Below are 57,116 nucleotides of genomic sequence, written 5' to 3'. Positions count from 1 at the left end.
CGTATCGAGGAACATGTGTGCATGGCGCGGAGGCACATAGGCAAGCCTTGCCGAATAGTCCTGTGCCGCCAACGCCTGTTCCCGGGACATCAGGTTGCTGCCGCCGACGACAAGCCCGATCCGCTGAGGATCAATGTCGTCCAGTCCCCCGTCCTGCCAGGCTTCCTGCAGGACGGACAGCGCAACACGGCCGCTGAAGGACGCTGTCCTGGCAAGGCGCGGTGCCAATACCTCGGGAGGTTCCGGCATTTCCACACCGATGAAAGGCGGTTCACCTTCCGCTGGCCCGCGCCCTTGGCGCGTCAGGCGGGAAAAGATGTCGGGCGCTTCGTACAGTCCTTTCCGAAATGCCGTCTTGCCGTGGCCAAGGCCACAGGCAACGCCAATTCCGGTTACTGCGACGGTCACAGGGTCATCCAGCGCTCTTGTTGAACAGCAACTCGGCAAGTTCCCCGATGTTCTTGGGACCATGCAGCTGGACCATCGGGATCTTCAGGCCGAGTTTTTCCATGGTCGACAGGATAACCTCGCTACGTTCGATGGAATCGACACCAAGTTCCGCCATCGAATCCTCGGGGGTGATGGGCTGATCCGCCAGTTCAGGCACGGTTTCACGTATCTCCGCGATGACTATGTCCGCGATTTGCTTGCTGTCCAAAGGCCCCCCCTGACGTCTCGTCAGATCCAGATATAGTTTCGGTGGTAGTCTTTTACGGTATCGAGAACAAGGCGGTCTTTCTTTCCCGCAGCCGGCCACGCGCCAGGAATGATCCCGTGGTCAAGTTTCGTATCCTTGGTGCCGAAACGAATAACGGATCCACCGGAAAGCAGCTCTTCATATTCGGCGATGGAAAGCCGGTATCGCTCATCGAGAGACTTTGAGATCTCCATGGACCGCAGTTTCTGCCTGCTCTGCGCAGTCGCCACGCCGCTGAAGAACTCCGAACAGCAACCCGACCCGTAGGAAAACAGTCCGATGCGGACCGGTTCGGTAAGGTCCACTGTATCGATGGTCCCTGCCAGGGCTACGAACACCGACCCGCCAGCCGTGTTGCCCACCCTTTTTCCATAGGCAAGGCTTGGTCCCAGCCGCTTGTCAAAATCGTCAGCGATTTCCTGAGGTTTGGCCTTGTAGAGTTTTCTCATCAGGTGACGATGCGCGCCCTTCACCATACCGCCGAAGGGCGTATGGAAGCAAAGCTGTGAAAAGGTCTCACGGAAATCGGCCCCCTCGACCCTGCGGGAATAATCCTCGAAGGCTCCGGCGCAGCAATCCAGGTAGGCCATCAGGGAAAGATCGGCATCTCCGGCTTCCGTGTCCGGCCCCGGGCGGCAGGTATCCATCACCTCAAAGGCGTGATTGCCATAGGCCCCCGGATCGATCGAGAAGATATGCGGCCTGTCGGACACCAGCATGGCCACGGCGCCGGCGCCTGAACTTGGCTCCGAATAGGCCCATTCCTGCACGGCATTCGCATCGGCAAGAGCGAACCTGGAGATATCGGTGGTCACCACCAGCGCTTTCCCGCCCGGGGAGGTCTGGGCCAGAACGAAGTTGACCGCCATTTGCAGCCCGGCACCACCCGAATAGCAGGCCTGCTTTATCTCGAAGAGACGGCAGTTCGGCTTCAGGTTCAGATGCTTGTGAACATAGGTGCTGAGTGACTTGCCGAAATCGATCCCGGATTCGGTGCAGGTGATCACCATTTCGATCCGGTTTCGCTCGTCCTCGCTCAAGCTGTCGACGATTGGCCGGGCGGCATTGACCGCAAAGGTAACCGGGTCCTCGTATGGCAACGCGACGGTCTTTTCCTGCATCAGGAGGTTCTCGAAGCGCGGCAGATCCAGGCCTCGATGGGTGCAAAGTTCGCGCACATCAAGCGCAGCCATGCCAACGAAGACATTCATGGCTTCGATACCAACGGGGCGGCTCATGCAGCTGTCCTTACGTGCAAAGGCAAGACCCCGAGACCGCGGGCATTCATCCGGTCGAGCCGCCATTCCGGCGGCCCCGCCAGTTCAATGTGCCGGTATTTCCCAAGAACCGAGGAGAAAGCGATGTGGGCCTCAAGGCGCGCCAGAGGTGCACCTATGCAAAAATGCGCTCCGCCACCAAAGGTGAACTGTGCATTGGCCTGCCGTCCAATATCGAATTCGTCGGCGCGTTCGAAGCGCGCGGGATCCCGGTTGATGGCGCCGATCAGGCCGATCACCGGCGCTCCTTTGGGAATGCGCGTGCCTTCGACATCGAACTCCTCCAGGGCAACGCGCAAAATCATGTTGCCGCCCGGTTCCATGCGCAGGAATTCCTCGATAGCGGTCCGGGTCAGCCCGGGGTCTTGTCGCAGGCGCTCCAGTTCCCCGGGATGGCGAAGCAGGAGCAACATGCCGTTCCCGATCAGCGTCACGGTGGTCTCATGTCCGGCTACCAGCATCGACACCAGGTTCGTCAGAGTCTCGTCTTCATCCAGCGTTCCGTCGAGACGCGCCTGGATCGCCAGCCTCATCAGATTGTCTTCCTGCTTGTCCTGACGCTGCCTGATCTGGTCTCGCAGGAAATCCTTGAAGTCGCGAAGGGCGTCCATGGCCTCGCGCTTCTGCTCCGGCGTCATCAGGATATCGCCAATTCGAATAAGCGACGCACTCCATTTGCTGATCGTGACATCGAGGCTATCAGGTATGTCGAACAGTTCACACAGCACCCGCAGCGGCAGAGGCGCCGCGAAGGCGTCGATGAAATCGACCTGGCCGTCATCGGGCATCGCAGCCAGCAACCGGCTGGCCTGTTGTTCGATCATGGGCACGAGGCGCGACATGGCCTGTGCCCGAAAGGCCGGCTCATAGACCTTGCGCATCCGCCTGTGTTCGTCGCCGTCACAATTGATCATCTGCGGCTGGAATTCGCTGAAAAGACGAAACCCCACCGGGTCATGCTGGCGGTAGTCGTCGGACGTCCACCCTCCGAGCCAGTTGCGCGTGTCCCGGCCCATCGCGGTGGATTTGGAAATGCGGCTGAAAGCCTTGTGTCCAAGTACGAAATAGATCCCGCTGCGTTCATCGAACTGAACCGGCCCACCGGCCTGCAGCCGACTTAGTGTCGGATAGGGATTTTCCAGGAAATCCCTGTCGGACAGGATCGACCACCAGTCGATATCATGACCATCTTCGGGAGCGCCCGCTGTCTTTGGCAAATTCCCTTCGACTGGATGGTTTTCGGTCATGAGAGCTCGCATGCGGGAGGGATCTGGGCTGGACTTTTACATCCTTTCCGTGAAGTGTTTCCCAAGCGCCCGTCGGCGTCAAGGAAGTAGGTAACAATCCCCAACGCCATGAAAATAAAAGCCATCAGCGACCTGCATCTGGCAAGCCCTGCCAATCGCGACGCGCTTCTTGATCTGCCCGCCTTCGGCAGCGACTGGCTGATCGTCGCCGGAGACATTGCAGAAAAGTTCGAGCACATGCGCCTGGCGTTCGACGTCCTGACGCGGAAATTCGAAAAGGTCTTCTGGGTTCCGGGCAATCACGATCTCTGGGCCATTCCGGAGGAACGGGGCCACCCGGCGCTCGCCGGAGAAAACCGTTATCGTGCGCTCGTCGATCTGGCCCGGTCATTCAACGTCGTGACCCCTGAAGACCCCTATGAAGTCTGGAAGGGGCAAGGCGGCGAGCATGTCGTCGTGCCTCTGTTTCTCCTTTATGACTACAGCTTCCGACCGGACCACATCGATCGCGAGACCGTCGTCGCCTGGGCCCGGGAAGAAGGCGCCGTTTGCGCGGATGAAATGTTCCTCGATCCCTCCCCCTGGACAAGCAGGGACGAGTGGTGCGAAAGGCGTATCGAGGAAACCGAGCAACGCCTTGCAGGGATCCCTGAAGGCATGCCGACAATCCTGATCAACCATTTCCCCCTGCGCAGCGACCTTATTCACATTCCTCGGGCACCGCGCTTCACGCCCTGGTGCGGTACGCGCAGGACCGAGGACTGGCACATCCGCTTCAATGCAAGCGTCGTCGTGTCAGGTCATCTGCATACACGCCGCACCGACTGGCGCGGCACCACCCGGTTCGAGGAAGTATCCCTTGGCTATCCGAGACAGTGGGATCAAAGCATTGGTATCGAGCCATATCTGAGGGACATTCTGCCCGCCTAGCGGCCCTCCGCAGCGGACATCGCTTCAGTTGTGGGTGTCGGCAAGATCAAGCAGATAGGAGAGCGGTGCGGGCTGTGAATCGACGATCAGGCTGGATTTGTCGGGATGGCGCACGGCCAAAGCCATCAGATGTTCCGGCCCGGGACGGTAGCGCTCGAAGTGCCAGTTGGCGGCTGTGTCGGCCAAATCGTCCCGGAAACTGATCTCGTCCGTTTCCAGATCGAAGGCGAAGGCGTCGAGAGGTTGCGACAAGCCTTTGCCGATGGCTTTCACATAGGCTTCCTTGAGGGTCCAGAAGCTGAGGAACGTATCGAGTTTCTCCGTTCCCGTCGCGACCTCGACCTTCAGACGCTCGCTTTCGGCGAACATTCGCTTGGCAAGATCATCCGCCGGCGCATCGCGCTGCAGCCATTCCACGTCAACGCCGATATCATGTTCCCGCGCCAGGGCAACGGCTGCCAGCCCGCGGGTGTGGGAAATATTAATTCGGTACCGGGGCTGTCCCGGCGGACAGATAAGCTCGGGCTTGCCATGGTCTTCAACACTGAAGCGCCAGCTTCGGGGCAGTTCTCCGAGACAGTAGCTCAACAGGCCGCGGCAGGCCGCATGCGCGGCGATGTAAACCTGCCTGTCTCGCTCGAAATGGAACCTGTCCGATCGCTCCTGCTCTTCGTCGATCAGGATGCTGTCGAGCTTTTCCCAGTCTGCATCGCGGATCTCGTCCAGGAACAGCCACCACACCGCCACGCGATCAGGTGACAAGAGCTGCTTGCCGTTGGCGACAGGTCCATGCGACAAGAAGCCGTGAGTTTCCGGATTGCCCCTCAGGGTCTTTTGCATGCGTTCATTTTCCTCCGCCTTGCCCACGGCCTTTTGCTTTGCGGGACAAGGATCTCAGTACTATCACATGGCAGCCGACCTTTTTAATGCCGCCCCGGTGTTCAGACAGTGGATGGAAATCGGTGACCGGATCGTAAAGACGACGCAAGGCTTTTCACCTCTTGAAATCATCTATTCCACCAAACACAGCCTGAGCGAGCCGTTCGACCATCTCGAGCATTCCCACCCGGCTCTCTTCATGACCCAGTTTGCCGCGGCAAAGCTGCTGCAGAGCAAAGGCATTCGGCCCGATCTTCTGGTCGGGGTCAGCCTGGGCGAGTTCGTTGCCATGAGCCTGGCCGGCATGCTGCCCTTCGAAAGAGCCCTCAAGGCCCTGGCCCACCAGCCCTCGGTTTTTCGCAGGACAACGTCAACCGGCACGCTGATCGCAATCCTGGCACCGCAAGAGGTTCGTGAAAGATCGCCGGTCCTGCAGGAGGCGACGGAGGTTGCCGGCGTGAATGCGGAGCGCCACTGTGTCCTCGCCGCGCCAGAAAGCGAGGCGGAGCGGGTGATTGCGGAATTGCGGCGGTTGGACATTCCCTTCCAGCGTTTGCCGGTTCCGTTTGCCTTTCACTCCCGCTGGATCGAGACCGCCCGGGAAGACTATCTGAACGCGGTGAATGGTCTTTCCTTTGAAACGCCGTTCTGGCCGGTCTGGTCGGCCTGTCTCGGACAGACGGTGGACACCGCCGATGGCGCTCACCTCTGGCGGATCGTGCGCGAACCGATGCGGCTGCACGACACCATCGCGGCGATCGAGGCGAAAGGCGGAGCAAACTATATCGACCTCAGCCCGACCGGTACCTTCGCATCTATATTGCGACAGGAAGTGAGCGACGGGTCCTCGTCGGCGTTCTCCGCGGTGATGTCCCCATTCGGTGGCGACCTGAAACGGCTCGACACCATTGTCCGCTCCGCTTCCGGCGGTGCAGCGCTCCACACCAGCGGCTGAGTCGGAAGGGCATTGCTGTCGAGGGCCATTTGAACGGCGCGCGAAGGGATGTCACAGCGCCGACCGCCGTGGCTGCGGTCAGCGCTGTGGGGAACGCGAAGCTAAGAGCGTTATTTCATGACCTCCATGATCAGATCGCCAACATTGGTTGGAAAGGACGGGTTCGACCGCATCAACGCGGCGGCCCGTCGTCCCTCTTCCAAATTCCTGATCTGGCGGCGCAGTTTGGGGATATCGGTAGCCGGGGCGCCCAGCCCGAACGCCGGAGCGCCCAGGGTGACCCGGCCACTGTCCTGTGCCGCCGTCAGGCGCTTTTCGCATCGGCACGCAGCGCTTTGCGAAACTACCCCGCAAGAAGTCTTCACGAAGCGGGTAACCTCCTGCCGGGCGCGGCTCAGCCTTTGCCGGTAGGCGGCGGCGGATATCTCAAGCGCCTCCGCCGCCTCGCTGTCGGACATCTCGAAGATGTCGCCCAGCACATAGGCAATACGCAGGCTGCGGTTGAGGCAGGTCAGCATCGCCAGCGTGCAGCCGATCTTGATCTCTTCGATCGCGATGGCCGTGATCACGCTGTCGGTCTGATCGTCGTCCGGAACGACGAGCCCGGTTTCCAGATCGTTGGCGAAATCATCGAAGCTCATCCGCATCGCCTCCACGCGGCTGCGCTTGCGCATCCCGACAAGGTGCCGGGATGCGACTTTCAGCGCCCAGCCCCCCGCGGCCCGGTCGTCGCGGATTGTGCCGAGATGGGTGATGATCTTGATGAGAATTTCCTGCGTGGCGTCCTCGGCGTCGGCGGAATGCGCCAGCATTCGCATGGCAAGCCCATAGACCGGACGCTGCAAGGACCGCACCAACGATGCCAGCGCCGCGCGGTCTCCTTGCCGCGCGGCGCTCACCTGTTCGGGATCCAGATGGATCATGCCTCGAGCCGAGCCTGAAGCGACACCAGCTCTTTGGCCAGGGTCTTTTTCTGTTCTTCCAATGCACCCTCCAGCATTTCAAGAGGCACCGGCGGTGCCATCAGAACGAAGGAATAGATCGACGTGTCGCCCGCATCCTCGGTCACCCGCGAATAAGCCGCCCCCATTGAGCCGTCGGGAAAGGTCATGATCCAGTCGACCGTCCCGTGTTCGGCGGAGGCGCGGGTTTCCAGCCGGATCGGAACCGCCCCGTTCGGGGTGACCAACTCGGCGCTTTCGGCGTCAGCGGATTTGAACGCGTTGGTCCATTTGGGCAAATTCGCCGGGTTGGCGATAAAGGCAAATACCTCCGAGCGAGGTTTCGCGATGCTGATGGATTGCACGTCGTGGGTTTTCATCTTTTCGTCCTCAGTGACCTGCGCCGGGCCAGTCCCGGCCGCATGTAGAGAAAGAGGCAGCGGTGCGGGAGACTGTGACAAAGAAAGTTGGAAAAAATCAGCGACGGGGTGCGCACCCGGTCAGCGCTTGCGATAGGCGGCAGCCTTGGCCCTGTTGCCGCAGACCTCCATCGAGCACCAGCGCCGCTTGTGGTTCTTGCTGATGTCGAGGAAATACAGCGTGCAGGTCGGCCCCTCGCAATTGCGCACATAGCGGAAATCAGCCTCGGTGATCAGGCGCGCGGCGGCAGTCGCGATCCTGACGATCAACTCGCGCGGATCTGTCAGCGGATGCCTGTCGACAAGGATAAGGGGCTGCGCGGTGAGGCCGTCCAATTCCGTGGCGGGTGCGATCTGCAGGAAACGCGCACCCCGCGCGAGGATCGTATTGATCTCGGTAATGACGGGATGGCCCGCATCCGTCAACTGGCTGCCGCGGACATCTTCTATGAAGGGCCGTAACCTCTCGCGGAAGGCAACGATCTCTTGCCGTGCCTCTTCAAGCGCGGGCGCGGCGGCAGCTTTTCGGAAAGGAGCCAACTCAGCCTCCGAGGCAAGCTCCGCGGCGACCAGCCAGTCCAGCAGATCCGGGCCGGTCTCCAGCCAGTCGTAGCGCATGGATCGCGGCATCGCGACGCTGTTCAGGAAATCCAGCGCGGGGTTTTCTCCGACGAAGAACGGCGCCGGTCTGGGGTCTTGTGTCATCTGGTCCTCCGTCTGCGAGTCGAGGGCACGATCCGCTTTGATAACCGTTATTTCCAGATTTCACCAGTTACATTTTCGCACACACCATCACGTTAATGTAACTGTCTATAATTTCTATAAGCGGTTACTAAATAACTGTCTAAGTGGTTTTTACTGGTTACTAACGATGCAACATGAACCGATCATCACCAAGCAGATCCCCCGTCGCGGCGGGCTTTGCACCTGCCCTGCTTGCCTCCGCATCCTTCGCAGGCAGCTTCGGGCGCTGATCGCCCGGGGTGCCAACGACCCCTTCTTCACCATGGAGGCCGTGACCTGCCTCCAGGTGCTGCTACCGGGCGGTGAGACGCGCATCTTCGACGCCGGTCATTTCGCGCTGGCAACACATGCTCCGGAAATCAGCGCCACCATCCACGACGTCTTTGACCACTGACCTCAACTCACCGACCCCAATCGAAAGGAACGACGCATGACCAAAATTCTCTATATCGCGGCATCGCCGCGCGGCCCGATGTCGCAATCCGGCAAGCTTGCCGAGGCTTATCTCGCGGCGCGGCAGGCGGCCCAGCCGGACGTTGCCATTGACCGGCTCGAGCTGTGGAACGCTGATCTGCCCGAGTTCGACGGCGACAAGGCGGCGGCGAAGATGACCTTTTTCGGCGTGGGCGACATGGACGCGCCACGCCAGAGTGCCTGGGACCAGGTGGTTGCCGTCACCGACCGCTTCATCAATGCGGATGAATATGTGCTGTCGGTGCCGATGTGGAACGGCGGCATCCCCTACAAGCTCAAGCAATATATCGACATCATCACCCAACCCGGCCTGCTGTTCGGCTTCGATCCCGAAGCGGGGTACAGCGGGTTGCTGAGCGGCAAGTCGGCGCGGGTCTTCTATACCTCAGGGGTTTATGCACCGGGGGCACCCGCCAAATATGGAACCGACCACCATTCGACCTATCTGGGCTGGTGGCTCGACTTCATCGGCGTGAGAGAGATCGAAACCGTCCGGTTCCAGCCTTCACTGCTGACCGCGGACCCGGCCGGAGACCAGATGAAGGCGCTTGAGCGCGCACAGGGCCTTCTCCTGCAACAGGCCTGATGGCAAAGGTCCCGCCCCGGCGTATTACGACGCCGGGGCGGCAGCGCGCGAAGAACTGTGAGGACCTCGCCCGGATATCAATGGTACTGGAATGCCGGTAGCGGCGAGCCCGACCGTAATGTCGAACAGAGGGAAATCAAGCTGGCGACCGCGATAGCACGGCCCGTTCACGCCGGAACCCAGGTCACGAGGAAGCAACCTCTCGCCTCACCGCAGCAGGTTGATTGAATTGGCGACTTCCATCAGCCTTGGCGCGATTTCATTGTGAACGCGTTCGAGCGACCATTTTTGCGAAGACACGGAACACTGTACGGTGCCCGCGACCCTGCCTATCCGGTCAAACACCGGTGCCGCGATACCAATTTCATTGATGATGTTCTGGTTGACCGCAATACCGTATCCCTGTTGCCCGGCTTCCTCAACTTCCCTTGCAATCTGCGACCGATCCGTCACCGTCCGGGGCGTAATCTTGTCGATTGGCCAGGTCTCCAGCGCTAACTGGCGTTCTTCCTCGCTCATATGGGCCAGCATGATGCGGCCGGACGATGAACTCAGCGCTTGCACCTTGTTGCCGACCACCATGGCTCCGAAACTGGTGAGCTGGGTCGGAATGCGGATGACATAGATGATGTCGGAGCCGGCGAGCCTGGCGGCATTCACCCGCTCACCGAGATCGCGGCTGAGGTCGATCAGCTTTGGCATGGCCAACTGGACGAAGGGATCGGACCACAAATAGGCGGCCGCGAGTTCCAGGAACTTCAGGGACGGCCGGAACCGCCTGCTTTCCGGATCCTTTTCGAGATAGCCGGTCTTGTGAAGTGTGTTGGTGAACCGCTGCGCCGCGCTCTTGTCCATTCCGACGATCTCGGCAAGCTCCGTCAGGCCAAGCTCGGTGCGATGCGCATTGAAGGCGGACATGATCCGCAGCCCCTTTTCGAGTGACCCGACGAACAGCGTGTCCTGCTTTTTCTGAATTGGTTTCGCCACTTAATTAGCCTCGCCTAACTTTAGGGCACTCCCACGCTTGACAAAAAGCGAGAATAAAATGCACTCTATGATTATAAAATAATAAGTATTAAATAATAATACAACAAAAACCAACCAGAGGGTCGGCTAAGGGCCGGTTTTGAACAGATGAATCCAATCATAGCGACAGGTGCGATCGCTCTTGCCGCCGCACTCTCCAGCGGTCAGGCATTTGCAGACAAGGCGGATGACACACTTCGCACAGCCTTTTCAAAAGAACTGGAAACCACCGACTTCTACTTCCAGTCGGCGCGTGAAGGCACGATCCTGGCTCGTCAGGTCTGGGACGGTCTCGTGTACCGCGATCAAAAGACCGGAGAATACATCGGCAACCTGGCGTCTTCCTGGGAGTGGATCGACGACACCACACTGGAATTCAAGCTGCGTGAAGGCATCAAGTTCCACAATGGTGAGGAGTTCGATGCCGACGATGTCGTCTACACCGTCAATTACGTCGTCAATCCAGACAATCACGTGGTCGTTCCCGGCAACGTCAACTGGATGGAAAGCGCGGAAAAGATCGACAAGTACACCGTGCGGATCCACACCAAAGGTCCCTTCCCGGCAGCGCTTGAATACTTGGCCGGGCTGGTGTCCATTTATCCGAATGAATACTACGCCGAGGTCGGGCCGACCGGAATGGGTCAGAAGCCCGTCGGAACGGGGCCCTACATGGTTGAAAGCGTCGACCCCGGCAAACACTACGTTCTCAAGAAGTACGACGACTATCACGAAAGCCCGAAAGGCAAAGCCTCCATCGGAACCATCGATATCCGCACCATTCCGGACGTGAACACGCAGATGGCCGAGCTCTTCTCCGGGGGCATCGACATGATCTGGAACGTTCCGTCCGATCAGGCCGCTCAGCTCAAGACGATGGACCAATTCACCGTCTCCAACGAGAGCACCATGCGGATCGGGTACATCACGATGGATGCCGCCGGCCGCGGCGGTGAAAATCCGTTCCAGAAAAAGGAAGTTCGTGAGGCCGTTGGATATGCCATCGACCGTCAGGCCATTGTCGACAACCTTCTCCAGGGCAGCTCGAAAGTTGTTCCGTCCGCCTGCTACCCGAGCCAGTTCGGCTGCGAGCAGGACGTAAAAGCCTACCCGTACGATCCCGAGAAGGCCAAGGAGTTGCTGGCTGAGGCCGGCTATCCGGATGGTTTCACGATCGACTTCTATGCCTACCGCAACCGGCCTTATGCGGAAGCCATGATGGCCTATCTGGCTGAGGTCGGCATCAAGACCGATCTCAACTACCTGCAATATTCAGCACTGCGTGAAATGCAGCAGAAAGGCGATGCCGGCTTCGGGTTCCTGACTTGGGGCTCCAACTCGATTGCCGACATCTCGGCCATCACCAGCCTCTTCTTCAAGTTCGGCAACCAGGATTTCGCCCGCGACGAAGAGGTCAAGAACTGGCTGGATGCCGGTGACACGACGGTTGACGGTGAAGTTCGCAAGGAAAACTACTCCAAGGCGCTGAAGAAGATCGCGGACGAGGCTTACTGGATCCCGCTGTTCTCCTACAACACCAACTACGTCTTCACGACGGAAGTCGACTTCTCGCCGACGCCGGATGAAATCGTCCGCTTCTTCGAGATGAGCTGGAAATAAGACGGCCCTGCCGTCCTGGTCCCGCTCGCTACCGGAGAGCGGGGCGTCCCTCGTGTTGGAGTGCACTTCATGCTTGCCTTTGCTCTCAAGCGGCTTGGCCTGGCCGTTCTGGTGACGTTTACCGTTTCGGCGATAAGCTTCTCGCTTCTACATCTTTCAGGAGATCCGGCCACCGCGATCGCCGGAGAAAACGCGACCGAAGCCGATATTGCAGCAATAAACGAACAGTATGGTTTCGACCGGCCTTTTGCAGAACAATATGCAGAATGGCTTTGGAGCGCCGTACAGGGTGACTTCGGCCAAAGCTATTACTTCAAGCTTCCGGTTGCAGAACTTATCGCCGACCGTCTATCCGTCACGATGACGCTTGGCGTATGCGCGATTTCCTTCGCGCTGCTGACGGCCGTTCCGCTCGGGGTCCTTGCCGCGATCCGGCCAAACTCGCTGATCGACCGTGTAGCTCTCTTCATATCAGTCGCCGGCCAGGCCATGCCAAGTTTCTGGTTTGGGCTGATCATGATCGTTGTCTTCTCGATCAAGTTCCGCCTTCTGCCACCGTCAGGTTCCGAGACATGGCGGCACTTCATCATGCCGACGATCGTGCTCGGCTACTACGCCATGCCCGCGATCATGCGGCTCACTCGTGCCGGAATGCTGGAAGTGCTGAACGCTGATTACGTCCGCACAGCGCGGGCCAAAGGGGCAGGTGCAGGACGAGTGCTGTTCAAACACGCTCTCCGAAACGCAATCGTTCCGGTGGTATCGCTCTCGGCAGTGCAGATGGGCTTCATGCTCGGTGGCTCCATCGTCGTGGAATCCATTTTCGCCCTGCACGGCGCAGGGTATCTCGCATGGGAATCCATCGGCCGTCACGACCTGCCGACCGTTCAGGCTCTTATCCTGATCTTTTCCTGCTTCTACATCCTCTTCACCTTGCTGTCGGACCTGGCAAACGCCTGGCTCGACCCGCGCATCAGGGTAGGCTGATATGACGAGCGCCTCCGCACAAACCCCAGAAAGCATCGTCGCTGTCAGCCGCAACGTCCTGCTTCGCCGCCGCGTCTTCGGGCATTACAGCCTTCTGTTCGGCCTTGCCGTCCTCGGCCTCGTCGTCGCAGCGGCAGTCTTCGCTCCGTTGCTGGCAGAGCACAGCCCCTACACGCAAAATCTCGCAGCCAGAATGAAACCGCCCTTCTGGATGGCCGGGTCTGATCCTTCCCATCTGCTGGGCACCGACCAGCTCGGTCGTGACTACCTGGCTCGCCTGCTCTACGGCGCCCGCATATCGCTGTTGATCGGTATTGTCACAGCCCTTATCTCCGGTCTCATCGGCACCACGCTTGGTGTTGCTGCCGGTTATTTCGGCGGCAAAGTCGATCTTGCGGTGACGTTCCTCATCAACGTGCGCCTCGCAATGCCGGTGGTTCTGGTAGCCCTTGCCATCGTTGCCCTGTTCGGCGGTTCGCTTCAGATCGTCATCCTGGTGCTGGGCTTCCTGCTCTGGGACCGTTTTGCTGTCGTCATGCGTTCCTCCGTCATGCAGATACGTGGATTGGAGTACGTCAATGCAGCGCGCGCAATCGGCTGCTCCACGCCGCGCATCCTGCTTTCGGAAATCATGCCCAATGTGGCCAACAACCTCATCGTGGTCATGACGCTTGAAATGGCGCACGCCATTCTTCTGGAGGCCGCGCTTTCCTTTCTGGGCCTGGGCGTTCAACCACCCACGCCTTCCTGGGGCCTGATGATTTCAGAAGGCAAGGAAATGATGCTGTTCCAGCCCTGGCTGATCACCATTCCGGGCATTGCCCTCTTCCTTCTGGTTTTGGCGATCAACCTCCTCGGAGACGGGCTGCGCGATGTCACTGCACCGGAGGCCAAGGGATGAACGCCCCCATTCTCAACGTCAAAAAACTGACAGTCGATATCCCTCTCAGTGGCGGTACGCTGCATGCGGTGCGCGGCATCGATTTCCAGTTGAACCGCGGCGAAACCCTTTGCATCGTCGGTGAATCGGGATCGGGCAAATCGCTGACATCTCTTGCCGTCATGGGCCTGCTCGGTAAACGGCTGCAGGTCAGTGCCGAGATGATGGAATTCGACGGCCGTGACCTCGGATCGATGCCGCAGAGGGAAATGCAGGCGCTCAGGGGCGACCGCATGGCGATGATCTTCCAGGAGCCGATGACCTCGCTCAATCCGGCTTATACGATCGGCGACCAGCTCTGCGAGGCGCTGCGCCTGCATCGCAAGGTGTCGAAGGGGGAGGCCATGGCACGTGCAGCCGACCTTCTCGGCAAGGTCGGTATTACGGCAGCGGAAAGCCGTCTCCGGCAATTTCCGCACCAGCTTTCCGGCGGCCTGCGACAACGGGTGATGATTGCCATGGCGCTGATGTGCGAACCGGATCTGATTATCGCCGACGAGCCGACGACCGCACTCGACGTGACGATCCAGGCTCAGATCCTGCGCCTGCTCGCGGACCTCAAACGAGAGATGAACATGGCCCTGATCCTGGTCACGCACGACCTCGGCGTCGTCGCGCGCATCGCCGACAAGGTGGCGGTGATGTACGCCGGCGAAATCGTGGAAAGCGGCTCCTCAAAGGCAATTTTCGACACTCCTGCCCATCCTTACACCCGCGGGCTGCTCAACTGCATTCCGGTGCCCGGAAAGACGAAACCGGGCGAACCGCTCGGGTCCATCCCCGGGATCGTTCCATCCCTTGTCGGCACCGTCTCGGGATGCGCGTTCCGCAGCCGCTGCGAACTGGCGGTGGAGGCCTGTGCCACGACCGTTCCGGAACGCTCTGCCAGTGGCGAGCACATGTACCGCTGCATTCATGAACCGCTGAAAAGTGAGGTGGCGTGATGTCGGGCATGAAAAATCGTCAACCGGTGCTGGAACTGACCAACATCACGAAGACCTATCAGGTCAAACAGGGCATGTTCTCCAAGCCGAAACCGCTGCAGGCGCTCGGTGGTGTCTCCTTGCGCATTCACAAGAAGGACGTTCTGGGCCTTGTGGGGGAATCGGGCTGCGGCAAGTCGACTTTGGCCAAGATCTTGCTCGGACTGGAACGTCCGACAAGCGGCGAAGTTCTGGTCGACGGCAAGGAGATCGGTCCGAGCGATCGGCAACTGCTGGCCCGGCGCATCCAGCCGATTTTCCAGGACCCCTATTCCTCACTCAATCCGCGAAAGTCCATCGAGGAAATCGTCTCACTGCCGCTGGTGGTCCACAAGATCGGCGACAGCGCGTCTCGCAGCCAGGCGGTTACAAAGATGCTGGATCTCGTGGGACTGCCCGAACGCGTTCGGCGGGGCTACCCCGGCCAGCTGTCGGGCGGCCAGCGCCAGCGTGTCGCTATTGCCCGTGCTCTGGTGATCAATCCGGAAATCGTCATTTGCGACGAACCGACCTCTGCGCTCGATGTGTCTATCCAATCGCAGATCCTGAACCTGCTTGCCGATCTTCGCGAGGAACTCGGGCTCACCTATCTCTTTATCAGCCACAATCTGGCGGTCGTCGAGCATCTTGCGACCCGTGTCGCGGTCATGTACCTCGGCCGGATCGTCGAAGAAACCACGGCAGCCGACCTCTTTGCCGGTCCGAAGCATCCCTATACCCGAGCACTGCTGGACTCGGTTCTGACACCCGATCCCTCGCTCGCGGTTCCCGACATTCACCTGGGCGCCACATTTCCAAATCCGATATCCCCTCCGTCGGGATGCCACTTTCATCCACGCTGCCCGATGGCGACGGACCTTTGCGCCTCAAAAGCACCTCCGCACGTTCAGGCAGGTTCGTCACACGTCGACTGCCATTTCTACAAGAAGAGTGCTGATGGGCTTTTCGTTCAGCCAGTTTAACGTCATGATCAAATGAATAATTTCTCCACGACCCAGAGCGTTCGAAAACGCGTCACCGCCACCCGCGGCGGTGTTGTCGCGGCCCAACACCGCAAGGCCGCAGAGGTCGGCGCCGCGATCCTTGAAGCCGGCGGCGATGCCATGGACGCGGCCGTTGCGACCTCCTTCGCAATCGGTGTCGTCGAGCCCTGGATGAGCGGGCCGGCCGGCGGCGGCTGCATGATGATCTGGCGCGAGGCCGAGCAGAAGGCCTACACGCTGTTCTTCGGCATGCGGTCTCCAAAAGCACTCGATCCTGCGGCCTATCCGCTGGAGGGCTCAGGCAAGTCCTCCGACCTTTTTCCATGGCTCTCGGTGAAGGACGACCGGAATGTCCAGGGCGCCGGCGCAATTGCCGTTCCCGGCATCGTCGCCGGCATGGAACTGGCACACAAGACCTTCGGCCGGATCGGCTGGAAGGACTTGCTGTCACCGGCCGTGAACCTCGCAAAAGACGGCCTGTTGGTCGACTGGTACGCATCCCTGATCATTGCTTCCACCACACGCGAACTGGCCAAGGATCCGGACGCGGCGAAGCTCTTCCTTGAGGACGAACAATGGCCGACCATCGCCGGCTGGACTGCCCTTGCCGAGAAGAGGCTTGATCAGAGCCAATTGGCCCAAACGCTGCAACGGCTTGCCGAGGCAGGCGCACGCGATTTTTACGAAGGCGACATTGCCAGTGCCATGGTCTCGGACATCCGGGCAAAAGGCGGGTCGCTCAGCCTCGAAGACCTCAAAGCCTATCGGGCGGACCTGCGTGACGCGATCAGCATCCCCTATCGCGGCGGCGTGGTGCATGCTTCCAAAGGCCTGACGGCAGGACCAAACCTTGCCGAATGTCTCTCCATGATGGGAGAGGCCTTCGAGCCGGGCACCTCACCCGATGGCAAAAGCTATGGTGCGATGGTCGAAGCGCTTGGTGCCACCTACAGAAACCGCCTGAAAACCATGGGCGATCAAGATGCGCCGCACGCGCCGTCCTGCACGACCCATTTCTCCGTTGTCGACCGGGATGGCAACATGGTTGCGGTCACGCAGACTCTGCTTTCCATCTTCGGGTCGCGTGTGGTTTCCCCCTCGACAGGTCTTCTCATGAACAACGGTATCATGTGGTTCGACCCGGAGCCCGGCAAGCCGAATTCACTCGCGCCCGACAAGGGCTGCCTGATGAATGTCTGCCCGACGCTCGGCGAGATTGGCGGCAGGCGCTTTGCAATCGGCGCTTCGGGCGGGCGAAAGATTCTGCCTGCGGTTCTCAATCTGACGTCCTTCATGATCGATTTCGGACTGGATCTGGAGGACGCATTCCACCAGCCGCGCGTCGACAACTCCGGCGCCGAGATCACCATCGCGGACGAAGACCTGCCTCCCGAGATCGTGGCCTCGCTGGAGAAGATACAGCCGACTGTCACGGTCAAGCGCACGGTCTATCCCTATGCCTTCGCCTGCCCCGCCGGGGTGATGCGCGAAAATGGAATGAATACCGGCTGCACGGAAATCATGTCCCCCTGGGGCGATGCCGTAGCCGAAAAGGAAATCAAATCAGCATGACATCCCGCGCAACCGCACTGAATAACATTGAAGCCTACGCCGATAAGGGTGATTTTGTCGAAGAGCTTTCCAGGCTCGTTTCCTATCCGACCGAAAGTCAGGAAGATTTCCGACGGGACGACCTTTTTCGTTACCTGAACGACGCGGCCACTGTCATGCTGAATGACATCGGCTTCATCTGCCGCATCCTGGAGAACCCGGCGGCTCCCCAATTTCCGTTTCTCTATGCCGAACGGATCGAAAATCCCGATTTTGAGACCATTTTGATCTACGGGCACGGCGATGTGATCCGCGCCCAGGCGGACCAGTGGCGCGAGGGCCTGGAACCGTTCAAGGTAGTTGTCGAAGGAGACAAGATCTATGGCCGCGGCACAGCGGACAACAAGGGTCAGCACCTGATCAACATTGCCGCGCTCCGGACTGTCGTAAAAACGCGCGGCGCGCTCGGGTTCAATGCGAAGATCATTCTGGAAATGGCCGAAGAATGCGGTTCACCCGGACTGGTCGAGCTTTTTTCGGCCAACAAGGACCTCCTGAAGTCCGATGTCCTGATCGCGTCCGACGGACCGCGCCTGCATCCTGAAAAGCCGACCTTGTTCATGGGATCCCGGGGAGCGGTGAATTTCGACCTGCGCGTTGAATATCGCGATGGTGCGCATCATTCCGGCAACTGGGGCGGGTTGCTGAAAGATCCTGCAATTGTCCTGGCACACGCCCTTGCTTCGATCGTCGACCGTCGCGGCCAGATCAGGGTTCCGGAATGGCGCCCAACAAGCCTGACGCCTGAGATCCGCAAGGCTCTTGAGGACTGCCCGGTTGGCGGGTTCGAGGGCCCCTCCATCGACACGGACTGGGGTGAAGAAACCCTGACGCCGTCCGAACGGGTGTTCGGCTGGAACTCCTTTGCGGTACTGGCGCAAAAGAGCGGTGTGCCGGAAGCCCCGGTCAATGCAATTTCCGGCTGGGCGACGGCCCATTGCCAGCTTCGCTACGTCGTTGGAACCGACCCGGACGACATCCTGCCGGCTCTGCGTCGCCACCTCGACCGCCAAGGCTTCACTGACGTGCAGATCGTACCGATGGAACGCGGCACGTTCCACGCGACGCGTCTCGATCCCGCGCATCCCTGGGTATTGCGGGCCGCCGCCTCCGTTGAGGAAACCACAGGCAAGAAGCCGGTGCTTCTGCCCAATCTCGCCGGATCCATTCCCAACGAGAGTTTTTCCGAAACGCTCGGCCTTCCGACAGTCTGGCTGCCGCATTCCTATCCGGGCTGTTCACAACACGCCCCGAACGAGCACCTGCTCCTGTCTTCAAGCCGCGAAGCCTTACGAATGATGACCGGTCTTTTCTGGGATATAGGTGACACCAAGGCCAGCCGGTCCGGCTCAGCCTCATAGCGAGCTGAGAAGAGGTAGCAGACAGTTTTTATCGGCGCGGTCGGAAGATCTGTTGATCTGATCGTGGGCGGACAGAAGCCGTCAAGCTTGCCGGAGCGATTTGAATCGACCCATGATCGTCTCCCGTTTGCCTGTCGGGCGATGGGAATTCTCTATCCTGTTGTTCAGCCCCTTGTAAGCGCGATGCTCGGCATCCGGAGCAAGGGTCTGAAAACCAGTCAACGCTGCTTTGCGCTTCGACACTTCAAACAATGTGACAGCACTGTTCAAACGCACCGCAAATGACGGTGTTATCTGCCTACACAGATAAGCTGCGCTTTCTTCTTCCAATCACAAGAATAAGGTGGCGGTGCCAGGGAGAAGAATAACGAGCAGCAAGACAAAAAGCATGACTGCGATAAACGGCAAGGTGCCTGCGAAGATCTGTTCGACGGACACGTCCGGATCGTTGAGCGTGTTATGCACCGTGAAGACCGAGATACCGAAGGGCGGGGTCAAAAGACCGATTTCCACGGCGATCACGATGACGATGCCGAACTGGCTGAGATCGATACCCATGTGCTGCGCAATGGGTGCTGCGATCGGGACCATGATCAGGAGGATCGACGTGCTGTCGAGGATCATACCCATGACGAGAATGAGCGCAGAGCACAGCATCATGAAGCCCATCGGGCCGAGGCCGCTCTCGTTCACGAGGCCCGCGATGGCATTGGGAAGACCGGCGATCGACAGCATCCGCGAATAGTAACTTGCCGCGATGAGAAGCAGCAGGATCGAGACTGAGATAACACCGGTCTGCTTCATCACCCGCCACAGGTTATGGCGATTGAGGGAGCGGCGTGAGAGCGCGACCAGCAACGCACCGCAGGCGCCGACACCGCCAGCCTCCGTTGGCGTGAAATAGCCAGAATAAAGCCCGCCGAGCACCAGGATCACAAGCAGGATGATCGGCACCAGCTTGGCGACCATCTGGCCGACCGGCATCGGCTCGATATCCCTGTCGAGACGGCGTTCCTTCGCGGCGGCAGGATCGGTGAGGACGAAGCCCGGAAACAGCAAGGTGACGGCAACGAGCATTGTCACGAAGCCGCCGGCAAGCATCAGCCCCGGTACGATGCCGGCGATGAACATGCCGCCGATGGAGACTTCCGCCAGAACGCCGTAGATGATGAGGAGCAAGCTCGGCGGGATCAGCATGCCAAGCACCGAGGAACCCGCAACCGTACCAGCGGCAAAGGCCGGGCGATACCCGTGGCGCTCCATTTCGGGGACCGCCACACGGGTAAACACCGCCGCCGAGGCGATGGAAACGCCAGTGACCGCGGCGAAGATCGTGTTGGCCGCGACGGTTGCGACCCCAAGCCCGCAGATGACCCGGCGCAGAAGTTCCTCGGCAACTTCGAAGGTGTCTCGCCCGACGTTTGAAACGCTCACCAGCAATCCCATCAGCACGAAGAGGGGAATGGTTGCGAACAGATAATCCGCAATGCCGCTGTAGGCGGTCAGCTCCAGCATCCTGAGGGCAAGGTCGATATTGCTGCGTATGATCCAGATCCCGGCAAAGGCCACCAGGAACAGCGCATAGGCAATTTGCATACCGAGGAGCACCAGAACGATCAACGCGCCGACAAGCAGGAATCCGATAGTCAACGTCGTCATGAAAGGCTCCGGAATGTGCGGATTTCTTCGCGCGCGCGGTAGAATGCGGCCAGCACGGCGACTGCCGAGCCAAGGACCGTGATGCCCCGGAAAGGCCAAGTCGGAATGGTGAAGACACCCTGGACACCGAAGAATTCGGACGTCGCCCAGGCGCTGGCGAATTTCGGCCAGGAGGCCCATAGGATCAGAGCGAAAACGATGACGCCGCAAAGGGCGAACAGGGCCTCGATCAGGCAGACACCTTTCGGCGACACGCCTTCGAGGCGCCGGACGAGAAAGTCGGCCCGCGTCAGTCGCTTCTGCAGGATGGCGGCGGCAACCTGCAGGAAGACGATGGCAACAACGGTGCGCGCCGCAATTTCCGCAACGCCGGTGATAGGCGCGTTGAAGAAGTTACGGCCGAGGACATCTGCGACGATCAGAACCATGAGCGCGCCGATGGAAAGCGTACCGACCGATGACATGATAGCGGCAATGCCGCCAAGTATCGCACCGAATGGCGCCTCCGAGAACGCCGGAACATAGGCATCGTCGGCCTCGGCTCTGCTGTCATCCGTCATCGTTACGTCCAGTTCGCTCTCAAAAAACCCGCCCGGACAGGATGCCGGGCGGGAGAGGTGTGAGGCAAGGTCGGTATCAGAGACCTTCGTCCCAGGACCTCAGCGGTTCCGCGCCGCGTTCGCGCAAGGCGTCGAAATAGGCTTTCAGCACGACACGGCCGGCATCGCCCGTCTGCTCCAGCCAGGGTTCCACGATATTCGGCAGGCCATTCACCCAAGCGGTTTTCTCGGCTTCCGGCAACTCGTGGATCGTCAGGCCCGCTTCCTGCATTTCCTTGAGCGCGCGCGTCGCCAGATCCTCGACATACTGGCCGTGAGCTGCGGAAGTCGCCTTTGCAGCTTCCCGGAAGGCGGCCTGAACCGGCTCCGGCAGAGCGTCGAAAAAGTCCTTGTTGGCGGCGATGCCGCCGAAGTACATCGAGCCAATGCCGACGCGGGTGAGTTCCGGCGCGACTTCATAGACGCGGGTTGGAAGGATACCGGATGCGAAGGACAGCGTGCCTTCGGTCACGCCTGTCTGAATGTTGGTGTAGTATGTCGTCAGCGCACCGTCGACAGGGGTCGCGCCCGTCCCGCGCAGCCAGTTTGCCGAGGTTCCCGGCGCGTTCAGCTTGCGGTTCTCAAGGTCCTTCATGGAGCTGACCGGGAAGGTCGCATAAATGTCGTAGCTGTCGGTAATCAGCGATGACAGGTGCACCATGCCGTTCTCCGCCCAGCTGTCGCGCAGCTCCGGCAGGTTTTCCGAGAGATCGTCGAAGATCTCGATGATCATCTTGTGGTCTTCGGTGGCAAACGGCGTGAAGTAGGTCACGTTCTGGAGCGGCATGTTGGCACCTTCCCAGACGGTGCCGACCATGCCGACGTCGACGATGCCGTCCATGACGGCCTCACGAGTGTCGGTGAACTTGTAGAGCGTGCCCGCGTAGGATTCCTCCCAGTCGATCTTGTACTCGCCGGCAGCTTCCAGGATCCGGTTCACTTCCGGCTGGAAGGTGTTCTTCATCGCATAGACCCAGATATTCTGCTCCGGATGCGACGAGCCGATGTTGACCGTGATTGTCTGTTGCGCGGCGGCGAGGCCGGCGGAACAGGCCAGCATGGCCGTTGCGGTTGCCAATGTTACGAACTTCATGATTGTTCCTCCCTGCGTTCGGGGCCTTATCCTCCCAGGCCCCTCTGGTTCAGTCCTTCAAGGTTCCGAGCGCTCTGAGTATTCGTTCAGGCGTGAACGGCATTTCGGTTACCTGCGCCCCCATGGGTCTGAGAGCGTCGTTGATCGCATTCATGACGGCGGCCGGAGACCCGGCGGTGCCCGCCTCGCCCGCGCCCTTGGCCCCGAGCAGGCTCTCCTGCGTCGGCGTTTCCACGTGCCCAATGATCATGTCGGGCATTTCGGCTGCCATCGGCACGAGGTAGTCCGCCATTGAGCCGTTCAGGAGCTGGCCTTCCGCGTCGTAGTGGATTTCCTCAAAGAGCGCTCCGCCGAGCCCCTGAACGATGCCACCCCGGATCTGCTCGTCCACGAGAAGCGGATTGATCACCCGCCCGCAATCCTCGACGCACCAGTGCTTCAGCAGTTTGACGATCCCCGTCTCCGTATCGACCTCGAGATAGGATGCCTGGACGCCGTTGGTGAAAGCGAAGGGATATTCGGACGTGATGAAGTGCCGGGTCTGGACGAGTTCACGCGGCAGGCCCTTCGGCAATGTGTCACCGCGGAAATAGACGATCCGGCCGAGCTCTTCGAGCGGCATGCGGGCCTCGCCCGAGACGCTGTCGACCACAGCACCGTCGCGAATGTCTAGCTGCGCCTGATCAGCCTGGAGCATGGAGGCGGCCACCTCAAGGATGGAACCGCGCAGTGCCCGCGCCGCCTGCAGCGCAGCTTCCCCCCCAATACCGGCCCCGCGCGACGCCCAGGTACCGCCACCATAGGGCGTCACTTGTGTATCGCCGGTAATGACGCGCACGCGCGCAGGAGACACGCCGAGCCCTTCGGCGACCACCTGGCTCAGCATCGCCTCGGTGCCCTGCCCCTGTTCGGTTACGCCGGACAAGGCGACGATCGATCCATCCGGATCCATCCGCACCGTGCACCCGTCTTGTGCCGAAATGCGCGCGCCACCGATACCGTACATGAAGGGCGAGGGATTGGTCAGCTCGATGAAGCTTGCAATACCGATGCCTCTGTGAATGCCCTTCTTGCGGAGCTCTGCCTGTTCGGCTCGCAAGCCGTCGTAATCCATCAGCGTCAGAAGCTTGTCCATGGAGGCGTGATGCGACAGGCCCTCGAAGCGCATGTTCGCGGGAGACGTCACCGGATAGGCATCGTCCCTGAACATGTTGCGCCGGCGGATCTCGACCGGGTCCATGCCGATCTCGGCGGCAGCCATGTCCACCAGCCCTTCGGTGATCGCAACCGCGATCGGATGGCCGACTGCCCGGTACTGGCAGGTCGGCGTCTTGTTCTGGAAGACGACCGTAGTCCTGGCCCGGTAATTCTGGAAGTCATACGGGCCACCGCAGAGGTTCACCACCTGGTTGCCCTCGATGGCGGAGGTGCGCGGATAGACAGAATAAGGGCCGATCGCTGTCCAGTCATCGACATCCATGGCGAGGATCCGGCCGTCTTCCCCAACCGCAATCTTGGCCTCGATCCGGTGATCGCGGGCGTGGATGTCGCTGGAGAAACTTTCCAGCCGGTCGGCTATGAATTTCACCGGCCGTTTCATGATCTTGGCGATTGCTGCCGTTGCCATTTCGTCCGGATAGACATGCACCTTGATGCCGTAGGAACCGCCGACGTCCTCGCAGATGACCCGGACCCGGCTTTCCGGGAGGTCGAGATGAGTGGCCAGAACTGTCTGGATCATGTGGGGTGCCTGCGTCGCGTGCCAGGCGGTCATCTGTTCCTCTGCCGGGTTCCAGTCGACCAGGATCGAGCGCGGCTCCAGCGTCACGCCCGTGTGCCGTCCGGTGACAAAGCGTGCCGAGACAACCTTGTGTGCGGTCCGGAAGGTTTCGTCCACGTCCCCCTGTTCGTGCAGGCGCCGGAAGGCAAGGTTGTCGCCCATGTCCGGATGCAGCACCGGCGTCTCAGGATCGAGCGCGGTCATCAGGTCGGTGACGACATCCAGTTGTTCGTAGTCAACATCAACAAGAGCCGCGCCATCCTCGGCGGCGGCGCGGGACGTCGCGACGACGGCGGCCACCGGTTCGCCGACCCAGCAGGCGCGGTCGACGGCGATCGCGTGTTCCGGCGGGGATTTCAGGCCTTTCAGATGAGCGAGCACAGCTACCCATGGCTTGCAGACCTCGGCAATGTCTTTGCCCGTGAAGACCCGGAGCACACCCTTCACCGATTTTGCATCCTCGGCGTCGATACGGTTGATCTTGGCGTGGGCGAAGGGCGACCGGACGAAGGCCACATGGACCATGCGCGGCAGCACGATGTCATCCACATAAACCCCGCGTCCCTGGACCAGACGCCGGGCGTTAGGCCGGGGGACCGTCTTGCCAATATAGGAATTGGGCCGGTCCGGATTACCGAATTGAATGGTCATGCGGCCCCCTTCTGTGTGCGGACACGCGCCACCGTCTCGACCGCGTCCACGATGGCTTCGTAACCGGTGCAGCGGCAGTAATTGCCCGATAGATGTTCACGGATCTGATCACGCGAGGGCATGCCGCCGGCCTCCAGCAGCTCGTTTATGGCAACCAGCATACCGGGCGTGCAGAAGCCGCACTGAAGCGCGTTGCGCTCGACAAAAACGTCCTGAAGATCCTTTATCGCACCCAGGTCCGACAAGCCTTCCACTGTCCAGACCTCGGCACCGTCCGCCTGGGCAGCCAGCATCAGGCAGCCCCGCACGGCCTTGCCATCGACCTTCAGCGTACAGGCACCGCAAACGCCGTGTTCGCAGCTTGCATGGGCGCCAGTAAGGCCAAGCTCACCGCGCAGGAAATCAACGAGATGCAGGCCTGCCGGAACACGCGCCTCGACCGGCTCCCCGTTCACGGTCAGGCTGATGTCGATCTTGTCGCGGAACATCTCCGTCATGCGTTTCCTCCCTCGATCCTGGCAGCGGCGCGGCGCAAGAGGACACCGGCAAGGTGACGGCGGTACGCGGTACTTGCCTGCGTGTCCGACGGTGGGTCGATTTCCGCCTGCAGTGCCTGAACGGCGCCCTCGATGTCGCCCCGGTCGAGAGCGGCCATGGCCCCTTCTGCAAGGACTGGCTTGGGCCCGACGGAAAAAAGCGACAGCCGGTGTCCTTCGGTACGCTTAACGAGGCACACTCCGGCAAGGGCATAGTCACCGGACCGCCTCGCAACCTCGATGATGACTTGCTTTTCTCCGGGCTCTGCCTTCGGGACTGAGAGGCCGGTCAGGATTTCACCCTCCTCAATGGCCGTTTCGAAAATGTCCTGAAAGAAATCTTCCCCCGGTATGTCTCGCGAGCCGTTGAGGCCTTCCACATGAAGCGTGGCGCCAAGGGCCAGAACGCAGGCCGGAAACTCTGCAGCCGGATCGGCATGAGCCAGCGCACCACCTATGGTGCCGCGGTTGCGGATCGCCGCATGGGCGATGAATTCCACCGCCTGTGAAAGAAGCGGAGCAGACTGCCGGATCAGCGGACTACGACCAATCTCCGCATGCGCAGTCAGGGCTCCGATCCGCAGACTGTCCTGCGTTTCGGTTACTCCGGCAAGCTCGCTCAGGCGGGAAATGTCGATCAGGACGTCACCTGCGGAGAGACGCAGGTTCAAGGCCGCAACCAGGCTCTGGCCACCTGCGAGAACACGGCCGTTGCCGTCGCTCGCGGCCAGCATTTCCAGCGCGTTACGCAAGCTGGATGCCCGGGCATAACCACCCGCCGATGCCTTCATGGCGTCTCCCTCCCGATATCATTGCGATGCCCTCCAGCATCGCTTATTGAGCATCTGCTCAACTTTATTGATCAGATGATCTATAAAAATCAGAAGATTGCAAGTAGATTATTGCTTGCCGTATGAGGGAGGCTGGAAAAAGGGACATGAATGGAATGACCGATGTCGCCGAAACGGGGGAATCCTCGAGCCGCCGCAGGCTGCCCCCCTCCGAGCGCCGCCAGCAGATCGTCGGCGGGGCCGTGGCCTTCTTCGCTGAGGTCGGCCTTGACGGCAACACCCGCGATCTCGCCAAGCGCATCGGCGTTACACAATCGCTGCTCTTCAATTATTTCGCCACCAAGGACGATCTCATCGAGGCGGTCTACGAAAAGGTTTACCTCGGGCGCATTTCTCCCGACTGGCCAGAGCGACTGACCGACCGGACAGTGCCGCTTCGCCGGCGCCTGCTCGATTTCTACACCGAATACAGCACGCTCATCTTCCAGTACGAGTGGATGCGGATCTTCATGTTTTCCGGCCTTTACGGCGCAGAGCTCAACCGCCGCTATCTCAAGCACCTCGGCGACGTCATCCTGCGGCCGCTGCTTAACGAGATCGAGCACGCGGCCACTTCCGGCGTCTCCCCTGTCATGGAAGACATCTGGAACCTCCATGGCGGCATCGTCTACATCGGCATCCGCCAGCACATCTACCGCACTCCCTGCCCGGACGATCCTTCCGAGGCCATATCGAGAGCGATTGATCGTTTCCTGCTGTCGTTCGGTATCAGACCCTGCCCTTGATCAGGTGCCGAACAGGCGGATCAGGAACCGGTTTCCACCAGTATGGGCTCTGCCTGCTCTTCTGGCTCCCGAATAGCACCCAAGCCGTTAGAGCCGAAGAGGTCCCTCGCCTCTTCGGCGCTGTAGCAACCGAGACGAACATCCTCGGCCACGAGCGCCGGATCGCGCTCTTTCGGATCGCCATAGCCACCACCGCCCGGCGTGCCGACGCGCACCCGGTCACCCGGTTTCAACGGAATGTCCTGCGCCTTTGAAAGATGCTCGGGCACCATGGCCTCGCCATCCTGCCAGACGGTGACGGAGTTCGGCATCCCGTCCTTGCCGCCGAGCGCGCCTTGCGGCCCGAACCGACCGTGATCCATGACGAAACTGGCTGTCGCGTGTCCGCGCAGGAGCTCGATCTCGTAGTCGAGGCCGAAACCGCCGCGCTGCTTGCCAGCGCCGCCCGAGCCTTCCCGCAGGGCATAACGGTGATAGAGGACCGGAAACTGCTGTTCCATGATCTCGACCGGCGGGGCTTTCGATATGCCGATGGTGGAACAACCGTTGGAAAGTCCGTCCGTATCGGAGTTGCCGCCATAGCCGCCACCGGAGATCTGGTACATGACAAAACCGCGATTTCGCGCCGGATCGTGGCCCCCGAGGGCGAAATTTCCGGAGCTCCCCGCAGGTGCCGCCGTCACCCTGTCGGGCAGCGCCTCGACCAGCGCAGCAAACACGGCCTCGGCAATACGCTGGCTGACCTCGGCGGCACAGCCGGAAACCGGCCGTGGATATTGTGCGTCGAGAAAAGTATTTTCCGGCCGCAGGATCTTCAGTGGCTCGAAGGCACCAGCACTGATCGGCACATCCGGGAAGATGTGGCGCATCGCCAGATAGACAGAGGAATGAGTGGTTGCTAGCACCGAGTTCATCGGCCCCATGCAGGGTTTGGACGATCCTTCGAAATCGAAGGTCAGTTCACCGTCTTTCGCGGTAATCGCCAACCTGATTTCCAACGGTTCGTTGACGACGCCGTCGCTGTCAACGTAAGCGGTGGAGCGGTAAGTGCCGTCCGGAATAAGGCGGACATTCGCCCGCATCTGTTCCGCCGCGCGCTGGCGGAGCTCGGCAATCGCCTCGCGCACCACGTCGTCGCCGTAACGGTCGAGGATGCGGTTCAGCCGCGCTTCTCCGACAAGCAGCGCTGCCGCCTGGGCCTTCACGTCCCCGATCCGCTGTTCGGAAACGCGAATGTTTGAGCAGATGATCGAGTAGATTTCCGTGTCCAGCTTGCCTTGCTTGAAGAGCCGCACGGGAGGCAGTCTCAGGCCTTCCTGCTCAACGGAGGTGGCTGACGCGGAAAAGCCGCCGGGGACGGCCCCGCCGGTATCCGGCCAGTGGCCGGTATTCGACAGCCAGCAGAAGATCTCCCCATCGCGGTAGAACGGCATCGCGAAGCGCACATCCATCAGATGGGTACCGCCGAGATAGGGATCGTTGACGATATAGATGTCGCCGGGTTGCGGTTCCGCAACGCGGCCGTCGGCAATCATCCCGATCAATGTCCGGGTCGAATATTGCATCGTCCCGACGAAAACCGGCAATCCACCCGCACCTTGCGAAATCAACGAACCGTCTTCAGCGGAATAGATGCCGTCGGAACGGTCGTTGGCTTCCGCGATCACCGGGGAAAAGGCGGCGCGCGAAAAACTCAGGTCCATCTCGTCGCAAACCTGCTGCAGGCCCGACTGGATGACGCTCAACGTGATCGGGTCGATGGTCATGCGCCTGCTCCGAGCTCTATAATAATGTTGCCATCCGCATCCTGGATGGCCTTGTCACCCGGATCGATGACGATCGTGGTGTCCATCTGCTCCACGATGGCAGGTCCGTGAATTTCGGCGAACAGCGGAAGATGGTCTCGCCAATAGACAGGTGTCTCCACCGGCCCGTCGAACCATACCAGCCGTTGACCGGTTTTCGCATCTTCGAGGGTGTCTCTGCGCCCGGCCGGATCGATCAGCAGCGACAGGTCGATCTCGGACCTGCGCCCGATGACGGAACAATTGACATTTACGAGGCTCGCCTTGATCTCCGGCAGCTCCACGTGGAAGCGATGGAAGTAGGCCTTTTCGAACAGCGCCTGAAGATCGTCCAATGTCGGCCGGGGATTTTCCAGGGGAACACGCAGGAGATGGGTCTGGCCGATGAACTGCATGTCGACGGAATAGATCTCGCGCAGTTCTTCTATTTCGACCTTTTCCTTGCCGATCAGTGCCTTGCCTTCCGCCGCCTGCTGGTCGAACAGCGTGTGCACGGCATCGATGTTCAGCTCGGCGAGCGGCTTGTTGACAGTGTTGACGAAATCATGGCGAAGATCCGCGACGACGCAGCCAAGGGCATTGGTGATGCCCGGGCGCGAGGGTACCAGGACACGCGGAACGCCAAGCTCGCGCGCGATCGCGGTCGCATGCAGGGGGCCGGCTCCGCCGAAGGCGAAGAGCGCATAGTCGCGCGGATCTTCACCGAGGCTGACGGACACCATGCGGACCGCATCCGCCATCCGGGTGTTGGCGATCCGCAGGACTGCAGACGCAGCTTCGTGGGCGCTGAGGCCAAGCGGTTTGCCGAGTTTTTCCAGGAAGATTGCTTCGATGCCGGCAAGGGATACGGTGGAGGACACCGAATTGAGCTTTTCCGGATTCATGCGTCCAAGAAGCAGATTGGCGTCGGAGATTGTCGGGGCTTCTCCCCCGCGTCCGTAGCAGATCGGACCGGGCGTTGAGCCCGCGCTTTCCGGCCCGACCTGAAGCAGCCCGGCCTCGGTGATGCGGGCAATTGACCCGCCGCCGGCACCGACCGTGCGCACATCGACCATCGGAACATGGATCGGCATCGCATACTCGATTTCGATCTCGTTGGAGACGGCCGGTTCCGCGTTACGAATGAGCGCGACATCGGTCGATGTGCCGCCCATGTCGTAGGTCAGGAGGTTGGGGATGCCGGCGCGCCGTCCCGTATAGGCTGCGGCCATGACGCCTGACGCCGGCCCGGACATGACGGTCTTGGCTGCTTCGACCGCCACGCGCCGGGCCGACACCATGCCGCCGTTGCCGTTCATCACCAGTACATCGTGACGATACCCCTTGTCGGCGAGCTGGTCGGCCAGCCGTTCGACATAGCGGCGCAGCAGCGGCTGGACTGAGGCGTTGATGGCAGCCGTCACGCCGCGTTCAAACTCGCGGCTTTCGGAAAGCAGGGAATGTCCGAGGGTGATATTGCCATTCGGCCAGAGTTCGGCCGCTATTTCCCCGGCTCTCAGTTCATGAACCGGGTTCGCGTAGGAATGAAGAAAATGGATCACAAGCGCTTCGCAGCCCTTGTCCTTCAGCTCCTCGAGCGCAGTTCTGAGCGCCTCTTCATCCATCTGCGTACGAACCGTTCCGTCGGCATAAAGCCGTTCGGGAACTTCCAGGCGCAGGTCCCTTGGAATGACGGGCCTGAAGGTTCCCTTCATGCCGTAGGGCTTCGGTCGGGTCCGCCTACCGAGTTCCAGGATGTCACGGAAGCCTGCAGTGGTGATGAGACCCGTTCTGCACAGGGTTCGTTCGAGCACGGCATTGGTTGTTGTGGTCGTGCCGTGAACGATGAGATCCAGTGTGCCGAGATCCGTCTCCGCCTGTTCCAGCGCGTTCAATACGCCGTGAGCCTGGTTGTCCAGCGTGGTCGGGGTCTTTGCGAGCCGGACGGTTTTCGTCCGGGCATTGTAAAGAACCAGATCCGTGAATGTTCCTCCAACGTCGATGCCGGCGACATTCGAGGTTTCGATGCCCTCGTTTTCGCCGATCGATGGGGCCGGGGCAGTTGAAGGAGACAGGTTCATGGAAGACTTTACCCGCTGTGCAGAAATGGAGTGTATTGAACGAGCGGCGACAGGCCGCCGTCCGCTGTGCGTCATGCGGTCCGGTTCGCACGGATCGCCGAAAGAACCTTGTCCGGCGTTGCCGGGAGATTTGAAACGCGTGCGCCGCAGGCATCCTTGATCGCGTTCAGGATTGCCGGTGCTGTCGGGATCAGACAGTGTTCGCCCAAGCCCTTGGCGCCGTAGGGGCCGTGTTCGTCGCCGGTTTCAAGGATCAGGGTTTCGATCGGCGGCACGTCGCCGATGGTCGGGATCAGATAGTCGTGCAGGTTCTCCGTGCGTCCCGGGAGAAACTCCTCCATCAACGCCAGTCCGATGCCCTGGGCGACACCGCCCTGCACCTGTCCCTCGACCAGCAGCGGATTGATGGCCTTGCCGACGTCATGCGCCGCGGTGATTTTGAGAAGTTTCACAGTTCCGAGATCCAGATCGACCTCAAGTTCCGCCATCTGCGCAGTCGTACCGAAGACCGCGTAGGGAGATCCTTGTCCGTTTTCATCGAGCGGCAAGGTTGGCGGATCGTAGGACTCCACCGCTTCAAGCACATAAGTCCCGGTGTCCGCGTCAAGCGATGCAAGCTGGATACGGTGATCGCCTTCAGCGTCGATGACGCGGATACCGCCGTCGCCGAAGGAGAGTTCAGCGCCTTCCGAGACATTGGCTAGCCTCAGGATGCGCTCGCGCAGGGCTTCACCGCAAAGGCGGGCCGCATTGCCGGTGATGAAGGTCTGTCGGCTGGCAGAGGTCTTGCCTGCGTCCGGCGTCAGGTCCGTGTCCGGGCCAACAATCCGGATCGAGTTGACGGGAACACCCAGCGCCGTTGCGAAGATCTGTGTGATCACCGTATTTGACCCTTGGCCGATATCTATCGCGCCCTGATGGAGAACCACCTCACCGGCGGCCGTGACACCAGCCCGGATCGTCGAGGGGTTGGACATCGAGGTATTGCCGCAGCCATACCAGCCGCCGGCTACGCCGACTCCGCGCCGGATCCGTCCAGCCGACGCATTGGCCTCTTCAGCATCCTTCAGGGCTCGCTTCCAGTGCGGAACCAGGGCGTCAAAACATTCGGCAATGCCCATGCCCGATCCGAACACCTGTCCGGTCACGGTCGCGTCGCCGTTTTGAAGCGCGTTCTTGCGACGGAATTCCAGCCGGTCCATGCCGAGCGCATTGGCCAGGTCGTCGTATAGCGGCTCCTGGGCCAGCGCCGATTGTGGCACGCCGAAACCGCGGAAGGCCCCGGCCGGCGCCGTATGGGTGTGAATGCCAGCGCTGCGGGCAACATAGTTCGGTGTCTTGTACGGTCCGGAAGCGTGGATCGGCACGCGGTTGGCGACGGTCGGCCCCCAGCTTGCGTAAGCGCCGGTGTTGAACACACCGTCGAATTCCACCGCCAGAACGTTGCCATCCGCATCAACGCCGATCCGCATGGAAATCTCGGAAGGATGGCGTTTGGTGGACGAGGAAATGGATTCCGAGCGAGTGTAGGTGATGCGAACAGGCCGATCGAGCAGCCAGGCGGCGAGCGCGACATAGGGCTGCGTTGTCAGGTCGAGCTTGGAGCCGAAACCGCCGCCCACCGCCGTCGGCACGATGCGGACCGCATCGTTCGGCAAGCCGAGGAGCAATGCAATGCCGTCTCTGTTCATGAACGGCGCCTGGGTGCAGCAATGGACCTCGATCCGATCTCCGGTACGGCGGGCAAACGCTGCTTCCGGCTCGATGTAGCCGTGTTCGATGAAACCGGTCGAGAAGGTTCCCTCCGCGACGAAAACAGCCTCGGCCATCACCGTCTCCGGTGTGCCGCGTTTCACGAAACCCCGGCACATGACGTTCTGCGCCCGGTTCTGGTGCAGATCGTCAACAGTTGCCGCGTCCTTCGGCAGAAGGGCGTGGCCAAGCTGCCTGAAAGCGACCGGAAAGTGATTCAGGTCGAGCCCGTTCACAAGATCCGCGGGGCCGACAACCGCGGCAACCGCTTCACCCTTGAAGAGGGTTTTGCCCTCGGCGAACATCGGCTGGTCCTCGAAACCCGGGATGACACCGAAGCAGTTTTTCCCCGGCACATCTGCTGCCGTCAGAATGAGATCGAGACCGGTCTCGATCTTGTAGGCATCGAGATCGCCGAACTCGAAGGCCGCATGATGAAAGGGCGACCGGACCACCCGGAGCGTCAAGGCGTCTTCCGGGGCGACGTCATCGCCGAAGCATTCGGTGCCTGTTACCTTCGGCAGGCCGTCGATCCGCGGCATGGCCGCGCCGACGCCACCCTCGGCAACTTCGCTCGGGTTGCCTGCATCCATGACCGCGTCGATGATCTTGCGGTAGCCGGTGCACCGGCAAAGGACACCGCCAAGGGCGTCCATGACCTCGTCTTCGGTCGGATCCGGCCTTTGTCGAAGCAGGCCGACGGCGGAGACCATCATGCCCGGGGTACAGATACCGCATTGGGCGGCCTGATGACGCTGAAACGAGGCGGCGAGCGCTTTGCCCATCGCATCGTCTGCCGCAAGGCCCGATTGCGTCTCTATGCTCGCACCTTCAATCTGACCAAGGGCGGTGGTGCAGGCACAGACCGGATTGCCGTTGACAAGAACCGTGCACGCACCGCAATCGCCCGCATCGCAGCCAACCTTGACATCCTTTGCACCGGCCCGCTCCCGCAGCGCATAGGAGAGGCGTTCGGACGGCGGCCCGTCCACGCAAACCGTCCGGCCATTCAGGTCGAAGGAAACTCCAGTCTGCAGCGTGTAATCGGTGAGTGCCATGACTTGTTCCCCGTCAGCAACCATGAGACATATCGGCGAAATTGCTTAAGGAGGATTTCTGGCACATCGTAGCCCGCCAAGGGAGCGAAGATGAGACAGAAATCCGGGCCGGAAGGATCGGCCGAGAAACATGTGAAAGACATTCGCCGGAAGACCCGGCGTAAATTCTCAGCCGAGGAGAAGATCCGTATCGTGCTGGAAGGCTTGCGTGGGGAGTATTCGATCGCCGAGCTGTGTCGGCGTGAGGGGATCGCGCAGGGGCTCTACTACACCTGGTCGAAGGAGTTCCTGGAGGCCGGCAAGAAGCGACTGTCGGGTGACACCGAGCGCCAGGCGACATCCGGCGAGGTGACGGGCCTGAAGCGTGAAATGCGCGACCTGAAGGAAGTCGTGGCCGATCTGACTCTAGAAAACCGCATTCTGAAAAAAAGCGTGATCGGGGATGGGGAGGATGTCGAATGAGATACCCCGCATCCGAAAAGCTTGAAATCATCCGGCTGGTCGAGCAATCGCACCAGCCGGTGAAAAGGACGCTGGAACAGATCGGCGTGTCGCGGCCAACCTTCTATCGCTGGTACGATCTGTATCGCAAGTTCGGCGAAGCGGCACTGGAAGACCGGCGCCCCGGCTCGGGCCGCGTGTGGAACCGCATCCCTGAAGACGTGCGTGATCAGGTTCTGGAAATGGCGCTCGACGACCCGGAACTCTCCCCGAGAGAACTCGCCACCAGGTTCACTGACGAACGCCGATACTTCGTCTCGGAAGCCAGTGTTTACAGGCTTCTCAAGGCCCACGACCTGATCACCAGTCCGGCATTTATCGTGATGAAGGCCGCCGATGAGTTCAAGGAAAAGACCACCGCCCCGAACCAGCTCTGGCAGACCGACTTCACCTATTTGAAGGTCATCGGCTGGGGATGGTTTTACCTCTCCACCGTGCTCGACGACTTCTCCCGCTACATTATCGCATGGAGGGTCTGCACCGGCATGGCGGCAAGCGATGTGCAGGACACACTCAATCTGGCACTGGAGGCTTCGGGGCTCGATAAGGCAAACGTGCTTCATCGCCCGAGACTACTATCAGACAACGGACCGTCTTACATATCCGGCGACTTGGCGGAGTATCTTGCCAACAAGGGAATGAAGCATACGCGTGGCGCGCCTTACCATCCCCAGACCCAGGGCAAGATCGAGCGGTGGCATCAGACCTTGAAGAACCGGATCCTGCTGGAAAACTACTTTCTACCAGGTGATCTCGAAGCGCAGATCGATGCGTTCATCGGCTACTACAACCATCACCGCTATCACGAGAGCCTGAAAAATCTCACCCCGGCCGATGTCTACACAGGTCGCGGACAGACCATCCTGCTCGAACGGGAAAAGACCAAAAGGAGGACCATGAAACAACGGCGCTTGCAGCACGACAAATCCGCTGCTTAATTGAAATCCAGGTGCGCCAGACCCTCCTTTAAGTCAGGCAGCCATCTGTCTCAAAATACCTGACGACGGACAGGCGACAGCCATGGCATGAACATGTACAACGTCCTGGCGAAAACGGAAGCGTTTGACTTTCTCCTTGGCTTGGCCATCCATAGCCACCAGGCTCACAAATCATACGCAACCAACTGGTATCGACATCAAGTCGCTCCATTTGTGGAGCGGCATGAAGGGCATATCGAAAAGCTTATTTATCATCAGACCGCGTCTGCGTTCTGGAGCCCGCAGAATGACCAGTCCGCCGGGACCGCGCCGAACACCTTAAATCGCTCGGATGTTGAGACGGTCGCCGAACTAATGGCCGATCTTTCCGCCTATACGAAGACTGTCTGGCTTGGTCCGTTCCCTGACTTCGGTCATGATCCAGTAGAAGCCGTTTTCGATTTGCCGAGCAGGAAAATGGCAAAACCAGCACAAGAGAATCTTGCTCTGCTGGACCGGGCCGCGCTGGAAAGCGCGCAAGGCCGCAACTTCCTTTATGTCAAATTCGCCGACCTCTACCCAATGCCCGAAAGCCCGTTTTTCGACCGGTGCGTAATGTTTCGGGACTCCGATCATTTCACCTCCTGCGGTGAGAAGATAATCGCGGATTGGATCGCCGAAAACGAAACGCTCAACGCGTTGAGCGCGAAGAAGGCCGACGCCCCGACTGGGCTTGGAGCAGGGTCATAAATGACCCTGCTCACGCCGGCGTACAAAGCTCCCTACGTCTGTTATCGCGCAAACACTCTCATCGGGCTTGTCGCAAGACCGTATGTCCGTTTCTGCCAGTGAGATGTCTCACTCTGCACTGCACGCCCGAAAGTGGCTCGGATGGACTGATGTCAGATTCCGCCGAAACAGAGATATTTCATCTCGGTGAAATCGTCCGTGCCGTATTTCGAACCTTCACGGCCAAGACCGGACTGCTTGACGCCACCGAACGGAGCGACTTCGGTCGAGATCAGTCCGGTGTTGATGCCGACCATGCCGTATTCCAGTGCTTCCGCGACCCGCCAGACCCGGGAAAGGTCCCTTGCGTAGAAATAGGAGGCCAGGCCGAAGATCGTGTCGTTGGCCTGCTCGATCACATCGTCGACGGTGTCGAACCTGAACAGCGGTGCGACCGGCCCGAAGGTTTCCTCCGATGCAACCTTCATTTCGCGAGTTATCCCGGTCATTACCGTGGGCTGGAAGAAGGTGCCGCCCAATTCGTGGCGGTTGCCGCCGGTCAGGACCTGTGCGCCTTTCGACAGCGCATCGGCAACGTGGTCTTCCACCTTTTCAACGGCCTTTTCGCTGATCAGGGGGCCGGCGATGACACCGTCTTCGAAACCGTCGCCCACCTTCATTTTTTTCACTGCTTCCGTCAGCTTTTGCGCGAAGGCATCGTAGACACCGGCCTGAACGTAGATGCGGTTGGCGCAGACGCAGGTCTGTCCGTTGTTGCGATACTTGGAAATCATGGCGCCTTCGACGGCGGCGTCGAGGTCGGCATCGTCGAACACGATGAAGGGCGCGTTGCCGCCAAGCTCCATTGACGCCTTCAGCACCTTGTCGGCGGCCTGGCGCAACAGAATGCGGCCGACCTGCGTGGACCCGGTAAAGGTGATCTTGCGGATCTTGTCGTTAGAACAGAATTCCTGGCCAATATCGGCCGACCTGGTCGAGGTGACGACGGAGAACAGGCCGTCGGGAACACCGGCTTCCTGCGCGAGCTTTGCCATCGCCAGGGCGGACAGAGGCGTTTCCGCAGCCGGTTTGGCAACGAAGGCACAGCCGACCGCGAGCGCCGGGCCGACCTTGCGGGCAATCATGGCATTGGGGAAGTTCCAGGGTGTGATGGAGGCAACGACGCCGACCGGCTGTTTCAGCACGACAATCCGCTTGTCGCTCTGGTGGCCCGGAATAACGTCGCCGTAGACGCGTTTGGCCTCCTCGGAAAACCATTCGATGAAACTGGCACCATACATGATTTCGCCCTTCGCCTCGGCAAGGGGCTTGCCCATTTCGGCGGTCAGGATCGCACCGAGATCGTCCGCGTTCGCGACCATGAGATCGAACCACTTGCGCAGGATTCCGGCGCGCTCCTTGCCGGTCCTTGCCGCCCAGTCCTTTTGAGCCTTGAAAGCTGCGTCGATCGCGGTTCGTGTGTCCTCGACGCCGAGATCGGGCAGTCTAGCGATCACCTCGCCATTCGCGGGATTGGTGACCTCGAACTCATGCCCTGCCGCAGCCTTGTCCAACCAGGTTCCGGCAACAAAGGCCTGCGTGCAAAGAAGATCCCGGCGTTTCAATCGCCCTGTCAGGCTTTCGGATGGTGTCGACATGGTATTCCTTCCTTTCGCAAGCCCCTCGCTCGCAAGGCGAACGTGGGGCAGCAGTTTTCGTTCCGTCAAATTAGCGGATGGCCGTCGGATTGATCATCATCTGAACGGCACCCTTCATGCGGGTCACGCCCAGGACGAACAGAAACTCATGGGCATTGTCCTCGGCAAGCGCGCGGGTGTCCATGTTCTCCAGAATATAGATGCCGTTTTGAGGAATGAGAATCTGGTGGACCGCAAACACGCCATCGGTCCCGTTTTCGAAAGGAACGGCCTCAACGCCCCAGGTGTCCGCGCCGACAGCGACGACACCGACCTCCGCAAGATACTCCGCACCGCTGATCCCGAGGCCGGGTTCCACCTTCACATAGCGATCATGGTCCGGCGTTTCGCCGTCCAGAAGGTCGAGCCAACCGGAATGGAACAGAACGACGTCTCCCCTTTTCAATTCAACACCCTGGGCTTTGGCAGCAGCGACGATGTCGTCCTTCGTATAGGCGGTGCCTTCCTTGACGATGTCCTGACCGTAGAAGGCGGCCATGTCGAGCATGACCCCGCGCGCCACGATCGGCGGCAGTTTTTCGAGACCGAGTTTCACAAGGCCATCAGCCTTGGCAACATCTGCTTCGGCCAGGCCGTTATAATAGGTGTGTTTGATGCCGATATGGCCGAGGCCATCAATCTGTGGTCCGATGCCAAGCCAGCCCATGAAGATATCGTCATTGTAGGTCATCCCGTTGGTCCCGAGACCTTCGGTCGTGATCTGGTTCGGCTGCAACACCGTGATGCTCATCGAGCGCGGCGAAAAGGCAGGCGTATCCTTGTCTACGACGATACCGAGATTGTAGGTCTTGCCCGTCTTGACCAGCTTGGCGGCCTCCAGCACGCTTTCCGGCGTGATGAGGTTGGCGGCACCGATTTCATCGTCGGGGCCCCAGGGTGAATTGTGCCAGTCTTCGGCAAGGGCAGTCCCTGTCAGTCCGCAACAAAGGGCCGAGGCCAGTAATAAGGATTTCATCTTCTATTCCTCCCGATTGAATGCGGCCCGAAACGTGACTGTGGCAGGCGACCGCTTTCCTGCCCTGAGAAACGCCGCTCGATCAGAGCGACGCTTCGTAAATCCGTGCGGCGTCCTCCTCCCGGACTTCACGCGGATTGTTCACAAGCAATCTGGTCTGGTTCATCGCATCTGAGGCGAGCTTCGGAATGTCCGCCGCCGTGATGCCGACTTGCCGCAGACCCGGTTCAAGACCCAGGTCCCGATTGAGACCGGCGAGCCGATCGATGAAGTCCGCCGTCACGGCCTGGCTGGGACGGCCCACCCCGATATCCGGGAAAACATGCGGTGCCAGCTCCGCATAGGCCGTGCCGCATTCAGGAGCGTTGAAACGCATGACCTCGGCAAGCACCAGCGCATTGGACAGGCCGTGGGGCACGTGAAACAGGCTGCCGACCGGATAGGCCAGCGCATGCACCGCGGCAACGGGCGAATTGGCGAAGGCCTGTCCGGCGAGCATCGATCCGAGCAGCATGTTGACCCGTGCATCCACGTTGCCGCCGTTCTGCACTGCTTCGCGGATATTGGCGCCGAGCAGACCAAGCGCCTGCAGTGCAAGCATTCGCGAGATGGGATTGTTGTTGGCGCTGCGGGACGTATAGGCCTCGATGGCATGTACCATGGCATCGACTCCCGTCGCCGCTGTAATGTGCGGTGGCAGGCCGACCGTCAGTTCCGGGTCCAGAAGAGCGATGTCGGGCAGAATGATCGGCGAGACGACGCCCTTCTTCTCCTCCGTCCCCGTCGTCAGGATGGAAACGGCGGTCACCTCGGATCCAGTGCCGGCTGTCGTCGGCACAAGCACGAGCGGCAACCGGGTGCCGCGCGCCTGATTGACGCCGTAGACTTTGTCCAGCGGCTGGTCGGACGCCGAAAGCAGCGCAACGACCTTGGCCACATCCATCGAGCTGCCGCCGCCGAAGCCGACGATGCAGGCGATGTTATCAGCCTTTGCAATCTCGACCGCCTCCAGAACGGTGTCCGCTTTTGGATCGGCCTCGACGCCGTCGAACAGCATCACGTTGAAGCCGGCTGTCTGCAGGCTCGCCATCGCGGTTTCCGCAAGGCCGATCTTGACAATGCCGGGATCGGTCACGAAGAGCACACTGCGGTTCTTCGCGGCGAAAGGCATGGTTTCAAGCATCTCGCCGAGCCGGGCGGCGCCGTTTCTCTGAAGCCGGATCGAGGGGGTCGTGTTGAAAACGAAGTCATCCATGATCCACCTCACGCCGCCAGAGAGTTCATGAGGCTTATCTGGCCTCTTTCTATCGAATAGACCTTGTCGACCACGTTCTCGGAATGGGTGTAGTCGGATTCCGAAATCAGCACCGTCAGATGTTCCGATTTCAGGTTCGCGATCACCTCCATGAGACGTTGGGCGAGCGCCGGCGCGACGCCCTCGAAGGGTTCGTCCAGCAACAGGAGACTTGAGCCGCACACGAGTGCCCGCGCCAGCGCGACCAGCTTCTGCTGGCCGCCGCTGAGTGTCATCGCCTTGCGCCCGGCAAAGCGGCCGATCTCGGGCATGAGGTCATAGACCCATTTGACACGGGACCGGTCGGTGTTGCCCGTCGCCCAGAGCGGCACGAGAATGTTCTCCTCCACCGTGAAATGCGGCACCAGCCGCCGGTCTTCCGGCAGGTAGCCGATGCCGAGCGCCGCGCGCTGATGGGCTTTCTCCGTGTGCAGGCTCTCGTGATTGAACAGGATTGATCCACCGTCCGCTCGAAGCAGTCCCATCACCGCGCGCATCAGCGTGGTCTTGCCCGCACCGTTGCGGCCGATCAGGCCGCAGGTGGTCCCGGTCTCCAGGTCCATGCTAACGCCCCGGAGAATGGGAACGCGCTGTATCGAAAGGTTGAGTTGGCTGATGGTCAGCATCAGGCGGCTCCATTTCCGGCGGCGGGCGCCGCCTGTTTGTCGGTCTTGCGGTGAAACTCGCTGCCGATGACGAATTCACGCACCTTCCGGTTTTCCAGAACCTCGCGCGTCGGCCCGTCCGCCAGAATTGTGCCTTCGTAAAAGGCGACACAGCGCGGCGAGAACGCCTCGATGATCTCCATGTCGTGTTCAATGAACAGAACCGCCGTGTCGTTCGCCTTCAGGGCGTTGATGAGCGTTTCCATGAAGTCCATCTTCTCGTCGGCGCTGACACCACTGGTGGGCTCGTCCAGGAAAAGCAGGTCAGGATCCGAGACAGTGGCCATGGCGATGTCGACCAGCTTGCGTACACCCTGCGGCAGCGTCGCGATTTCCTGGTGGGCGTAGCGCTCGATGCCGAAGCGGGCGAGGAGCGACAGGGCCTCCTCCTCCCGGCCTGCATCGATGGCCGGCGTCAGCAGGGCGGGTTTGACGCGGCTCGCAATCGTCAGCGCGATCAGCATGTTGTCCAGCACATCCATTTCCGGAAAAAGCTGGGGGATCTGGAAGGAACGGCAGATGCCGAGCCGCATGATCTCGCGTGTCGGCTTGCCGGTGATCGAGCTGCCCCGGTAGAGGATCTCGCCAGCGCTCGGCGGCAGATAGCCGGTGACCATGTTGACGAAGGTGGTCTTGCCGGCCCCGTTCGAGCCGATGACGCCGAGGATTTCACCGGAGCCGATCCGGATGTTGATGTCCCTGGCGGCAACGACAGCGCCGAAGGTGCGTTCCAGGTTTCTGGTTTCCAGGATGGGTGTCATGTCATTTTCCCTCCATGATTTCCGAGGACTTCGGCGCGGCCGTTTTCCGTTTTGCCGAAGCGATCAGCGACCACAGGCCCCTGGGCAGGAAAATGATCGTCAGGAGCATCAGAGTGCCGAGGATCATCTGCCAGGTGTTCGGTGAAATCTCGACCGCGTAGACGCGGACGATTTCCAGAAGGAATGTGCCGATGAGAGGCGCAACAACGTTGCCGGTCCCGGCAAGGATCGACACGAAGACAAACTGCCCGGACGTGGTCCAGTTGGTCATCTCCGGATCGACATGGCCGAGCGCCATCGCCCACAGCACCCCGCCCGCCGCCGAGACGGCCGCGGCGATCACATAGGTGATGTGGACGGCACGATGCGCCGAGGTTCCCAGATATTCGACCCGCAGCTCGTTCTCGCGGATGGCCTCGTTGATGTAGCCGAGGGGGCTGCGCAGGACCCTGTTCAGACCGAACGCAAGGCCAAGTGTGACAACGCAGGTGACCACGTAGAGAACCGTTTCACCCAGGTCGCCTTCGGGCGCCCAGCCGAGATAGGTGGGCTGCGGCAGGTTGAAGCCGTCCGTGCTGCCGAGTTCCTCGGTGCTGGACAGCAGGCCGAACAGGATCATCGAGACCGCCAGACTCAGCATGGCGAAGAAGATCTCGCGGTAGCGACGCAGCAGGAAGCCGAGCAGGAAGGCGATGGCGACGCTTGCCAGAAGTCCCATCACGAGCAGCACAAAGAGATCCGAAATGCCGAGGAACTTGCCCGCCAGCCCGGCCGTGTATCCGCCGATGCAGAAGTAGAGGCCCTGGCCGAAGGACACGAGGCCCGCGCGCATCTGGATCATGACGCCGAGCGCGACCAGCCCGGTGCCGAGCGACACCTGAACGTAATTGACCACCCATGCGGGAAGAAGGAAGGTGAGGCAGATGAGAACCGGCAGCGCGAGCAGCAGTCCCCATTCGGTCTTGTCGAAGGACTTGGTCATATCTTCCTGCTTTCCGAAAGTGCAAACAGCCCGTAAGGCTTCACTGTCAGGACTGCGGCCATGACGAGATAGATCGAGAAAAGTTCCGCCGGCGGATACAGGTGGACGAAGGCTGCCCGGGAAAAGCCAACGATCAGCGCGCCAAGCATGGCGCCACCGATCGAGCCCATGCCGCCGATCACGATCACCGCGAAGGCCATGACGATGATTTCCGCGCCGATACCGGGCACGACGGAAATCTCCGGAGCCGTCAGTGCGCCGCCGAGCGCCCCCAGGGTTGCACCGATGACGAAGGTGACCGTGAAAAACAGCGTGACGTTGATGCCGAGCGCGCTGCTGATCTCGCGGTCCTCGATCACGACGAGCAGAAGTTTGCCGGTCCGTGTGTGATTGAGGGCAAAGTAGAGCGCCGCGCCGACAAGGATGGCGATACCGACGATGAGGAACTTGTAGACCGTGTAGGGAAGACCGAAAACGTCGATTGTGCCGAGCCAGTAGGCGGGCTGGTAGGAGACGTAGGAGTCCGTGCCCCAGACCAGCTTGGTGACATCTTCCAGCAACAGGAAGATGGCGTAGGTCACCAGGACCATCAGCACCTCGTCCCGGCCATACATGAACCGCAGGATGCCGCGCTCCACCAGCAGCCCCGAGACGAGACCGGCCGCGAGCGCGGCGAGCGGGATGATCAGGTAGGTCAGCGCGATGGTGCTGCCGGTCTGTGTGTAGAGGCCGATGGCCCAGGCGGACGTGTAGGCGCCGAGCGCATAGAAACCGCCATGGGCAATGTTGAGGATCCGCATCACGCCGTAAACCAGCGTGAGGCCGACGGATGACAGGAAGAGCCACGCGGCAAAGCCGAGCCCGTCCACTGCTATCGCGACAGCGGTTAGCATTGAATTCTCCGTACCAGTCTTATGTGAATGTGGCCTCCGGGTGCTCCGGCTGCCGGGAAAGACCGGGTCCCGCCGCAATGCGATGTGTGGGACCCGGCAATGTGTCAGAGGATCGGGCTAGATGCCTGAGGACACCTCTGACGCAAGTGCCTGACGGCTAGTCGCACTTGGCGCCTTCGAACCCGCTGTTGATCCAGTCGATGGAGTTCATGCCGGCAGGTGGGTTAACACACTCGGCGTCATAGCGAACGATGTCGACGAGGCTTGCCTTGCCGGTCTCCTTGTCGAATTCGTAGGTGCCGTAGGCGGTTCCCTGGATCGCCTGGTGACCGTTGGCCAGAGCCATGGACACCTTGCCGCTCGGGCCTTCCCATTCCAGGCCTTTCAGGGCACCGATGACCGCATCCTGATCCGTGCTGCCTGCCTTGTCTGCTGCCGCCTTAACACCCAGAAGGGCCTGCGACATCTTGTAGGAAGGATAGGTTGGCAGGGTGCCGAACCGGTCGTAATAGGCCTTGCGGAACCAGTCGTTCAGTTCGGATTCCGGGGCCAGGTCGCCATGGGGCCCGCGTGCGCCGATGATCGTGCCGTCCGGCATTTGCGCGCCGAGGCGATGCATCGCCGTTTCGCCGGTTGTCAGCACCACCTTGGCGCGTTCGAAGATGCCGCGAGCGGATCCCTGGATGACAAAGGCCTCCATGTCGCCGCCCCAGAAGCTGGAATGAACGACATCGGGTTTCGAGGTCAAGAGAGCTGATATCTCCGATCCGTATTGTCCGGCATAGATTTTCGGAAACTGCTCGGCCGCGATCGTGGCATTACTGTCGATCTGCGCCATGGAGGCGGAAAAGTCGCGCCAGGAGTCCTGCCCGAAGGCGTAATTCTGGTTGATCCCGGCATAGGATCCGGTCTTCGCGCCGGTGTCGGCGAGGTAACGGGCCGCGGCAACATTGTCCATGGTGGCATGGGCGCCGGTGCGGAACGTGTATTGCGGATCGGTGACAATCTCCTCGAAGATCTGCGGCGTGCCGCAATCAAATAGGATCGTCAGCTTCTGCGCCTTCTCCGCTTCCGGCGCGATGGCCTTGCAGCTGCTGGAAGAGATGTAGCCAAGGACCATGTCGACCTCGTCCTTTTCGACGAGCTTCTGATAGTCGGCGTTCTTCTGCTTGGAGTTTTCGTCAACGAAGATCGGGTCGATCGATTTTCCCGCCAGACCGGTGCTGGCATAGGGGGCCGGTACGGAGCCCGCGTTGATGGCCTCGATCATCAGTTCGGCAGCATTGCGCGCAGGGACGCCGAAGGGACCCGCCGCCCCGCCGGACAGGAAGGTCACAAAGCCTATCTTGACGGATCCCTCCTCGGCCTGTGCAGGCGCGACCGCGGCAATCATCGATGCCAGTCCGAGGGTCGTTGCCGTCATGAGAATGTGTCTTGATTTCCGGATTGCGCTCGACGGCGCAGCCTGCTTGCCTGATGCCATGATCAGTTCTCCTCCACTTGATCTTTCAAAGGGAAAGACAGCCGCATGCACGCGGTTGGCTGGCACCCGGTGCCTGCCTTCCTGTTCGGTGATGCGATTTTCCTCCCAATGCGCCTTGCAGCGCATGTCCTGGAGTTTTCAGTGGAAACGGGCGGAAAACCATGGATCGTGGAACGGTAAATGAGCGGTAGGCGCTCATTGGGCCGGGATCATGCGCGGAGAGCGCTCATATCGTGAAATCGGGCCCACTACCTGCCGTCGTCAAGGACCGGCCAGGTCTCCGGGGGATAATAGATCCGCCAATCGCCCAGCATCACTTTCGCCGGTGCGTAGCTGTTGTCATAGACCGTCTTGCCGATGGCCTGGACCTGCAGCACCTGGTGACTGTCCGGATCCATTTTCGAGCGGAAACCCTCAGGGTCTTCCGGCAGGCTCAGCGTCAGCGTTTCAAGCTTCTCGCGAAGCTTGTTCCGGTCGTCGGTGCCGCCCGCGAGGCGCACGGCTTCGGCAATGGCCAGCACGCCGGCATAAGCGCCCTCAGCCGCATAGCTCGGATAGCGCCCGGCCTCTTCCCGAAAGGCCTCCACGAAGGATCGGTTGCGGTCCGTCGGTGGCCAGTTGATGTGATGCCGCGCCGAGAGAACAAGGCCGAGGGGCATGTCGTTTTCAAGTTCTGCCAGCACCTCGTAATTGCCGCCTGCGTCGAAATTCATGAACTGGATCCGGTCGAACAGGTCCAGCTGTTTCGCCTGCTTGACGAAGGTCACGAAATCGAGTCCCCACTGGCCGTTGACGACGATATCGGTTGGCGTCGCCATGAGCTGCTGGATATACGGGGTGAAGTCGGTCTCAAAGACCTTCGGCCAGTATTCGCCCGTAATCTCGAAGTCGAGATTCTGCTGTGACAGGAAGGTTCGCAGATCGTCCCAGGCCTGGTAGCCGTATTCGTAGTCCGGACCGATGAACGCGATCCTGATCGGGTCCTTGCGTCCTCCATAGGTTTCCTGAATGAACTTGGCCCCGGCGCGCATCGACTGGCGCGTGTCGTTGCTGACGCGGAAATAGAAGGGATGCAGATCCTCGCTGGTCAGCGTCGGCGAGGCGTGGTCGGTGCCGATGAAGAAGACCCCGGCGTCGCGGGCAAACTCCGAGACGGCGCGCGCGACACTGGAATTGACCACGCCGCAGAGAAAATCGACCCTGTCCTCGTCGACCAGCCGCCGGGCGATCTGGAGAGAGCGGAGGGATTTCGAGCGCGTGTCCTCGATCAGCACCTCGACTTGCGGATACCCGAACGCTTCCAGGGTTTTCAGATGCTGCTGTGCGAGCTTGATGGCGACCGCGCTGTCGCGGCCGTAAAGCGCACCCGGCCCCGTCAACGGATAGAGACAGCCGGCCTTCACCCGGAGAGGCTCGTCTGCGGCGGCCGGGCCACCCAGAAAAAGACAGAACAGAATGGCCCGGAAAATGGCGACGGTCTTCATGCAATCCCCAGCCGCTGCATCTTGCGCTTCAGCGCGTGACGGGAAATGCCGAGCCGGTCCGCGGCCAGCCCCTTCTTGCCCTTGCAGCGCATGAGCGCGTCGCGGATCAGGTCTCGTTCGACATTCTCCATCGACTGCTCGATGGAAAGAGCCGTCTTGGGCTCGACGGATTTGAATTCCGCAGGCAGGAGATCGGCCGTCACCGTCCTGCCCGGATAGAGGATCGACAGTCGTTCGACGAGGTTCTTCAATTCGCGGACATTTCCGGGCCAGTCATAGGACTGGAAGAAGGCGCGTGTCGCCTTGTCGAAGCCGATCGGCATGACCGCGGACGACCGGGCATATTTCGCCGCGAAATGCGCTGCCAGAAGCTCGACGTCCTTTTCCCGTTCGCGCAGCGGCGGAATGGTGATTGGCACGGCATTCAGCCTGAAGAAAAGGTCCTGCCGGAACGTGCCCTCGTTGACCGCCGTGGCAAGGTCCTTGTTTGTGGCCGCGACGACCCGCACATCGGCGTGATGCTCCCGGTTGCTGCCGGCCAGCCGGTAGGAATGCGTTTCCAGGAAATGCAGCAGCTTGGCCTGGATCTCCAACGGCATCTCGCCGATCTCGTCGAGGAACAGCGTGCCGCCATGGGCGATCTCGACAAGGCCCCGTCTGCGCAAGGCCGCACCGTTTGCCTTTTCGGCGCCGAACAGCTCGGCATCGATTTGCCGGACCGGCAGCGTCGCGCAATTCACCTCCACAAAAGGCGCGTCCACACCGCTGCCGCGCTTGTGCAGCTCACGGGCGACCACGGCCTTGCCGACACCTGTTTCACCGGAGAGAAAAACGGTCGGAGCATTGCTCGCCGCGATCTGCTCTATCTCGTGGCGGAGCTTTGCAATGCCCGCATATCCACCGATGAAATCGAACTCGGTGGATTGCTGACGCAGGTAACGGACCTCGGAATCAAGCTGGCGGCGGGACTCCGTCTCGTTGAGAAGGTGGATCAGCTCGTCAACATCGAATGGCTTGGACACATAGTCCACGGCCCCCATCTTGATGGCCGTCACCGCATCGTGGGTGTCGTCGAGCGCGGACATCATGATGACGGGAACGCCGGGCAGTTCCGTGGTGAACCAGTCGAGAACCTCCAGCCCCCCCATGCCGGGCATGCGCACGTCGAGAAGCACGATATCGGGCGTCTCCCGCTGAGCAATCCGGCAGCCGATATGGCCGTTATGCGCTTCCTGGCAGTCCATGCCCGCTTGCCGGAGGGTGAAGGCCAGCGAGCGTGTCAGGTTGATCTCGTCGTCGATGATCAGGACATTGGGTCTGTTCATGCCGGCCTCTCCTGTGCCGCATCGTGTTTCGGAAAAACAAGAATGACCGTCGTGCCGTGACCGGCCTCGCTCTCGATGAACATCTGGCCGCCGTTCGTCTCCACCAGCTGCTTGGTGACGGGCAGGCCGAGCCCGGAGCCCTTGCCCCGGGTCGTGAAGAAGGGACGGAGCACCTTGGACCTGGTCTCCGCATCCATGCCCGTTCCATCGTCTGCTACACTCACGACGACCTTGCCGTCGTCGCGATACGCGCGCAGCTGAAGATGACCGCCGTCGGGCATTGCGTCGATCCCGTTGAGGGTCAGGTTCAGGAGGATCTGGCTGAAATGCGCACGGTCCATCTCAATCTGCAGACTGGACTCGCCCGAGAGATCGATGACGATATTCTTCTCGTGCGCGGTCGTCGCCAGCAGCGTCCGGATGGTACGGAAGGCTTCCCGGATCAGGACCGGCTCGCGCACCGGCGGACTGGGCTTGGCATAGTTCAGGAACTCGCCGATGGTCTTGTCGACGCGCGTGATTTCCGAGGAGATCACCTCGAACATCTTCTGCCGTTCCGTGTCCTGCTCATTCCGTTTCAGCCCGTGAACGGTCGTCACCACAGTCGCCAGCGGATTGCGGATCTCGTGGGCGATCCCCGCCGCCATGCCTCCCAGCGCGGCGCGCCTTTCGACCTCGACCCGCGAGGTGATCAGGTTTTCAAGCTGTTCGCGCATACGGTTGTAGGAACGTGCCAGCGACCCCAGTTCACCCGGTCCGTCTTCCGAAACGGAAACGCCGAAATTGCCGTTGGCGATCGCCTGGGCGCCCTCATTCAGCGGAAGCAGGTAACCGGCAAGCTTTTGGGACATCATGAAAAAGAGGATGACCAGCCCGAGAGCGGAAACGATTGCCGCGATCAGGAGGACATACCGGATGCGATTCCGTGGCTCCTCCAGATCGCCCCCGCCATCGACCAGCTGGATACGCCATCCCGGCAGGAACTGGCGGGAGCGGGCGAAAATGTCCGTTTCCTCGGCACGGGTTCCGACTGGTGTCAGACGCTCCCTGTCGAACACGACGATCTGCGGCTGGTAGACACCGGGTTCGACGAGCTGCGCGGCCAGTTCCGTAAGTGAGGCCAGCCGCATACGGAGCGAAACCATGCCGATCTGTTTCTGGTTGAACAGGACGGGCATGCGGATCAGGAACCAGCCGGGACGCCCGTTTTCGGGCAGGACCGGGCCAAGCACCTCAACCAGACCATGCTGAACCAGCGGTAGCGTGGTCAGGTCCGCAGGCTCTTCCCTTGCGCGGTTCCTTGGTACCGTTGCGACGGTTTCGCCGGAGACCCGGGACAGTTCGATGGCATAGACATCCGGGCTTTCGACTTCCAGCAACAGGAAATCCCGCATCAGGGGCGAGATCGAATTGCCATCCGGCTCGAGAAAGAAGTCGGTTGTGTCGGGAAGGTCGACGATGCTCTCCAGCTTGTTGACCTGAACGGCCATGAAGTTGCTCATCTGGACCGCCGCCCCTTCCAGGTGAGCATTCACACGGTTGGTGACGAGATTGTCGATCAGGTTGGCGCTGTAGCGGTCATAAAGCGTCGCGATCAGGACGAGCGGAATCAGGGCCGCAACAACTGCACCCCAGAGATACCTCCTCGCCAGATTGAGCCTTTTGGCTCTGAATGGCATCAAACTGCCTGTCCTCCCGCCGATCAGATTATGCCAGATCAGACCGGCTTCCTATTGCACGGCTCTGATTTTTGAGCGGAAACCGCTCATACCTTTCAGGCTGTGTCCTGGTATCTGCGGTATTCACCGAGTTACTGCGATCTGGAGGGCATCGCCAGCTTGTTTGGATCCGCCAGTGGGGGCCCGTTTTGGACGGATTTCAGGCGTTCATCTCAGCGGTGTAGTCCTGCCATAGGTAGAACGCATCTGCTCTCGCATGCTGATATGATGGCGCGGACTGTATGTACCGGCGCGGCCGGAAGACCGTGTTGATCTGATCGTGGGCGGATAGAAACCGTTGAGCTTGCCGAGGCGACTTGAAACGGCCCATGATCTTCTCCCGTTTCCGGGTCGGACGATGGGCATTCTCAATCCTGTTGTTCAGCCCCTTGTGAGCGCGATGATCGGCATCTGGAGCAAGGGCCTGAATGGGCTTGATGTAGCTGCGCAGCTTGTCCCTTGCCCGGCAGTGCATTGCGCATGCAATTCACGAGAGGGGGCACCACGACCCTGGGCTCGCCGAATTGCGTGACCAGCGCATTTAAGAAACGTCTGGCAGCCTTGGGATTCCGGCGGGGCTGAACCAGGATATCGAGCACATCTCCATCGCCGTCAATTGCTCGCCAAAGCCAGTATTTCACTCCGCCAATGACGATCGCGGCTTCATCCAGATGCCATTTGGTATTGGGCTTTGGTCTGTCCCGGCGAGTGCAGCGCGCGAAGTGCCCACCAAACCGGTTCACCCATTTGTGGATCGTTTCACGGCTGACACCAATACCCCGCTCCACCAGGATATCTTCAACATCTGCCTTACTCAACGCAAAGCGATGGTAGGCCCAAACCGCGTAGGAAATGATCGAACGAGGAAAACGAAAGCCCTTAAGGCGTGGAAAATCACGGGCTGAACCAACAGAGGTCAACGTCCGTCCGGACCGACAGCGAACCTTTCAACATCGCAGCGCCATCCCCCCGGACAGGCCTGGCAACCCCAATCAGCCCCGCCTGACCGCGAGGCATCTCGCTGCCATGTGGCGGCTTTAAAGACCTTGTTTGCATTTACATTGGCAGTCACAAGGTCACACCGGTCCCCTGAGGAACAGCCAGGATCTGCCAAGGTTGCCTGACTGGGTGTGGCAATCTGGCTCGCAGCACATCCTGGGTGCCTGCCTTTCTGCTGCGTCGGTCAGCGCGACAGCAACAAGGGGACGACGGTTTGCTCCAGCATTTCCCGTGTTGTGCCTCCCAGAATGTTCTCCCGCAGGCGTGAATGGCCATAGGCTCCCATTACCAGAAGGTCGGCTCCCAGTTCGCGCACACTGTCCAGCAAGGCTTCGGACACTGGCCTGTCGGCGGATGCCACACTTTGAACGGAAATGCCGAGACCGTGGCGGGCAAGGACCGTTGCGATATCGCTGCCAGGGTCTTCCCCGTGATCATTGTCGCCGACGACCGGGTCAACCAGCAGCAGCGTGATTTCCTCGGCTGACATCAGAAACGGCAGCGATTCGGAAACGGCACGGGCGGCTTCCCGCCGCGAATTCCAGGCGATAGCCACTTTTGTGCCAATGTGGTCGGCCTTGAAGGAATTGGGAACATAAAGCACGGGCCGGCCGGAATCGAACAGCGCTCCATCGATCGCATTCTTTTCGATGGTATTGAGCTCTTGCTCCACGGAGCGCAGGACAACAGCCAGATCACAATAGATGGCATGGCGGGCAACAAGATTGTCTTGGCGAGCGGTAGAAGACAGGCTTGGCCGGACGTCGAAAGAGATACCTTCCCGTTCAAGCTGTGCTTCTACGCGGGACGCAAGGGATGTCAGCTCGATCTTTCGCTGGTCGAATTCCTTCGCCCAGATTTCGATGTATCCGTGCCCGCCAGATCCGTAGAACGGCAGATGCGGGACTTCACCGATCGGTAACACTGTGAGATGAGCGTCAAAAGCCCTCGCTACCGTGACAGCCTTTCCGACGGTTTCCGTGGAGACATCAAGTTCCGTGATTGCGAGTATCGTCTTGTAGGTCATCGTACCGGCTCCCTCCCCTGTTCGCCTGCGTGGGCGCGCGTCGTACATGGCATGATCTGCATTGTCCGGGAAAACGATTGAGAGGCAAACTGGTGGTGACTACGTAGCCAGTCGGCAGGGTGTTCCGGTTTGAATAAGCATTGGTCCCGACTTGGCGTGCCGCGTTCCACCCGCGAGAATTCGTCCGTGATACAAGCGTATTCAGCATTCTCATCTTATCTTGAACGGCCAAGTTGCCGCTGCCTCGACGGATCCATTAGCCCTGAACCGTTTGCACCAAACCAGCATCGACACTCCCTTCGCAATCGACACTGAAGTGATTGCTCAGGAGCTTTCGGTTCACCTCATAACGGGGCTCGGCGATGAAGAAGTTGTCAGGCGTCGACGGCGTTACGGCATCAACAAGTTTCGCGAGCTGAAAACCAAGAGCGCGTTCGCAATCTTTGCCCATCAATTTGCGAGCATCATCGTCTGGCTTCTTGCAGCTGCCGTTTTCATGTCTCTGCTTCTGGGCGACTTCGCGGACGCGATCGCGATTTCGATCGTCCTGGTTCTGAACGGGGCCATCGGGTTCTTCACCGAGTTGCGCGCAGCCCGGTCGATGGAAGCACTGTTGCGGATCACCACGACGCAGTCCCGTGTGCGCCGAGGCGGCAAGGTGCTTGAGATCGAGGCAACGGCGCTGGTCCCTGGAGACATCGTGATCCTTGAGGCAGGAGATGTCGTCACGGCTGACCTTCGGCTCACGGCGGCTTCCGATCTTCATTGCGATGAGTCCTTACTGACCGGGGAAAGCGCTCCGGTTGAAAAGCAGACTTCCAAAATGGCCGAAGACACGGTGCTTGCCGAACGCTTCAACATGGCTTTCAGCGGAACAGCGGTCACTCAGGGGCTTGGCGAAGGCATCGTTGTTGCCACCGGCATGTCGACGGAACTCGGCCGGATCAGTGCTCTTGCGCAGCAGGCCGACGCCGAAATTTCTCCCCTCGAAAGGAGGCTGGACAGACTGGGGCAGAAGTTGGTCTGGCTGACGCTGGTGCTTGCGGCGCTCACGATCATGGCAGGCATTCTCTGGGGCCATCCTCTGTCAGAGATGCTGAAAACCGGTATTGCACTTGCGGTTGCCGCCATTCCGGAAGGTCTGCCGATCGTGGCGACGTTGTGCCTGGCCAGGGGCATGTGGCGCATGGCGGCCCGCAACGCGCTCGTCACCGAACTGTCGGCTGTAGAGACGCTAGGGGCGACGACACTGATCCTGACCGACAAGACCGGAACCTTGACGGAAAACCGGATGACGGCCGTCCGTTATCTTCTCGACAGCGCGGATATCGACATTCTGCATGAAGGCACCGGCATTCGCTTTTGTTCAGAAGGCCAGGACATCGAACCAGCTTCCACGGAGAGCCTTGCTGTCGCTCTCAGGATTGGTGCGCTGTGCAATTCGGCGGAATATTCAGATGGTCCAAATGAAGTGCGGATCGGTGATCCGATGGAGATATCGTTGCTGGCCACTGCATCTGCCGCAGGTCTTGCAAGATCTCGTCTGCTGCAGACAATGAAGCCGGCAGAACAGTACGCCTTCACTCCGCAGCGCAAGATGATGGCGACGGTCCATCATGGTGATGGCCACTTTCTCTATGCCGTCAAGGGCGCTCCGGAAGCCGTCCTGAACGCGGCATCAGAGGTTCTTGGAACCGAAGGCACCCGTGCCTTCACGGATGCGGACCGTGCCGCGTGGCGCGGCCGTCAGGAAGAGGCAGCCCGATGCGGACAGCGTCTCCTTGCCCTTGCCTTCAAAACGGCAGCAACACCTTCTGAAGATCCCTATGAAGGTCTGACGCTGGTCGCACTGGTCTGCTTTCTTGATCCGATAAGGGAAGACGTTCCAGGAGCAATCAGGGCCAGTCAGCAGGCGGGTGTCCGAGTTGTGATGATGACCGGTGACCTTGCCGAGACCGCGGCAAAGATCGCACAGGACGCAGGTATCGGAAGGTCCGGCCTGAAAGTGCTGTCCGGCCATGAGTTAAGCGGGATCGACATGGCACAGGCGACGGCGGAGCAGCGCGAACAGCTCATGGCGACCGATGTCTTTGCAAGGGTGGCACCCGACACCAAGCTGAACCTGGTTTCACTCTTTCAGGATGGCGGACATGTGGTCGCCATGACGGGCGACGGCGTCAACGACGCTCCGGCGCTCAAGAAAGCGGATATCGGAATTGCGATGGGCAAGCGCGGCACACAGGTTGCCCGTGAAGCGTCCGACATTGTCCTGAAGGACGACGACTTCGCGACAATCATCGCCGCAATGCGCCAGGGCAGGATCATTTTCGAGAATATCCGCAAATTCGTCGTTTATCTGATGTCCTGCAACGTAAGCGAGGTGTTGATTGTTGGCATTGCGGTTGGCGTCGGCCTGCCTGTCCCGCTCCTGCCACTTCAGATCCTGTTCCTCAACCTGGTGACCGATGTCTTCCCCGCCTTTGCCCTGGGGCTCGGAAAGGGTGAAGACGGGGTGATGCAGCGCCCGCCACGGGACCCCGGTGAGCCTATCGTCGACGGGTCCCGCTGGATGTTGATCGGTTATCTCGGTTGCGCGATTACGTTTTCGACGCTTGCTGCATTTGTCATCGCGTTGTTTCTGCTTGGCCTGGAAACGAAAAGGGCCATCACGGTTACCTTTCTGACGCTGGCACTGTCACAGCTCTGGAACGTCTTCAACATGCGTGCCGCAACAGGCCCGTTCTGGAAAAGCGATGTCCTTCGCAATGGTTATGTCTGGGGTGCTATCTCGATGTGCCTCTCACTTGTCGCAATGGCACTACTGAATACGGATCTGTCAGCGCTTCTGGCATTGCCATGGCCAGGACTGACGGGACTTCTGGTCGCTGGCGCGATGAGTTTTCTGCCATTGGTTCTCGGACAGACCTGGATAAGCTTCGCGGCACGCAACAGCGAGTTGAGGTAAGTTGAGCTTTCATGCGATGGAATAGCTCTTACTCTTACGATCGCTTTGCGATTTCGCGGTAGAGGGCTTCCGGGCTGACGGCAATCTGTCGGGCAATCTGATGCCATTCACCTTTCGGCGGCAATGTGCTGTGCCAGGCGAGCCAGGCATCCAGACGTTCCGCGACTGTTCTGAGGGCCAGAATTTCGCTCTTCAGGCGAGTTGTCTGTACTTCGCGGGCAAGCCGTGCCGCCCAGGCTTCTGCCAGTTTTGGGTCAGTGCGAAAAAGGTCAAGGAAGCGTTGCCTGGAGATCCCACGTACGGAGGCATCTGATCGGACGATCGCGTCGCAGTGATAAGTTTCGGCAAAAGCAGAGGCTTCAGCCACGACTGCACCTGGAAAAGCGCGTTGTAGAACGAGTGCGGCTCCCCCTGTCTGGTGGCGGACGAGCTGAATTTCACCAGCGGTCACCAGAAACAGGTTCTCCACCATGCTGTTCTGATGGAACAGATACGCTCCCGCCGGCACCCGGCGCTCAAAGGTTCCAGACGTTTCAAAGAAGGCGGGAATATCCATCGACATGATAGCTATCATGTTCTGATTTTAGTTCCTCAGGCAAGATGGGACGCAAAGCAAAGGAGAAACCATGAGCCGGTACATTCTTGCCCTGACCGCCGCCATTGTGTGCAGCGCTCCGGTCCTGGCCCAGACCGAGCCCCAGCCCCAGACAACCCAGCATCATGACCATTCTGCCGCGCAGCATGCGGCACATGGCACCAAACCATCATCCGCTAAAGCGGTTCCGCGTGAACCGGGGCAGTCCGCTTTCGCGGCAATTCAGGAAATCGTGGCGATCCTTGAAGCAGATCCTGAAACAGACTGGTCCAGGGTCGATATCGAAGCACTACGGAACCATCTTGCCGACATGGACAACGTCACCTTGCGGGCACATGTAAAAACCTTGCCGGTCGAGGATGGTTACCGGTTTACCGTGACGGGAGACGGCGATGTCACCAACTCGATCAGGCGGATGTTGACGGCCCATGCCGCCACCATGAACGGAACCCGTGGTTTCCGCTATGAAGTGGCGGAAGTGCCCGGCGGCGCAATTCTGTCGGTTTACGTCAGTAAGCCCTCAGACCTGCAGAAGCTCTCGGGGCTCGGGTTTATCGGCGTGATGACACTGGGAGCGCATCATCAGGAACACCATCTCGCACTGGCGTCCGGCCAATCGCCCCATCACTGACCCCGGTCGTGAATTGGGTTCAAGAGCCGAAACATATGCGGGAGACGCGGATGTATCGAGGACAAGGCCGCCGTTCCTTGAGGCCAGATAGATCCGGCAATCCGTTTTTTCGTTCAAGAGGTTGACCACCCGGCGACCTACGTCGCCGGTGCCGCCCAGCAGAACAATGGATGAAAACATCGCGCGATATCCTGAAAATGGGTGCCGGTGTTGGTATGAGAGGCATTCCGGTTAGTGCGAATGCTCTTCCTCGGCGTCCGGCGGGTTGAAATGCAGAAATGCCTTCACGAACAGGAAGACAACGATAATGCCGGCGATGGCATAGGCTACAATCGCCGGGTCGTGCTGCAACTTCAGCATCGCGAAAGCGGCGAGGACGACGGCATCCAGACCGATTGCGATCAGTAGAATCCAGCCTCGGGCAGCAACATCTGAACGCAAATGCCAGAACACTCCCCAATGGATGATGATGTCCATGACGAGATAGAAGAACGCACCAAGTGATGCGATCTGGCTGAGATCGAAGAAGACGGCCAGCAAGGCGGCGACAAACACGGTGTAGACCAGCGTATGATCCCGGATCACGCCCGGCATGCCGAAATGGCTATGGGGGATCAGTTTCATTTCGGTCAGCATGGCAAGCATCCGGGACACTGCAAACATGCTGGCGATCAGGCCGGAACTGGTTGCCACGAGTGCCAGGGCTACCGTCAGGTAGAAGCCGACCGATCCCAGGGTGGGCTTGGCAGCTTCTGCCAGCGCGTAGTCCTTTGCCTCGATGATTTTCTCCAGCGGCAGACTTGAACCGACCGCGAAGGCCACCAGCAGGTAGACAAGGATACAGATGCTGATTGCCGCCACGATTGCCCTGCCCACGTTGTGATGCGGATCCGTGATCTCTGCACCGCTGTTGGTAATCGTCGTGAAGCCCTTGAAGGCAAGAATTGCCAGCGCGGTCGAGGCAATGAACCCCGACAATCCTCCGAGATCTGTCCCCTCCCCGGTCGCTTCAAACGAAAATCCGCCAGCCCAAAGTGCGGCGAAGCCGAACAGCGCGATACCACCGACCTTCAACGCAGCCATGATGGTTGAAAAGAGCCCTATCGACCTGTTGCCAGAAATGTTGATGAGAAAGGCGAACAGGATGACGCTGACGCTGATGGCGGGAAGAAGCCAGCCGGAAGGCGGCAGGTCGAGGCCGCGCAGGAGGTAGCTTGCGAAGGTACGCGCGACCAGACTTTCATTGATGACCATGGAAAGAGCCATCAGAAGCGCAGCCCCTGCGGTTATTGCGGTCGGGCCATAGGCTTTCTGCAGGATCATGCCGATGCCACCCGCAGATGGATAGGCATTGGACATCTTGATGTAGGTGTAGGCGCTGAAGGCGGTAACGACGGCGCCGGATATGAAGACGAAAGGGAAAAGAGGACCGGCCAGTTCGGCAATCTGACCGGTGAGGGCGAGAATGCCCGCACCGATCATGACACCGGTCCCCATGGCGATCGCATCGAAGAGTGTCAGGCTGTTTTTCTTGTAGTCGGATGACATACCGATCTCCGTCAAAACAGGTTGCCGAACGCTCCGGTCAAGCGATCCGGAATGACGTTCACTCCCTCACGGGGTTTGCTGCAACAGTTCGGAACTGTAGCCGGCCTCCTTGAGAACGCCTGCGATTTCCTGTGCGGACCGGGCGCTCGTCACAGTCACGGTCCTGTTCGCCATGTCGAATTCGACCTGGGCAGAACCGTCCGCCTGCTCGATGGACTTGCCGATGGTTGCCTTGCAATGACCACAGCTCATATCTGGAACGCTAAACTTCATGATTGGCTCCGTAGTTGATCGATTTTCTGTTTTTCCCGGTTCCAGCGGCTGGAGGGTCAAGAAGAAAAAAGTTTGAAAAATATCTTGAACGATCCTTGACCTTCCAGTGACTGGAAGCCTCATTTGAGGAAAATCGAACAATTCATGCCGGAGTTGGACCCTTGTCTGGCCATCAGAAAATCTCCCTGTCGGTTCAGGGTATGTCATGCGCATCCTGTGTCGGACGCGTCGAGCGTGGGCTCGTGTCTGTTGAGGGTCTCGAAGATGTCGGTGTGAACCTGGCAACTGAAAGCGCGCAATTTACAGCCGCCCCCGACAGGATCGCGGCGGCTGTCGCCAAGCTTGACGATCTCGGCTATCCGGCGCGAACGCAGACGGTCACGCTGACTATTCAGTCCATGTCCTGTGCCTCTTGTGTCGGACG

50 protein-coding genes and 2 pseudogenes (1 of these 52 running past the window's edge) are annotated in these 57,116 nt (G+C 60.2%); 17 read left to right on the top strand and 35 right to left on the bottom strand.

Annotated features, from left to right (window positions below; translation table 11 throughout):
• The 4 genes in view from ACYQ54_RS24965 to ACYQ54_RS24950 are tightly spaced (at most 20 nt apart) and all read right to left on the bottom strand, a layout consistent with a single transcriptional unit that may run on beyond the window.
• Positions 1–408, bottom strand: the start of a protein-coding gene (locus ACYQ54_RS24965; RefSeq protein ID WP_460087327.1) for a beta-ketoacyl synthase N-terminal-like domain-containing protein. The gene continues 819 nt to the left of window position 1, outside the view; only the first 408 of its 1,227 coding nucleotides appear in the window; its start codon is at positions 406–408; its stop codon lies off the left edge, out of view.
• 4 nt (positions 409–412) lie between these two features.
• Entirely contained in the window at positions 413–658 is a 246-nt protein-coding gene (locus tag ACYQ54_RS24960) for an acyl carrier protein (protein ID WP_460087326.1), read from the bottom strand.
• A 20-nt stretch (positions 659–678) separates the two neighbouring features.
• Positions 679–1,935: a hydroxymethylglutaryl-CoA synthase family protein gene (locus ACYQ54_RS24955; protein ID WP_460087325.1), complete on the bottom strand. Its 1,257-nt coding sequence runs from the start codon at positions 1,933–1,935 to the stop codon at positions 679–681.
• Positions 1,932–3,221 (bottom strand): cytochrome P450, encoded by a 1,290-nt coding sequence (locus tag ACYQ54_RS24950; protein WP_460087323.1) that lies wholly within the window; start codon positions 3,219–3,221, stop codon positions 1,932–1,934. Before ACYQ54_RS24950 ends, ACYQ54_RS24955 begins: the two co-directional genes overlap by 4 nt.
• Before the next feature lie 108 nt (positions 3,222–3,329).
• Here ACYQ54_RS24950 and ACYQ54_RS24945 point away from each other — a divergent pair, with 108 nt between their 5' ends.
• A complete protein-coding gene (locus tag ACYQ54_RS24945) occupies positions 3,330–4,151 on the top strand; it encodes a metallophosphoesterase family protein (protein ID WP_460087322.1) in 822 nt (273 codons plus the stop codon).
• A gap of 24 nt (positions 4,152–4,175) precedes the next feature.
• On the opposite strand, the gene ACYQ54_RS24940 is transcribed toward ACYQ54_RS24945, so the two are convergent.
• A complete protein-coding gene (locus tag ACYQ54_RS24940) occupies positions 4,176–4,991 on the bottom strand; it encodes a 4'-phosphopantetheinyl transferase family protein (protein ID WP_460087321.1) in 816 nt (271 codons plus the stop codon).
• Between ACYQ54_RS24940 and ACYQ54_RS24935 the strand changes: the two genes are divergently transcribed.
• Positions 4,990–5,985: an acyltransferase domain-containing protein gene (locus ACYQ54_RS24935; RefSeq protein ID WP_460087320.1), complete on the top strand. Its 996-nt coding sequence runs from the start codon at positions 4,990–4,992 to the stop codon at positions 5,983–5,985. The genes ACYQ54_RS24940 and ACYQ54_RS24935 overlap by 2 nt on opposite strands.
• Positions 5,986–6,095: 110 nt before the next feature.
• Here the strand turns inward: ACYQ54_RS24935 and ACYQ54_RS24930 are convergent, their stop codons facing one another.
• The 3 genes from ACYQ54_RS24930 to ACYQ54_RS24920 all read right to left on the bottom strand — a co-directional run bounded on the left by ACYQ54_RS24930 (position 6,096) and on the right by ACYQ54_RS24920 (position 8,050).
• Positions 6,096–6,908, bottom strand: a complete 813-nt coding sequence (locus ACYQ54_RS24930; protein WP_460087319.1) for an RNA polymerase sigma factor — start codon at positions 6,906–6,908, stop codon at positions 6,096–6,098.
• Entirely contained in the window at positions 6,905–7,306 is a 402-nt protein-coding gene (locus ACYQ54_RS24925) for an SRPBCC family protein (RefSeq protein WP_055661508.1), read from the bottom strand. The genes ACYQ54_RS24930 and ACYQ54_RS24925 overlap by 4 nt, the downstream gene beginning before the upstream one ends.
• Positions 7,307–7,426: 120 nt before the next feature.
• Positions 7,427–8,050 (bottom strand): CGNR zinc finger domain-containing protein, encoded by a 624-nt coding sequence (locus tag ACYQ54_RS24920; protein ID WP_460087318.1) that lies wholly within the window; start codon positions 8,048–8,050, stop codon positions 7,427–7,429.
• A gap of 166 nt (positions 8,051–8,216) precedes the next feature.
• Here ACYQ54_RS24920 and ACYQ54_RS24915 point away from each other — a divergent pair, with 166 nt between their 5' ends.
• Positions 8,217–8,483 carry a hypothetical protein gene (locus ACYQ54_RS24915; protein WP_460087317.1) on the top strand — a complete coding sequence of 89 codons (267 nt, stop codon included), beginning with the start codon at positions 8,217–8,219 and terminating at the stop codon, positions 8,481–8,483.
• 36 nt (positions 8,484–8,519) lie between these two features.
• Positions 8,520–9,149, top strand: a complete 630-nt coding sequence (locus ACYQ54_RS24910; RefSeq protein WP_460087316.1) for an FMN-dependent NADH-azoreductase — start codon at positions 8,520–8,522, stop codon at positions 9,147–9,149.
• Positions 9,150–9,356: 207 nt separating this feature from the next.
• Here the strand turns inward: ACYQ54_RS24910 and ACYQ54_RS24905 are convergent, their stop codons facing one another.
• Positions 9,357–10,136, bottom strand: coding sequence for an IclR family transcriptional regulator (locus ACYQ54_RS24905; protein ID WP_460087315.1), 780 nt, complete (start codon positions 10,134–10,136; stop codon positions 9,357–9,359).
• Positions 10,137–10,283: 147 nt separating this feature from the next.
• Here ACYQ54_RS24905 and ACYQ54_RS24900 point away from each other — a divergent pair, with 147 nt between their 5' ends.
• From ACYQ54_RS24900 to ACYQ54_RS24870, 7 genes are all read left to right on the top strand, one after another.
• On the top strand, positions 10,284–11,795 hold the full coding sequence (locus tag ACYQ54_RS24900; protein WP_460087314.1) for an ABC transporter substrate-binding protein: 1,512 nt from the start codon (positions 10,284–10,286) through the stop codon (positions 11,793–11,795).
• A 69-nt stretch (positions 11,796–11,864) separates the two neighbouring features.
• Positions 11,865–12,782, top strand: a complete 918-nt coding sequence (locus tag ACYQ54_RS24895) for an ABC transporter permease (RefSeq protein ID WP_460087313.1) — start codon at positions 11,865–11,867, stop codon at positions 12,780–12,782.
• 1 nt (position 12,783) lies between these two features.
• The gene (locus tag ACYQ54_RS24890) at positions 12,784–13,683 is read left to right on the top strand and encodes an ABC transporter permease (RefSeq protein WP_460087312.1); all 900 of its coding nucleotides are present in this window, start codon (positions 12,784–12,786) and stop codon (positions 13,681–13,683) included.
• Positions 13,680–14,666 carry an ABC transporter ATP-binding protein gene (locus ACYQ54_RS24885; RefSeq protein WP_460087311.1) on the top strand — a complete coding sequence of 329 codons (987 nt, stop codon included), beginning with the start codon at positions 13,680–13,682 and terminating at the stop codon, positions 14,664–14,666. Before ACYQ54_RS24890 ends, ACYQ54_RS24885 begins: the two co-directional genes overlap by 4 nt.
• Positions 14,667–14,674: 8 nt before the next feature.
• On the top strand, positions 14,675–15,667 hold the full coding sequence (locus ACYQ54_RS24880; RefSeq protein WP_460087310.1) for an ABC transporter ATP-binding protein: 993 nt from the start codon (positions 14,675–14,677) through the stop codon (positions 15,665–15,667).
• 12 nt (positions 15,668–15,679) lie between these two features.
• Complete coding sequence (locus tag ACYQ54_RS24875; RefSeq protein WP_460087309.1) at positions 15,680–17,260, top strand: gamma-glutamyltransferase family protein; 1,581 nt, start codon at positions 15,680–15,682, stop codon at positions 17,258–17,260.
• Positions 17,257–18,660 (top strand): M20 family metallopeptidase, encoded by a 1,404-nt coding sequence (locus tag ACYQ54_RS24870; RefSeq protein WP_460087308.1) that lies wholly within the window; start codon positions 17,257–17,259, stop codon positions 18,658–18,660. Before ACYQ54_RS24875 ends, ACYQ54_RS24870 begins: the two co-directional genes overlap by 4 nt.
• Positions 18,661–18,691: 31 nt before the next feature.
• Here the strand turns inward: ACYQ54_RS24870 and ACYQ54_RS24865 are convergent.
• The 7 genes and pseudogenes from ACYQ54_RS24865 to ACYQ54_RS24835 all read right to left on the bottom strand — a co-directional run.
• Positions 18,692–18,867 (bottom strand): annotated as a pseudogene (locus ACYQ54_RS24865) (DDE-type integrase/transposase/recombinase); the annotation flags it as partial.
• A gap of 123 nt (positions 18,868–18,990) precedes the next feature.
• Complete coding sequence (locus ACYQ54_RS24860; protein ID WP_460087306.1) at positions 18,991–20,319, bottom strand: TRAP transporter large permease; 1,329 nt, start codon at positions 20,317–20,319, stop codon at positions 18,991–18,993.
• The gene (locus tag ACYQ54_RS24855) at positions 20,316–20,879 is read right to left on the bottom strand and encodes a TRAP transporter small permease subunit (protein ID WP_460087305.1); all 564 of its coding nucleotides are present in this window, start codon (positions 20,877–20,879) and stop codon (positions 20,316–20,318) included. Before ACYQ54_RS24855 ends, ACYQ54_RS24860 begins: the two co-directional genes overlap by 4 nt.
• Before the next feature lie 76 nt (positions 20,880–20,955).
• Positions 20,956–22,011: a C4-dicarboxylate TRAP transporter substrate-binding protein gene (locus tag ACYQ54_RS24850; RefSeq protein ID WP_460087304.1), complete on the bottom strand. Its 1,056-nt coding sequence runs from the start codon at positions 22,009–22,011 to the stop codon at positions 20,956–20,958.
• Positions 22,012–22,060: 49 nt separating this feature from the next.
• On the bottom strand, positions 22,061–24,442 hold the full coding sequence (locus tag ACYQ54_RS24845) for a xanthine dehydrogenase family protein molybdopterin-binding subunit (protein WP_460087302.1): 2,382 nt from the start codon (positions 24,440–24,442) through the stop codon (positions 22,061–22,063).
• On the bottom strand, positions 24,439–24,939 hold the full coding sequence (locus ACYQ54_RS24840) for a (2Fe-2S)-binding protein (RefSeq protein WP_460087301.1): 501 nt from the start codon (positions 24,937–24,939) through the stop codon (positions 24,439–24,441). Before ACYQ54_RS24840 ends, ACYQ54_RS24845 begins: the two co-directional genes overlap by 4 nt.
• The gene (locus ACYQ54_RS24835; protein WP_460087300.1) at positions 24,936–25,769 is read right to left on the bottom strand and encodes an FAD binding domain-containing protein; all 834 of its coding nucleotides are present in this window, start codon (positions 25,767–25,769) and stop codon (positions 24,936–24,938) included. The genes ACYQ54_RS24840 and ACYQ54_RS24835 overlap by 4 nt, the downstream gene beginning before the upstream one ends.
• A gap of 146 nt (positions 25,770–25,915) precedes the next feature.
• Between ACYQ54_RS24835 and ACYQ54_RS24830 the strand changes: the two genes are divergently transcribed.
• Positions 25,916–26,554 carry a TetR/AcrR family transcriptional regulator gene (locus tag ACYQ54_RS24830; protein ID WP_460087298.1) on the top strand — a complete coding sequence of 213 codons (639 nt, stop codon included), beginning with the start codon at positions 25,916–25,918 and terminating at the stop codon, positions 26,552–26,554.
• 20 nt (positions 26,555–26,574) lie between these two features.
• Here the strand turns inward: ACYQ54_RS24830 and ACYQ54_RS24825 are convergent, their stop codons facing one another.
• The 3 genes from ACYQ54_RS24825 to ACYQ54_RS24815 form a co-directional block, all read right to left on the bottom strand.
• Positions 26,575–28,320: a hydantoinase B/oxoprolinase family protein gene (locus ACYQ54_RS24825; protein WP_460087296.1), complete on the bottom strand. Its 1,746-nt coding sequence runs from the start codon at positions 28,318–28,320 to the stop codon at positions 26,575–26,577.
• Positions 28,317–30,419, bottom strand: a complete 2,103-nt coding sequence (locus ACYQ54_RS24820) for a hydantoinase/oxoprolinase family protein (protein WP_460087294.1) — start codon at positions 30,417–30,419, stop codon at positions 28,317–28,319. Before ACYQ54_RS24820 ends, ACYQ54_RS24825 begins: the two co-directional genes overlap by 4 nt.
• Positions 30,420–30,490: 71 nt before the next feature.
• Positions 30,491–33,229 (bottom strand): molybdopterin-dependent oxidoreductase, encoded by a 2,739-nt coding sequence (locus ACYQ54_RS24815; protein WP_460087292.1) that lies wholly within the window; start codon positions 33,227–33,229, stop codon positions 30,491–30,493.
• Between the two features lie 90 nt (positions 33,230–33,319).
• On the opposite strand from ACYQ54_RS24815, the gene ACYQ54_RS24810 reads away from it, so the two are divergent.
• Positions 33,320–34,668 (top strand): IS3 family transposase gene (locus tag ACYQ54_RS24810; RefSeq protein ID WP_460087291.1). Its coding sequence is split into 2 segments (ribosomal slippage): positions 33,320–33,653 and positions 33,653–34,668, totalling 1,350 coding nucleotides; the frame shifts between segments, so codons are not numbered across the junction.
• Positions 34,669–34,755: 87 nt separating this feature from the next.
• Positions 34,756–35,397, top strand: coding sequence for a hypothetical protein (locus tag ACYQ54_RS24805; protein WP_460087290.1), 642 nt, complete (start codon positions 34,756–34,758; stop codon positions 35,395–35,397).
• 152 nt (positions 35,398–35,549) lie between these two features.
• Here the strand turns inward: ACYQ54_RS24805 and ACYQ54_RS24800 are convergent, their stop codons facing one another.
• The 13 genes and pseudogenes from ACYQ54_RS24800 to ACYQ54_RS24740 all read right to left on the bottom strand — a co-directional run bounded on the left by ACYQ54_RS24800 (position 35,550) and on the right by ACYQ54_RS24740 (position 50,680).
• A complete protein-coding gene (locus ACYQ54_RS24800) occupies positions 35,550–37,034 on the bottom strand; it encodes an NAD-dependent succinate-semialdehyde dehydrogenase (protein WP_460087289.1) in 1,485 nt (494 codons plus the stop codon).
• Positions 37,035–37,104: 70 nt separating this feature from the next.
• Positions 37,105–38,049 carry a cyclase family protein gene (locus ACYQ54_RS24795; protein WP_460087287.1) on the bottom strand — a complete coding sequence of 315 codons (945 nt, stop codon included), beginning with the start codon at positions 38,047–38,049 and terminating at the stop codon, positions 37,105–37,107.
• A gap of 82 nt (positions 38,050–38,131) precedes the next feature.
• Positions 38,132–39,304 carry an iron-containing alcohol dehydrogenase gene (locus ACYQ54_RS24790; RefSeq protein ID WP_460087285.1) on the bottom strand — a complete coding sequence of 391 codons (1,173 nt, stop codon included), beginning with the start codon at positions 39,302–39,304 and terminating at the stop codon, positions 38,132–38,134.
• An 8-nt stretch (positions 39,305–39,312) separates the two neighbouring features.
• Entirely contained in the window at positions 39,313–39,969 is a 657-nt protein-coding gene (locus ACYQ54_RS24785; protein WP_460087283.1) for an ABC transporter ATP-binding protein, read from the bottom strand.
• A complete protein-coding gene (locus tag ACYQ54_RS24780) occupies positions 39,969–40,769 on the bottom strand; it encodes an ABC transporter ATP-binding protein (protein WP_460087281.1) in 801 nt (266 codons plus the stop codon). The genes ACYQ54_RS24785 and ACYQ54_RS24780 overlap by 1 nt, the downstream gene beginning before the upstream one ends.
• A 1-nt stretch (position 40,770) precedes the next feature.
• Positions 40,771–41,751 carry a branched-chain amino acid ABC transporter permease gene (locus tag ACYQ54_RS24775; RefSeq protein WP_460087280.1) on the bottom strand — a complete coding sequence of 327 codons (981 nt, stop codon included), beginning with the start codon at positions 41,749–41,751 and terminating at the stop codon, positions 40,771–40,773.
• Positions 41,748–42,644 carry a branched-chain amino acid ABC transporter permease gene (locus ACYQ54_RS24770; protein WP_460087279.1) on the bottom strand — a complete coding sequence of 299 codons (897 nt, stop codon included), beginning with the start codon at positions 42,642–42,644 and terminating at the stop codon, positions 41,748–41,750. Before ACYQ54_RS24770 ends, ACYQ54_RS24775 begins: the two co-directional genes overlap by 4 nt.
• A 157-nt stretch (positions 42,645–42,801) precedes the next feature.
• Positions 42,802–44,127 carry an ABC transporter substrate-binding protein gene (locus ACYQ54_RS24765; protein WP_460087277.1) on the bottom strand — a complete coding sequence of 442 codons (1,326 nt, stop codon included), beginning with the start codon at positions 44,125–44,127 and terminating at the stop codon, positions 42,802–42,804.
• A gap of 248 nt (positions 44,128–44,375) precedes the next feature.
• Entirely contained in the window at positions 44,376–45,611 is a 1,236-nt protein-coding gene (locus ACYQ54_RS24760) for an ABC transporter substrate-binding protein (protein ID WP_460087276.1), read from the bottom strand.
• The gene (locus ACYQ54_RS24755) at positions 45,608–46,936 is read right to left on the bottom strand and encodes a sigma-54-dependent transcriptional regulator (protein ID WP_148582499.1); all 1,329 of its coding nucleotides are present in this window, start codon (positions 46,934–46,936) and stop codon (positions 45,608–45,610) included. The genes ACYQ54_RS24760 and ACYQ54_RS24755 overlap by 4 nt, the downstream gene beginning before the upstream one ends.
• Positions 46,933–48,615 carry a sensor histidine kinase gene (locus tag ACYQ54_RS24750; protein WP_460087273.1) on the bottom strand — a complete coding sequence of 561 codons (1,683 nt, stop codon included), beginning with the start codon at positions 48,613–48,615 and terminating at the stop codon, positions 46,933–46,935. Before ACYQ54_RS24750 ends, ACYQ54_RS24755 begins: the two co-directional genes overlap by 4 nt.
• 199 nt (positions 48,616–48,814) lie before the next feature.
• Positions 48,815–49,574, bottom strand: a pseudogene (locus tag ACYQ54_RS24745) (IS6 family transposase).
• A 263-nt stretch (positions 49,575–49,837) separates the two neighbouring features.
• Positions 49,838–50,680, bottom strand: coding sequence for a universal stress protein (locus ACYQ54_RS24740; protein ID WP_460087272.1), 843 nt, complete (start codon positions 50,678–50,680; stop codon positions 49,838–49,840).
• Positions 50,681–50,996: 316 nt separating this feature from the next.
• Here ACYQ54_RS24740 and ACYQ54_RS24735 point away from each other — a divergent pair, with 316 nt between their 5' ends.
• Entirely contained in the window at positions 50,997–53,645 is a 2,649-nt protein-coding gene (locus tag ACYQ54_RS24735; RefSeq protein WP_460087270.1) for a cation-translocating P-type ATPase, read from the top strand.
• A 34-nt stretch (positions 53,646–53,679) separates the two neighbouring features.
• Here the strand turns inward: ACYQ54_RS24735 and ACYQ54_RS24730 are convergent, their stop codons facing one another.
• Positions 53,680–54,219 (bottom strand): Crp/Fnr family transcriptional regulator, encoded by a 540-nt coding sequence (locus ACYQ54_RS24730; protein ID WP_460087268.1) that lies wholly within the window; start codon positions 54,217–54,219, stop codon positions 53,680–53,682.
• Between the two features lie 52 nt (positions 54,220–54,271).
• Here ACYQ54_RS24730 and ACYQ54_RS24725 point away from each other — a divergent pair, with 52 nt between their 5' ends.
• On the top strand, positions 54,272–54,871 hold the full coding sequence (locus tag ACYQ54_RS24725; RefSeq protein WP_460087267.1) for a hypothetical protein: 600 nt from the start codon (positions 54,272–54,274) through the stop codon (positions 54,869–54,871).
• 231 nt (positions 54,872–55,102) lie between these two features.
• On the opposite strand, the gene ACYQ54_RS24720 is transcribed toward ACYQ54_RS24725, so the two are convergent.
• Positions 55,103–56,419, bottom strand: a complete 1,317-nt coding sequence (locus ACYQ54_RS24720; protein WP_460087265.1) for an APC family permease — start codon at positions 56,417–56,419, stop codon at positions 55,103–55,105.
• A gap of 66 nt (positions 56,420–56,485) precedes the next feature.
• On the bottom strand, positions 56,486–56,692 hold the full coding sequence (locus ACYQ54_RS24715) for a heavy-metal-associated domain-containing protein (RefSeq protein ID WP_055661043.1): 207 nt from the start codon (positions 56,690–56,692) through the stop codon (positions 56,486–56,488).
• A 161-nt stretch (positions 56,693–56,853) separates the two neighbouring features.
• On the opposite strand from ACYQ54_RS24715, the gene ACYQ54_RS24710 reads away from it, so the two are divergent.
• On the top strand, positions 56,854–57,116 hold a 263-nt coding region (locus tag ACYQ54_RS24710; RefSeq protein ID WP_460087264.1), incomplete at its 3' end, for a cation transporter.

The organism is Roseibium sp. LAB1 (assembly GCF_054658235.1).
Note: the sequence above shows the minus strand (reverse complement) of the source record. Positions and strands in the feature narration are given on the sequence as shown.

Coding starts and splice junctions, on each gene's coding strand:
- ACYQ54_RS24955 (WP_460087325.1), bottom strand. CDS start 1,935: ATGAGCCGCCCCGTTGGTATCGAAGCCATGAATGTCTTCGTTGGCATG.
- ACYQ54_RS24950 (WP_460087323.1), bottom strand. CDS start 3,221: ATGACCGAAAACCATCCAGTCGAAGGGAATTTGCCAAAGACAGCGGGC.
- ACYQ54_RS24945 (WP_460087322.1), top strand. CDS start 3,330: ATGAAAATAAAAGCCATCAGCGACCTGCATCTGGCAAGCCCTGCCAAT.
- ACYQ54_RS24935 (WP_460087320.1), top strand. CDS start 4,990: ATGCGTTCATTTTCCTCCGCCTTGCCCACGGCCTTTTGCTTTGCGGGA.
- ACYQ54_RS24940 (WP_460087321.1), bottom strand. CDS start 4,991: ATGCAAAAGACCCTGAGGGGCAATCCGGAAACTCACGGCTTCTTGTCG.
- ACYQ54_RS24930 (WP_460087319.1), bottom strand. CDS start 6,908: ATGATCCATCTGGATCCCGAACAGGTGAGCGCCGCGCGGCAAGGAGAC.
- ACYQ54_RS24925 (WP_055661508.1), bottom strand. CDS start 7,306: ATGAAAACCCACGACGTGCAATCCATCAGCATCGCGAAACCTCGCTCG.
- ACYQ54_RS24920 (WP_460087318.1), bottom strand. CDS start 8,050: ATGACACAAGACCCCAGACCGGCGCCGTTCTTCGTCGGAGAAAACCCC.
- ACYQ54_RS24915 (WP_460087317.1), top strand. CDS start 8,217: ATGCAACATGAACCGATCATCACCAAGCAGATCCCCCGTCGCGGCGGG.
- ACYQ54_RS24910 (WP_460087316.1), top strand. CDS start 8,520: ATGACCAAAATTCTCTATATCGCGGCATCGCCGCGCGGCCCGATGTCG.
- ACYQ54_RS24900 (WP_460087314.1), top strand. CDS start 10,284: ATGAATCCAATCATAGCGACAGGTGCGATCGCTCTTGCCGCCGCACTC.
- ACYQ54_RS24895 (WP_460087313.1), top strand. CDS start 11,865: ATGCTTGCCTTTGCTCTCAAGCGGCTTGGCCTGGCCGTTCTGGTGACG.
- ACYQ54_RS24890 (WP_460087312.1), top strand. CDS start 12,784: ATGACGAGCGCCTCCGCACAAACCCCAGAAAGCATCGTCGCTGTCAGC.
- ACYQ54_RS24885 (WP_460087311.1), top strand. CDS start 13,680: ATGAACGCCCCCATTCTCAACGTCAAAAAACTGACAGTCGATATCCCT.
- ACYQ54_RS24880 (WP_460087310.1), top strand. CDS start 14,675: ATGAAAAATCGTCAACCGGTGCTGGAACTGACCAACATCACGAAGACC.
- ACYQ54_RS24875 (WP_460087309.1), top strand. CDS start 15,680: ATGAATAATTTCTCCACGACCCAGAGCGTTCGAAAACGCGTCACCGCC.
- ACYQ54_RS24870 (WP_460087308.1), top strand. CDS start 17,257: ATGACATCCCGCGCAACCGCACTGAATAACATTGAAGCCTACGCCGAT.
- ACYQ54_RS24860 (WP_460087306.1), bottom strand. CDS start 20,319: ATGACGACGTTGACTATCGGATTCCTGCTTGTCGGCGCGTTGATCGTT.
- ACYQ54_RS24855 (WP_460087305.1), bottom strand. CDS start 20,879: ATGACGGATGACAGCAGAGCCGAGGCCGACGATGCCTATGTTCCGGCG.
- ACYQ54_RS24850 (WP_460087304.1), bottom strand. CDS start 22,011: ATGAAGTTCGTAACATTGGCAACCGCAACGGCCATGCTGGCCTGTTCC.
- ACYQ54_RS24845 (WP_460087302.1), bottom strand. CDS start 24,442: ATGACCATTCAATTCGGTAATCCGGACCGGCCCAATTCCTATATTGGC.
- ACYQ54_RS24840 (WP_460087301.1), bottom strand. CDS start 24,939: ATGACGGAGATGTTCCGCGACAAGATCGACATCAGCCTGACCGTGAAC.
- ACYQ54_RS24835 (WP_460087300.1), bottom strand. CDS start 25,769: ATGAAGGCATCGGCGGGTGGTTATGCCCGGGCATCCAGCTTGCGTAAC.
- ACYQ54_RS24830 (WP_460087298.1), top strand. CDS start 25,916: ATGAATGGAATGACCGATGTCGCCGAAACGGGGGAATCCTCGAGCCGC.
- ACYQ54_RS24825 (WP_460087296.1), bottom strand. CDS start 28,320: ATGACCATCGACCCGATCACGTTGAGCGTCATCCAGTCGGGCCTGCAG.
- ACYQ54_RS24820 (WP_460087294.1), bottom strand. CDS start 30,419: ATGAACCTGTCTCCTTCAACTGCCCCGGCCCCATCGATCGGCGAAAAC.
- ACYQ54_RS24815 (WP_460087292.1), bottom strand. CDS start 33,229: ATGGCACTCACCGATTACACGCTGCAGACTGGAGTTTCCTTCGACCTG.
- ACYQ54_RS24805 (WP_460087290.1), top strand. CDS start 34,756: ATGAACATGTACAACGTCCTGGCGAAAACGGAAGCGTTTGACTTTCTC.
- ACYQ54_RS24800 (WP_460087289.1), bottom strand. CDS start 37,034: ATGTCGACACCATCCGAAAGCCTGACAGGGCGATTGAAACGCCGGGAT.
- ACYQ54_RS24795 (WP_460087287.1), bottom strand. CDS start 38,049: ATGAAATCCTTATTACTGGCCTCGGCCCTTTGTTGCGGACTGACAGGG.
- ACYQ54_RS24790 (WP_460087285.1), bottom strand. CDS start 39,304: ATGGATGACTTCGTTTTCAACACGACCCCCTCGATCCGGCTTCAGAGA.
- ACYQ54_RS24785 (WP_460087283.1), bottom strand. CDS start 39,969: ATGCTGACCATCAGCCAACTCAACCTTTCGATACAGCGCGTTCCCATT.
- ACYQ54_RS24780 (WP_460087281.1), bottom strand. CDS start 40,769: ATGACACCCATCCTGGAAACCAGAAACCTGGAACGCACCTTCGGCGCT.
- ACYQ54_RS24775 (WP_460087280.1), bottom strand. CDS start 41,751: ATGACCAAGTCCTTCGACAAGACCGAATGGGGACTGCTGCTCGCGCTG.
- ACYQ54_RS24770 (WP_460087279.1), bottom strand. CDS start 42,644: ATGCTAACCGCTGTCGCGATAGCAGTGGACGGGCTCGGCTTTGCCGCG.
- ACYQ54_RS24765 (WP_460087277.1), bottom strand. CDS start 44,127: ATGGCATCAGGCAAGCAGGCTGCGCCGTCGAGCGCAATCCGGAAATCA.
- ACYQ54_RS24760 (WP_460087276.1), bottom strand. CDS start 45,611: ATGAAGACCGTCGCCATTTTCCGGGCCATTCTGTTCTGTCTTTTTCTG.
- ACYQ54_RS24755 (WP_148582499.1), bottom strand. CDS start 46,936: ATGAACAGACCCAATGTCCTGATCATCGACGACGAGATCAACCTGACA.
- ACYQ54_RS24750 (WP_460087273.1), bottom strand. CDS start 48,615: ATGCCATTCAGAGCCAAAAGGCTCAATCTGGCGAGGAGGTATCTCTGG.
- ACYQ54_RS24740 (WP_460087272.1), bottom strand. CDS start 50,680: ATGACCTACAAGACGATACTCGCAATCACGGAACTTGATGTCTCCACG.
- ACYQ54_RS24730 (WP_460087268.1), bottom strand. CDS start 54,219: ATGATAGCTATCATGTCGATGGATATTCCCGCCTTCTTTGAAACGTCT.
- ACYQ54_RS24725 (WP_460087267.1), top strand. CDS start 54,272: ATGAGCCGGTACATTCTTGCCCTGACCGCCGCCATTGTGTGCAGCGCT.
- ACYQ54_RS24720 (WP_460087265.1), bottom strand. CDS start 56,419: ATGTCATCCGACTACAAGAAAAACAGCCTGACACTCTTCGATGCGATC.
- ACYQ54_RS24715 (WP_055661043.1), bottom strand. CDS start 56,692: ATGAAGTTTAGCGTTCCAGATATGAGCTGTGGTCATTGCAAGGCAACC.